Origin of the sequence: Pseudomonas sp. 37 R 15, assembly GCF_900004865.1 — a bacterium.
GTDB classification, from domain to species: Bacteria; Pseudomonadota; Gammaproteobacteria; order Pseudomonadales; family Pseudomonadaceae; genus Aquipseudomonas; species Aquipseudomonas fluorescens_AM.
On the sequence record NZ_CVTV01000011.1, the window covers coordinates 1 to 57,369 of the forward strand.

Below are 57,369 nucleotides of genomic sequence, written 5' to 3' on the forward strand. Positions count from 1 at the left end.
GGTATGACTCACCCACATGGGTTACAAATCAGTTCACGCACATAGGTAACAGTTTTTAACTGGCAGGGTCGATTTCGCGAGGATCTGACCATGCCCTGGAAAGAGCTGAAACCTATGGACCTTAAAGTAATGTTCATTGCCGATTACCTGTCCCAGAAGCACAGCCTTAGCCAGCTGTGCCGGGACTATGAGGTCAGCCGCAAGACTGGGTATAAGTGGATCAGGCGTTACGAGGCAGAGGGCCCGAGTGGGCTTGATGAACGTAGCCGCTGCCGCCACAACCAAACCTACGTGGTGCCCTTGGCTGTGAAACAGGCAATCGTTGAATTTCGCTTAAGTGGCGAGACGATCCCCGGCCCGAAAAAGATTCAGAATAGCCTCATGCAGCGTTTCCCAGATCAGGATCCGCCCTCGAAGACGACCATTTACAACATTCTCAAGGCAGCTGATTTGATTACCCCCAAGCCATTGCGCCGACGGGTGGCTGTGTATCCCAAGCCTTTACGCAAGGCAGAAAATCCCAACCAGTTGTTCAGCGCTGATTACAAGGGCCAATACCTGACCGGAGCAGGGATTTGGTGTTATCCGCTGACGATCATGGATCATGCCAGCCGGTTTTTGCTGGCGTGCCAGAGCATGAGCAGCACCAATCTGAAGGAAACCCAGCAAACCTTCGAAAGGGTTTTTCGCGAATACGGCCTGCCAGAGCGTATTCGTACTGACAATGGGATACCGTTTGCCAGCACCAGTCGTGCAGGGCTGTCACAGCTGTCGATTTGGTGGATGAGACTTGGGATCATTCCTGAGAGGATCGAGCCAGGTCGCCCAGATCAGAATGGGCGGCATGAGCGCATGCACCGGACGCTGAAAAGTACATTACCTCACCCGTCGGCAATTGCGTGGGAAGCCCAGCAGCGACACTTTGATCGCTTCCTGCAGCACTACAATTACGAGCGTGGACATGAGGCGCTTGGCCAGAAAACGCCTGCTGCTTGCTATACGCCTTCAACTCGAATGTACCCAGAGACGCTACCGGAAATGATCTATGCGAGTCATATTGAGAGTTACCTGGCCGACAGTAGCGGAATCATCAATCGAGGAGGCATGCGGGTTTATGTTGGCAATCTACTTTGTCACCAGACCATCGGAATGGAGATGATCGGTGATGGGGTATGGAATGTAATCTTCGGTCCTGTGATCTTGGGCCATGTGAATGCGAGAGATGCAAAGAACGGTTATGTCTCAATCAAAGTGTCACCTATGTGAGTGCACTTTTTTGTAACCCATGTGGTTGACCCGTACACTTGCCCCACCACTCGGCACCTCGCCTAGGCTCGGTGTGCCCGAACGCAGGCTTGAATCCGTGGGCCGCCGCAATGGGCCATCCATGGCCCAGTGCGGCTAACCCGGCGTCCTGCCGGGTTACCCACGGATTCAAGCCTGCGTTCGGCCAGCGTGGTTTAACGGGGCGCCTGAGATCAAAAGCAGATCAAGATCAAGATCAAGATCAAGGGCGACTCGCTGCGCATCGTGGTTGCCGACTCGCTTCGCATCGTGGTTACGGTTGGGCGCTGCAGCGTTGTGTAGATACCTATGGCTGTCAGGTGCCAGCGGGTGCATCCGGCACGTGCGGCAGCGGCGTACCCTTGGGCCACAGCATCCAGATCTGTCCCTGTTGCTTCATGTTCCCCGCCAACTCGCCTGCTGCGTCGCCCGTGCCCCAGAACAGGTCTGCCCGCACTTCTCCGGTGATTGCGCCGCCGGTGTCCTGGGCTGCCACGGGCCTTGCGATCGGCGAGCCGTCGGGTTTGGTGGTGGACAACCACAACAAAGTCCCCAGCGGAATCACCTTGCGGTCCACCGCCACGCTGTATCCCGCCGTCAATGGCACATTCAGCGAGCCACGCGGCCCTTCATTGCTGTCGGGGCGGGCGCTGAAGAACACATAGCTGGGGTTGCTCGCCAGCAGTTGCGGGATGCGCTGCGGGTGTGCCTTGGCCCAGGCGCTGATCGCGCCCATGCTCACGTCTTCTTTTTTCAGCTCGCCTTGCTCGATCAGCCAGCGACCGATAGGGCGATAGGGATAACCGTTCTGGTCGCCATAACCCACACGCAGTTGACGCCCATCGGCCAGTTGAATACGCCCGGAGCCCTGAATCTGCAGGAACTGCAGGTCCATCGGGTCGGTCAGCCAGGCTATCGGCTTGGCGCTCGAGCCCTGGTCGTTGATGGTGCCGGCGTCGTCATACGGCTTGAGCACGCGGCCCTCCAGGCGACCGCGCAGGCGTTTGCCCTTGAGTTCCGGGTAGATTGATTCCAGGTTGACGATAATCAGGTCGTCCGGCACGCCATACACCGGCACATGCGCGGTGGCGGTTTCGGTGAGGCTGCCGGGGTAGACCGGCTCGTAGTAGCCGGTGATCAGGCCGTTCGGTGTGTTGTCGGCTGAACGCAGGCCAAATACATCGAGGCGCTCCTTGAGGAACCCGCGAACCGCCACTGCATTTCCCGGTACAGCGGCTGCGGCTGCACAGGTCGCACCCCAGACCGGGTCGGCCTTGAGGCGCTGGCAGGCACTGCGCCAGGATTCGAAGCCTGCCAGCAAATCGCTGTCGGAAACGGACGGCAGCGCCTCCCACGGAGCGCTCACATAAGTGGCGACGGCATGGGGTTGGGTGGCTTCTTCTTTGGCAGGCTCTTTGCCCGCGTCCTTGCCCACGTCGCAGCCGGCCAGCAGCGCGATCATCGGCAGAGCCCACGCCAGGCGGCTCCAGGGTTTCCAATTGACATTCATGCACGTAATTCCTGAAGCGATTGCCCGGGCTTTATCGCGTTGGGCAACCCTTATTATTAATAGGGCTATTGGTCTTTACGGACGAGGCGGGGATACTGACCGCCGTTTTCCGTGACCCTGAGCCTCCATGACTTTTAAACATATGACGGTTGTAGTGCTGGCCTGCCTGGCTTTGTCCGCCTGCGGCGGTGTTGACCCCAACTCGCCCCTGGGCCAGCGCAAGGCGATCTTCAAGCAGATGCTCAAGACCAGTGAAGACCTGGGCGGCATGTTGCGCGGGCGTATCCCTTTCGACGGCGGCCGGTTTGCCGACGGCGCGGTCAAGCTGGACGCGTTGGCCCATCAACCCTGGCAGCACTTCCCAAGCGTACGTGAAGAGGACCACACCAGTGCCAGGGACGAGGTGTGGCAAAAGCAGGCGCAATTCCAGCAACTGGCCCGCGACCTTGAGGCGGCCACCGGTGAATTGGTGATCGCAAGCCAGGTCCAGCCCTATAAGGCCGGCAGCCTTCAACCTGCGGTGCAGAAAGTCGAAGATGCCTGCAGCGCTTGCCATAAGCAGTTCCGGGACCATTGACCGGTTTTACTGGTCGAGTTCTTCCACCGCATCCTGCAACTCCTTGCGCGATTCGGCGAGCTTGTCCTTGCGCTTGTTGATCTTGTCCGCATCGCCTTTTTTCATGGCCTTGTCGAGGTCGGCCTGACGGCGGCTGACTTCGTGCTTGGCATCGAGCACCTTGTTTTCGCGCTCTTTCTTGAGCGATGCGTCAGTGCAGTTGGCGGTGACCTCGCTCAGGGCTTTTTCCAGGCCGGCCTGTTGGGCGCTGTTGCCATGAGCCTTGGCCTGTTCGATCTGGGTACTGATGGCTTGGCGCTTGGCAGCGCAGCCTGTCAGTTGGGGGGCTTCGTCGGCGGCCAACAGCGGCGTGGTCATGAAGCTTGCGGCTGTCAGTAACGCGAGAGGGGCAAGAAATTTCATATAAGGGCTCCAAGGTAGCAATCAGAGGGACGGGCCGGTTTCAAAAACCGTCTATGCCGGCTCCATGTAATATTTCAGCCAATGCCTGTACCTGCGGGTCGCGGAAAAAGGCGCTCAGTTGCGCTGCGCGTCCCGGGCCGATGCCATCAGAGGCCAGCCAGGCTTGGGTGTCTTTGGCGACCAGCGTATGCCAGTCGCCCTCCAGGTTGTTGCGCGCCGCGGGCGGCACCCCCAATGCTTTGAGCCATTGTGCAAAAGGCCGTTTGCGGGCGCTGTGAATACTGTCGAGCACCCGTTCACGGGTGCGTTCGCCGAAGCCATCAATGTTAGCAAGCTCTGCCGCATCCAGGGTTAACCAATCGAGAAAGCCTGCGATTAGACCCGCCTGGATCAATACGTTCCAGGTTTCACGGCCCATATGGGGCAAGGCCAGGCCCTGGTTGCCGCTCAGCCAGGTGAGGCGCGAGAGCAGTTGCTCCTCGCAGCCAGGGTCCAGTTGCCAACAGCTCAAGGCATGGAAGTCGCGAGCATCGGGTACTGGCACTTGCGCTCGGGTCTTGTTGCGCAGGACTACCTCATCGAGCCGGGGAATGACCTGGCCGGCCAGGCTGATGGACACCTGGTCGCCGGGACGGATGTCCAGGCTCTGCCAGTTTTTCAGCGAGCCTGCGCTGACCCGCTTGACTTGCCGATCATCCAGCCACACGGGGTCCAGTTCGAGAATCGGTGTGATACGCCCGGTACGCCCGATCCTGAACTGTACCTTGCGCACCAGCGCCAACGCCTTGGTCACCGGGTACTTCCAGGCCACGGCCCAGTAGGGTGCGCTGGCTTTCCAGCGTTTGGCGGGAGCGTGCGCCGCCTGGTGCAACACCACGCCATCGCTGGCGAACGGCAGTGGATAGTTGTACCAATGCATACGCCAACGGGTGGCATCGCTGATGCTGGCGATGGACTGGCTGTACCGCTGGCCGTCGGTAAACCCCCACCGCGCCAGCGTGGCCAGACGCTCGGTGAAGCTGGCCGGCCCCTCGGGCCAGGCCCACACGAACAGCCCGATCCCGCCTGCCTCGGTGTCGCTCAATTGCCGTCGGTTCATCAAGCCAGCCACTTTACTGCGCGCGTTGAGCCCGCCGTGTGCAGACTGTACGTGGCCGTCGAGGCGCCAGTAGAGCTCGCCTTGCAGTACGGCATCGACGGGCTCCGGCAGTTGCTGGACGATACCCGGGATTCTGCGCGCGGACGCTGACCAGTCGTGACCGAGCAGGCCGTCGCCGCGGCTGATGAGTTGGTGCAATTGGCCTTTGCGATACACCAGGGTCACGGCGACTCCGTCGACCTTGGGTTGAATCCATACGTCCTGTCGGGTGCTGAGCCAGTCACCTACCTCGGACGCGTCAAGCAGCTTCTCCAGGCCGGTATGCGCGACCGGGTGGCGGACTGTGCCACGAGCGCTCGCCAGCGGATTGTCAGCCTTGGGTGTGGGTTGCAGTGCACATTTGCGCCAATGGGCCAGGCGACGCCGGGCCTGGTCGTAGAGTTCATCGCTGATGGGGGATTGGCCCTGTCGGTAGTAGACGTCATCCCACTGGTTGACCTGCCTGGCCAACGTGTCGATTTGTGATCGGGCATCATCGGGGCAGTCTTCGGCCCAGGCCCAGCACGGTAGAAAGCTGATCAGAAAAACCATCAACAAGCGCATCGTGAGCATCCTTGCTCGGAAAGGGTGTTCAGCCTAAGTGATCCGCACGGCCACAAAAAAGCCCCGACCGAGCGGGGCTTTTTACCGGGTGTTTCTGCTTGCCTGAACAGGCTGCACAACGCGTCCGGCGCGTCGTTGTTATCAGTCTCGGCGCCCTGCTTTTACTGGCCCGCGTCGACTTCGGCCTCGGTTTCAACGATTTTGTTGCAACCTTTGAAAAAACCAAAGCCCCGCCGGGCGAACCCGGCGGGGCTTTGGCAGCCGCGAGCGATTACAGACCGGCAGCGGTCCGCAGGTCGTTGGCGCGGTCGGTTTTTTCCCAGGTAAAGGTGGTGAAGGTGTCGTCGCCAACAGTCTTCTGCGCAGGGGTACGACCAAAGTGGCCGTAGGCTGCGGTTTCCTTGTACATCGGGTGCAGCAGGTCGAGCATGGTGGTGATCGCGTAAGGGCGCAGGTCGAAAATCTCACGCACCAACTTGACGATCTTGTCATCGCTGATCTTGCCGGTACCGAAGGTATTCAGCGAGATCGAAGTAGGCTGGGCTACGCCAATGGCGTAGGACACCTGGATCTCGCAACGCTCGGCGAGGCCTGCGGCGACGATGTTCTTGGCCACGTAGCGACCGGCGTAAGCGGCGGAACGGTCAACCTTGGAAGGGTCTTTGCCCGAAAACGCACCGCCGCCGTGGCGGGCCATGCCGCCGTAGCTGTCGACGATGATCTTGCGACCGGTCAGGCCGCAGTCGCCCACCGGGCCACCGATGATGAACTGGCCGGTCGGGTTGATATGAAACTGGGTATCCTTGGTCAGCAGTTCGGCCGGCAGCACGTGCTTGACGATCAGCTCCATTACGCCTTCGCGCAGGTCTTTGTAGGACACGTCCGGGTTGTGCTGGGTGGACAGTACGACGGCGTCGATACCGACCACCTTGCCGCCGTCGTAGCGGCAGGTTACCTGGGATTTGGCATCCGGGCGCAGCCACGGCAGCAGCCCGGATTTGCGCGCTTCGGCCTGGCGCTGGACCAGCTGGTGGGAGAAGGTGATCGGCGCGGGCATCAGCACGTCGGTTTCGTTGCTGGCGTAGCCGAACATCAGGCCCTGATCGCCCGCGCCCTGATCTTCAGGCTTGGCGCGGTCGACGCCCTGGTTGATGTCGGGGGACTGCTTGCCGATGATGTTCATCACGCCGCAGGTCGCGCCGTCGAAGCCGACATCGGAGCTGGTGTAGCCGATGTCGGTGATCACGTCACGCACGATCTGTTCCAGGTCGACCCAGGCCGTGGTGGTGACTTCGCCGGCGATGATCGCCACGCCCGTTTTCACCAGAGTCTCGCACGCCACACGGGCGAACTTGTCTTCAGCAATGATGGCGTCCAGCACCGCGTCAGAAATCTGGTCGGCGATTTTGTCCGGATGCCCTTCAGACACGGACTCGGAGGTGAAAAGGGAGTATTCGCTCATCTCGATGTTTTCCTGATATTTACCGATGGTGAGTGTCGCCAGCCGGTCGCTGAAAATGGCGGACCTGAATCTGGAAACCATTACGTAAACCTACATAGAGGCTTTCCCCGGGAACGAGTCCCGCAGCGGTGGCCCAACGGGCCAGATCGTCCTGTTCAAAACCCAGCCAGAGATCACCGCAGGCCTCCTTGGCCCAATTCTGGTTGTGGCTGCATAAATCCGTCACCAGCAGGCTGCCGCCGGGGTGCAACAACCCGGCCATTTGCTTGAGCGCGTCAGCCGGGGCGGCGAAATGGTGCAAGACCATGTTCAGCACCACGCAATCGGCCTGCAGGTTGGTGTCACTCAGGGCGTCGGCCAGTTGCAGACTGACATTGGCCAACGCTTCGCGCTCACACAACTGGCGGGCCAGTTCGAGCATCGCCGGGCTGTTGTCCAGTGCCGTCACCTGCCCGAAGCGTCGTGCCAGATCCGGCAGAAAACCGCCGTCGCCAGGGCCCACTTCCAATGCCGTGGCCTTATCGCTGAAGCTCAGCTTGTCCAACAGCGCCAGCACGCTTTCGCGGTACTGGGGCAATCCGGCGATCAGGTCCTGCTGGGCGCGAAACTTGTCGGCGACCCGGGAGAAAAAGTCCTGGCTGGCGGCAGCGCGTTGCCCGTGCACCTGGGCGATCCGTGCTTGCACATCGTCGGGCAGGCCCAGGTTGTCGACTTCTTCGAGCAGCGCCGCGTGCAACTTGCCGCCGAGCAACTCGGTGTGGGGCAGGGCGCGGCGGTAAAAAATCGCATTGCCTTCGCGGCGGGTTGCCACCAGGTCGGCCTGGGCCAGTACCTTCAGATGATGGCTCATGCCGGACTGGCCGATAGCGAAGATCTGCGCCAGTTCCAGTACGCCGAACGAATCATTGGCCAGTGCGCGCAACACGTTCAAGCGCAACGGATCACCCGCAGCCTTGCAAAGGGCTGCCAGTTCATCGCCGTCGGCGGGAAGCAGGGAGGGCACGGGTAGGTTCATAAGGCCAGCAGTCTAGTGATGGGTGGTAATCGCTGCAAGGTCAATATCAAAAAGTTTTGATATTGATCGATAAGTGGCAGTTATAAGCACCCGCTATTGCCTTTAGACGAACCCGCACCGGAATTCTGCAGGGGATCGGCGCGCAAACCGCAGGAAAAACCTGCTCAAGTGACTATCTGTCATTGCCCGCAGGCGGTGGCTGAGGGAAAATGCCGGTCCTTTTTTCCGTTTCCTTATTCAAGCCCCCAGGAGATCAGCGATGCCCAGCCGTCGTGAGCGTGCCAACGCCATTCGTGCCCTCAGCATGGATGCCGTGCAAAAAGCCAACAGCGGCCATCCCGGTGCCCCGATGGGCATGGCGGATATCGCCGAGGTACTTTGGCGTGACTACCTGAAACACAACCCGAGCAACCCGTCGTTCGCCGACCGTGACCGCTTCGTGCTGTCCAACGGCCATGGCTCGATGCTGATCTATTCGCTGCTGCACCTGACCGGCTATGACGTCACCCTCGACGATCTGAAAAGCTTCCGTCAGCTGCACAGCCGCACCCCCGGCCACCCGGAATTCGGCTACACCCCAGGCGTCGAGACCACGACCGGTCCCCTGGGCCAGGGCCTGGCCAACGCTGTCGGCTTCGCGCTGGCGGAAAAAGTCCTGGGCGCGCAGTTCAACCGCCCTGGTCACGACATCGTCGACCACCACACCTACGTGTTCCTCGGTGATGGCTGCATGATGGAAGGCATTTCCCACGAAGTCGCCTCCCTGGCCGGCACGCTGGGCCTGGGCAAGCTGATCGCCTTCTACGATGACAACGGCATCTCCATCGACGGCGAAGTCGAAGGCTGGTTCACCGATGACACGCCAAAGCGTTTCGAAGCCTACAACTGGCAGGTGATCCGCAACGTCGACGGCCACGATCCTGAAGAAATCAAGACCGCCATCGACACCGCCCGCAAGAGCGCGCAGCCGACCCTGATCTGCTGCAAGACCACCATCGGTTTCGGTTCGCCGAACAAGCAAGGCAAGGAAGACTGCCACGGCGCCCCACTGGGTGACGCGGAAATCGCCCTGACCCGTGAAGCGCTGAAGTGGAACCACGGCCCGTTTGAAATCCCGGCCGACATCTACGCCGAGTGGGACGCCAAGGAAAAAGGCCTGGCCGCCGAAGCCGAGTGGGATCAGCGTTTCGCTGCCTACTCCGCCCAATTCCCTGAGCTTGCCAATGAACTGGTACGCCGCCTGGCCGGTGACCTGCCTGCCGATTTCTCGGAAAAAGCCTCGGCCTACATCGCCGAAGTCGCGGCCAAGGGCGAGACCATCGCCAGCCGTAAAGCCAGCCAGAACACCCTGAACGCCTTCGGCCCGCTGCTGCCTGAGTTCCTCGGCGGTTCGGCCGATCTGGCCGGTTCCAACCTGACCCTGTGGAAAGGTTGCAAAGGCGTGTCGGCTGAAGACGCCAGCGGCAACTACATGTACTACGGCGTGCGTGAGTTCGGCATGAGCGCCATCATGAACGGCGTATCCCTGCACGGTGGCCTGGTGCCGTACGGCGCAACCTTCCTGATGTTCATGGAATACGCGCGTAATGCCGTACGTATGGCTGCGCTGATGAAGAAGCGTGTGATCCATGTGTACACCCACGACTCCATCGGCCTGGGTGAAGACGGCCCGACGCACCAGCCGGTCGAGCAATTGACCAGCCTGCGCACCACGCCGAACCTGGATTGCTGGCGCCCCGCCGACGCGGTGGAATCCGCCGTCGCCTGGAAGCACGCCATCGAGCGCAAGGATGGCCCTTCGGCGCTGATCTTCTCGCGTCAGAACCTGCAGCACCAGGTGCGTACCGACGCGCAGATCGCCGACATCAGCCGTGGCGGCTACGTGCTCAAGGACTGCATCGGCGAGCCGGAGCTGATCCTGATCTCCACCGGTTCCGAAGTGGGCCTGACCGTCCAGGCGTACGACAAGCTGACCGCGCAAGGCCGCAACGTGCGCGTTGTGTCCATGCCATGCACCAGCGTGTTCGAAGCCCAGGACGCCGGCTACAAGCAATCGGTGCTGCCGTTGCAGGTCAGCGCGCGTATCGCCATCGAAGCGGCTCACGCTGACTACTGGTACAAGTACGTGGGCCTGGAAGGTCGCGTGATCGGCATGACCACCTACGGTGAGTCGGCGCCGGCGCCAGCGTTGTTCGAAGAGTTCGGTTTCACCCTGGAAAACATCCTGGGCCAGGCTGAAGAACTGCTGGAAGACTAAGTCAGTCTGCGTTGTCTGCCCTGGCGCCATCGCGGGCAAGCCCACTCCCACCTTTGGATTGCGGTCCAATGTGGGAGGGGGCTTGCCCGCGATGGCGTCAGAACATTCAACACCGAACTAACCTTGATCGAGAACCCCATGCCCCAACTGCGTCCCTACAAAGTTGCACTCAACGGCTACGGCCGCATTGGTCGTTGCGTCTTGCGTGCGCTGTTCGAGCGAGGGGCGGCGGCCGGGTTTGAAATTGTCGCGATCAACGATCTGGCCGACATGGCCAGCATCGAATACCTGACACGCTTTGACTCCACCCACGGCCGCTTCCCCGGCGAAGTGCGGGTCGATGGCGATTGTCTGCATATCAACGGCGACTGCGTAAAAGTCCTGCGCAGTGCCACCCCCGAGGGCATCGACTGGGCGGCGTTGGGCGTCGACCTGGTGTTGGAATGCTCCGGTGCCTACCACACCCGTGCCGATGGCCAGCGTTTTCTCGACGCTGGCGCACCGCGTGTGCTGTTTTCCCAGCCGATGGCCAGCGAGGCGGATGTGGACGCCACCATCGTCTACGGCATCAACCAGGATTGCCTGACCGGTGCTGAGCTGCTGGTGTCCAACGCCTCGTGCACCACCAACTGCAGCGTGCCGTTGTTGCGCCTGCTGGATCAGGCGATCGGCCTGGATTACGTGTCGATCACCACGATTCACTCGGCGATGAACGACCAGCCGGTAATCGACGCCTATCATCATGAAGACCTGCGCCGTACGCGTTCGGCATTTCAGTCGGTGATTCCGGTGTCCACCGGCCTGGCCCGCGGCATCGAGCGACTGTTGCCGGAACTTGCCGGACGAATCCAGGCCAAAGCCGTACGGGTGCCGACGGTGAATGTGTCTTGCCTGGATATCACCATGCAAACCGTCAGCGACACCGATGCGACAGAGGTCAACCGGATCCTGCGCGACGCCGCCAGCAGCGGCCCGCTCAAAGGCTTGCTGGCCTACACCGAATTGCCCCATGCCAGTTGCGATTTCAACCATGATCCGCATTCGGCGATTGTCGATGCCAGCCAGACCCGCGTTTCCGGCCCGAGGCTGGTGAACATACTGGCCTGGTTCGATAACGAATGGGGCTTTGCCAACCGAATGCTCGACGTTGCAGAACATTATCTGCAAGTGGCCTCCAAACAACCTCAACAGTAACTCAGGAACTGCGACCCATGACCGTGTTGAAGATGACCGACCTCGATCTGCAAGGTAAGCGCGTACTGATTCGCGAAGACCTCAACGTCCCAGTCAAGGACGGTGTTGTCACCAGCGATGCGCGAATCCTGGCCTCGCTGCCGACCATCAAGCTGGCCCTGGAAAAAGGCGCGGCCGTGATGGTCTGCTCCCACCTGGGCCGCCCGACCGAAGGTGAATTTTCCGCCGAAAACAGCCTCAAGCCGGTCGCCGAGTACCTGAGCAAGGCCCTGGGCCGTGACGTGCCGTTGGTCGCAGATTACCTGGGTGGCGTGGACGTGAAAGCTGGCGACATCGTGCTGTTTGAAAACGTGCGCTTCAACAAGGGCGAGAAAAAGAACAGCGACGAACTGGCCCAGCAGTACGCAGCCTTGTGCGACGTGTTCGTGATGGACGCTTTCGGCACCGCCCACCGCGCCGAAGGCTCGACCCACGGCGTGGCCAAGTTCGCCAAGGTCGCCGCGGCCGGCCCGCTGCTGGCCGCTGAGCTGGACGCGTTGGGCAAGGCCCTGGGCGCTCCGGCGCAACCGATGGCCGCCATCGTCGCGGGTTCCAAGGTCTCCACCAAGTTGGACGTGCTCAACAGCCTCAGCCAGATCTGCAACCAGTTGATCGTCGGCGGCGGCATTGCCAACACCTTCCTGGCTGCAGCGGGTCACCCGGTGGGCAAGTCGCTGTACGAGCCGGACCTGCTGGACACCGCCCGTGCCATCGCCGCCAAAGTCAGCGTGCCGCTGCCGGTGGACGTGGTGGTCGCCAAGGAATTCGCTGAAAGCGCTGAGGCGACCGTCAAGCTGATCGCTGACGTGGCCGACGACGACATGATCCTGGACATCGGCCCGCAAACCGCAGCCAACTTCGCTGAACTGTTGAAAGCCTCCCAGACCATCCTGTGGAATGGCCCGGTCGGCGTATTCGAGTTCGATCAGTTTGGCAACGGTACCAAGGTGCTGGCCAAAGCCATCGCGCAAAGCTCCGCATTTTCCATCGCCGGCGGCGGCGATACCCTGGCGGCCATCGATAAATATGGCGTTGCTGAGCAGATCTCCTACATTTCTACCGGTGGCGGCGCGTTCCTCGAGTTCGTCGAGGGCAAGGTACTGCCGGCCGTGGAAGTGCTGGAAACCCGGGCCAAGGGTTAAGGCGCGCGTGATCAGGAAAAGGAGCGTTCCCATGGTCAAGTCGTTGGCACTGGTGATCGCAGCGGGCCTGTTGGCCGGCTGCGGCAGCACGCCAAGTGCGGCGCCGGAGGCGGATAAGGCCTCGGCACCGCTTAAAAAAAGCTGCTACCAGGCTGACTGGCAAGCCGAGACCATGCCGGTGATCAACAAGCGCATCGGCAACGAACGGCTGGAGAAATACGACTCCGCGCCCAACGGTCAGGAACAGGGTTGCCCTTAACGGGTCTGATCCACTAACCCACAGCAATGGTGGCCCCAGGTCGCCCTGCGAGGATTGGCAATGAAAGGCGTTTTCGCCCTGGTAACCCTGGCGCTGTTGGCCGGTTGCAGCAGCATGAGCATGTTCGACAAGGCAGAGCCTGCCGACACGTGGACCACCTGGACCTGCGACAGCAAGGCCGAGGTCAACTGGCGCTTTGCCAATGCGGCCCGTTCCGAAGTGGATGTACGCCTTGGCGGTTCGGATCAGGTCTACCGCCTCAAGCAGGACGTGGCGGCATCGGGCGTGCTGTACAGCGATGGCCAACTGGCCTTTCACACCAAGGGTGAGGAAGGCCTGGTGTACTGGGTGGCCACGGATGACCTGATTGGGCGCGGCTGCAAGGCCAACTGAGATCTGTCATGAGATGAGATCCAAATGTGGGAGGGGGCTTGCCCCCGATTGCGGTGTGTCAGTCAGCACTTGGGCGTCAGGCTGACCGCTATCGGGAGCAAGCCCCCTCCCACATTGATTCGGTTTCAACTTGGAATTTGAGTCGGCTACACCAGCAATAACGATTCAGCAGCACAAGGCTCAACCCCTTGATCTGCAATAACTTGAATAGCAGCCGCCGCTACGGCAGGCTTGCACGATTAACGACCCTCGACCGGGAGAGACAACACAATGGCACTTATCAGCATGCGTCAAATGCTGGACCACGCAGCCGAGTTCGGCTACGGCGTTCCAGCCTTTAACGTCAACAACCTTGAGCAGATGCGCGCCATCATGGAAGCCGCTGACAAGACCGACTCCCCCGTGATCGTCCAGGCTTCGGCCGGTGCCCGCAAATACGCTGGCGCGCCGTTCCTGCGCCACCTGATCCTTGCCGCCATCGAAGAATTCCCGCACATCCCGGTGTGCATGCACCAGGACCACGGCACCAGCCCTGACGTGTGCCAGCGCTCCATCCAACTGGGCTTCAGCTCGGTGATGATGGACGGCTCCCTGGGTGAAGACGGCAAGACCCCAACCGATTACGAGTACAACGTACGCGTGACCCAGCAAACCGTGGCCATGGCTCACGCCTGCGGCGTGTCGGTTGAAGGCGAACTGGGCTGCCTGGGCTCCCTGGAAACCGGCATGGCCGGTGAAGAAGACGGCATCGGCGCCGAAGGCGTGCTGGATCACAGCCAGATGCTGACCGACCCGGAAGAAGCGGCCGACTTCGTCAAGAAGACCCAGGTCGACGCCCTGGCCATCGCCATCGGCACCAGCCACGGCGCCTACAAGTTCACCAAGCCGCCTACCGGCGACGTGTTGGCGATTGATCGCATCAAGGAAATTCACAAACGCATCCCCAACACCCACCTGGTGATGCACGGCTCTTCCTCGGTACCGCAAGAGTGGCTGGCGATCATCAACCAGTACGGCGGCGACATCAAGGAAACCTACGGCGTACCGGTTGAAGAAATCGTCGAAGGCATCAAGTACGGCGTGCGCAAGGTCAACATCGACACCGACCTGCGCCTGGCCTCCACCGGTGCGATGCGTCGCCTGATGGCCACCAACCCGAGCGAATTTGACCCGCGTAAATTCTTCGGTGCCACCGTGACCGCCATGCGTGACGTATGTATTGCTCGCTACGAAGCGTTCGGTACTGCCGGTAATGCTTCGAAGATCAAACCGATCTCGTTGGAAGCGATGTACCAGCGGTATTTGAAAGGTGAGTTGAACGCCAAGGTCAACTGAGCCTCAGGCGTTTAAAAAGAAGCCCGCAGCGATGCGGGCTTTTTTTTGCCTTGGTTTTGATCAGGCGGCGTGGGGCGTATCGAAACCACGGTGTTCGATCACGCGGAACACATCACTGACATCCTGCACCAGAATGCGCGCGGTATTGGCCACATGGTTCAGGTCGCGCTCGGCGAAGTCCGGCAAGCTGGAGCAGGCCATGAGGTTGAGGTGTTCGAGGGCAGCGTTGAGGCGTTCGCGCAGGCAGGCGTGGAGGTCTAGCAGGGGGGCGTTGCTGTCGATCAAGAGAACGGGCGAATCGGTCGCGGACTCAGTGCAGGGATAAAAACGGCGGGGCGGAAGTTGGTTGTTCATGGCAAATCCTTAACTCGAAAGAAGAATAGCCACCGTTTGCTGCGAAACAAATTGGGTGGCAGCTGTACGCGGGTTCGCAGACCGAGGAGTTAAGACCCGGCAGACCCGAAGGTCTCCCACGCACAGCCGCCATAACAAAGACGACCTTCGGCTGGGAGCCTGGGCTGTTTTTGACGGGTGCGGAATTAACTCTGTAGGGCTGCGAAACCCTGTCACCGATCAATGCCAGCGACGGAGCGAACTATAAGCGGCCATCTGTCTGGCCGCAACGGTGCTGTAGGACGAACACCAGCCCCTCAGGCCAGGCAGGACAACTGTGGGAGGGGGCTTGCCCCCGATTGCGGTGTGTCAGCATGCACAGTCGGCGGCTGGCCCTCCGCTATCGGGGGCAAGCCCCCTCCCACAGGTGGACTGCAGTGGGTTCAAGGGCTGGGAACGGTCCCTGGGTTTATCGGACCTTGCCTACATAAGCTGGGCCGATCCGTTTTACTCGTGATCAATATCCAACTTGGCAAACGTCACCCGTGCGCCTTCCTTGCTGTCCCCGCTGTTGTCCTGCACATAGACCCCCGCCTTGAAGTACAGCGGTTTGTCGCCCCAGGCAGCGCCGATGCGATCATTCCACTCGCTGTCGGCCGCGTTCACGCTGAGCAACCCGGCCTTGTTGAGATTGATCACATAGGTAAAGCTCTTCTCCAGGGGTACGTTGGAGGCGACCGTGATAACCCTGCTTTCGGATTCATCCGGGCGCATGCGCACTTTGGCGACGATGTTGCCGGTCTGGGTTTTTTCCTTGAATTGGTACTCCAGCTTGATCAGTGGTTTCTGGCTGTCATAGGCATGGATCTGGCCGATCACGACCTTGCCGCTGGACGGCACCTGGTTGACGGTGAGCGTGGCGCGCAGGAAGTTGTCGGCCTCGGGGTAGGTCCAGTTGCGCAGGCGCCCGTCGGCGTAGGTTTCGCGCAGTTCGCTGCGCGGGTAGATGGCGTTTTCGGTGCGGGTGCCGGTAACGGGAGTCCAGAACTGCACATCGCTGCCTTCGGCCTGGAAGTACTGGTCATTGAAGCCGCTGAGCAGCTTCGGGGTTTCGATGGTCGTGGGCGGGGAGCCGACCGGAATGCTCAGGTTCCAGGTGGAAAGGTCGATCATGGTGTTGGCCTTTTGACGAGGGGTGAACGCTTTAGCCCGAGGGCTGCACAGGTTCTTTATAGGTGGTGTTAACCAAGTTGTTAAACACTGGCTGGCAATTTATTGGCGTCAGAGGAATGCCAAAAAGCCATGTTGCCCACGGTACGCGGGCTGCAGGGCCTTACCGTTAGTCGGCTTCCCGGGCTTTGGTGCGATGATGGCATCGACGTGACTTCTGCTTTTTTATAACCGGGGCTAGAGTGAGGCCTCATTATTTGTCCGGTTTTAAGTACCCGAAGTGACCGGTGCAGTTCCTTAAGGAAGAGACGTAGCATGGATTGCGCTCCAAACCTCGGCGACGGTCATTCAGTTCTCCTGGTGGTCGATGACTACCCGGAAAATCTTCTCAGCATCTGTGCCGTGTTGCAGCGCGAAGACTGGCAGGTGATTACCGCAACTTCCGGTTTGCAAGCCCTGGAATTGCTGCTGGTGCATGACGTCGATCTGGTGTTGCTGGACGTGCGGATGCCCGGTATGGATGGCTTCGAGGTGGCGCGCCTGATGCGCGGCAGCCAGCGCACGAGCATGACGCCGATCATCTTTCTGTCGGCCGATGCGCAGTCTCACGACGCGGTGCTCCAGGGCTATGCCAGCGGTGCGATCGACTACCTGTTCAAGCCCTTCGACCCGCATGTGCTCAAGCCCAAAGTGCAGGCGCTGCTGGAACATCAGCGTAATCGCCGTGCCCTGCAGCGCTTGAGCCATGACCTGGAGGTCGCCCGCGCCTTCAATGCCTCGGTATTGGACAACGCCGCCGAAGGGATTCTGGTGGTGGGCGAGGGCAGTGTGATCCAGTACGCCAACCCGGCTATCTCCAGGCTGCTCAATGCCACGATGGCCGAGTTGCAGGGCGAGAGTTTCCTGAGTTTCCTGCAAAAGCCCCATGTGCCGGCCTGGTTGGGGTTCCCGATGTACGAGGCCTACTGCAAAGGCCAAACGTGGCGCTTGCACGACGCCATTTTGCGCACCAGTCGCGGGCAACAGGTGCCGGTGGCGTTGTCCTGCGCACCCTTGCCCGCAGAGCAGAAGGCAATGGTCGTGACGGTGCTGGACATGTCCGAGGTGCGCCACCTGCACCAGCAGTTGGAGTTCCAGGCGGTGACTGACCCGTTGACCGGGCTGCTCAATCGTCGAGGCTTCTACCAGACGGTGGAGAACATGTTGTCGCGCAGCGAGCGCAATGAGCAGTCGCTGGTGTTGCTGTACCTGGACCTGGATGGCTTCAAGCGAGTCAATGACACCCTGGGCCACGACGCCGGTGATCGCGTGCTGCGCTGGGTTTCCGAGCAGATGCAGGCGTGCTTGCGCTCCTACGACATTCTTGGGCGCATGGGCGGGGATGAGTTCACGGCATTGCTGGAGCTGGAATTCCCGGAGCAGGCGGCGAAAATTGCGGAAAAACTGATCGAAAGGGTGTCTGTGTGCCAGCAGGTCGACGGTCTGGAAGTGATGCTCGGCGTCAGCATCGGTATCGCGACCTTTCCGGACTGCGGCTCGGACCTGAGCGGCCTGTTGCGCGCGGCGGACGTCGCCATGTACGAAGCCAAGCGCGCTGGTCGTCAGCAATATCGCTATTACGACCAGGAAATGAACGGTCGAGCCCGCTCACGGCTGATGCTTGAAGACAGTGTGCGCACCGCGATTCAAAACAAGGATTTTGTCCTGGTGTACCAGCCTCAGGTGTCGCTGGTGGATGGGCGCTTGCGGGGTGTCGAGGCACTGCTGCGCTGGCAGCACCCGAGCGTCGGTGACGTGCCGCCGGGTTTGTTCCTGCCCTTGCTGGAAGAGGCGCGGCTGATCAGCCAGTTGAGCAGCTGGATTTACCAGCAGGTCGCCGCCCAGTGCCAGGTCTGGCAAGCGTCTTTCGATGATGAGCTGGTGTTGAGCGTGAGCCTGAGCAGCAGCCAGTTCAATACGCCTAACCTGGTCAGCCAACTGCGGCAGGTCCTCGAACGTCACGGTTTGCACGGGCGGCAACTGGAGGTGGAAATCAGTGAGGACTGCCTGATGAGTAACCTTGAGGAATCGACCAAGCAACTCAAATTGTTGCGTGAGCTTGGGGTGCGTATCGCCCTGGATGACTTTGGCGCGGGTCGCTGTTCCCTGGCCCATCTGCGCGACCTGGCGTTCGACACCCTCAAGCTTGACCCGCAATTGGTGGCCCGTTTGCCAGGCTCTGCGCGGGACGCTGCAATGGCGCGCAGCATCATCGAGCTGTGCGGGCATTTTGAGGTGCTGGTGATCGCCGAAGGCGTGGAAACCCTTGAGCAGGCGCAGTGGCTCAAGGCCAATGGTTGTTCATTCATCCAGGGCACCTGGGCGGCGGCGCCGCTGATGGCCGAGGACGTTGTCGGTTGGTCGCACCCTCACGCGCTGTGAATTCGCTACACTGGCGGCCGTCCGAATCACATTGCAGCCCCCATGACCGCGTTGAAATACCTTCAGGCCTATCCCGCCTTCCTTCAGGAACACGTGCGCCAATTGATCGCCAAGGACCAGTTGGGCGCCTACCTGGAGCAGCGGTACCCCGAGCGCCATGGCGTGCAGAGCGACAAGGCCCTGTATAGCTACGCCCTGGCCTTGAAGCAGGAACATCTGCGCAATGCACCGTCGATCGACAAGGTGCTGTTCGATAACCGCCTGGACCTGACCCACCGCGCCCTGGGTTTGCACACCACGATTTCCCGGGTGCAGGGCGGCAATCTGAAGTCCAAGAAAGAGATCCGCATCGCCTCGCTGTTCAAGGAGGCGGCCCCCGAGTTTCTGCGCATGATCGTGGTGCATGAACTGGCGCACTTCAAGGAATCGGACCACAACAAGGCGTTCTATAAACTCTGTGAACACATGATGCCGGGCTACCATCAGGTGGAATTCGACCTGCGGGTGTACCTCACCTGGCGCGATTTGCAGGGCAAGCCCCAAGCACAAGGCGATTGACCATGGATGTGAGCAAGACCAAGAGCAGCTTTTACCGTCGCCTGTATGTGGCGTACCTGATCGACAGCGGGCTGGCCAGCAGCGTCCCGGCGCTGACTGAAGCGACCGGTATGCCCCGGCGCACGGCGCAGGACACGATTGCGGCGTTGGCTGACCTGGATATTGTGTGTGAGTTCGAGCAGGAAGAGGGTGCGCGCAATCACGCCGGGGGTTATCGGATTCGTGAGTGGGGGGCGATTGATCGGGGGTGGATCGAGGCCAATCTTGCGGCGATCAAGCAGGTGTTGGGTTATCCCTGAGGCAGGGGCTGGCTGGACTGGCGACATCGGGGGCAAGCCCCCTCCCACATTTTGACGGTGTTCACAAATCAACAGTGCGGGAGGGGGCTTGCCCCCGATGAGGCCCTCAAGCCCGGCGCATACCAATATGTGGAATATCGTCCTCCAGATATTCCTCACCCTCCACCACAAACCCATACCGCCCGTAATACCCCTGCAAATGCGCCTGGGCCGACAAAAATACCGGCGTGTCCGGCCAAATTTTTTCAACCTGCCCAAGTGCCTCGATCATCATCAAATGCCCCAGCCCGGTGCCGCGCGCCGACGGCGCAACGATCACCCGGCCAATCACCACATCGCCGCCCTGTGACTCCGGGTCCAGCAGCCGCAGATAGGCCACCAGCTCATCCTCTTTCCAGGCCATCAGGTGGCGGGTATCGCCGGACAGGTCCTGCCCGTCGATGTCCTGGTAAACACACTGTTGCTCAACCACGAACACCTCGCTGCGCAGGCGCAGGATGGCGTACAGCTGTTCCTTGCCCAGATCGTCGTGATGCTTGCAGACCCAATCAACCGTCATGATGTGCGCTCTTGTCGAAGGCTTGGCAGGGATAGTAAGTGCGATGGGCGCGGCTGTCCAAAAGCGGCCATTTTGTGAATGGCGTCAATTTGCCATCATTCAGTGCATGCATGCCTGACTTCTTTGTGTAATAAGCAATGCAGGCTCATTGATGAGCTACTGTTATCAGGCCATCGCCTGCCCGCCAAGGATTTTAAGCATGCCGCGATTGTCTCGTGCCGTTGCTTTGATTGCAGTGTTGTTGCTGGCTCAACCGGTATTGGCGCAGCGTTTGCGCCTGGTGGCGGACGGTTGGCCTCCGTTTACCGATGTCACGCTGGTCAACGGTGGGCTGGCTACGGATATTGTCAGCACCGCGCTGGCTCGGGCCGGGTACGCGAGTGATTTTGAGCAGGTGCCTTGGGCGCGCGCGCTCAAGGGGATAGGCGATGGGCGCTACGATGTGCTGATCAACGCCTGGTACAACGATGACCGCACGCAGTTGGGTGAGTTTTCCGCGCAATATCTGGTCAACCGTGTGCGCTTTATCAAGCGCCGCGACGACCCTGTCGATTATCAGGACTTGCAACAGTTGCACGGCGAAAGCATCGCCGTGGTGCGTGGTTACGCCTATTCGGCGGCGTTCGACCAGGATGCGCAGTTACAGAAAGTGCCGGTGCATAACTTTGCCATGGCCGTGCGGATGCTGGCGGCAAAACGTGTGCGCCTGACCGTGGAGGATGAGTTCGTGGCGCGCTACTACCTGGCACGCGAGTCGCCCAGGGTGCGCAGCGCCGTGGAATTCATGGGCGAGCCGCTGAGCGAGAACAGCCTGCATATCCTGGTCAGCCTGAAGAACCCCGAGCATGCGCAGATCGTGGCCGGCTTTGATCGGGAGATCGCCAGGATGAAGGCGGATGGCAGTTATGCGAAGTTGATGAGGGCCCATGGGATGTAGCGCCTGTGCGGGCCTCATCGGGGGCAAGCCCCCTCCCACATTTGACTGTGTTCACCACTCAAAAGTGTGGGAGGGGGCTTGCCCCCGATAGCGGTTTAAGCGGCGCGGGTATCTTTGATCAGGTGCGTCGCCAACGTACGCAACGGCCCCAACTGCCGACAAATCAAGGCCAATTGCGTCTGCACCAGGCGCTGCCCCTCGTCGATCTCATCCGGCATCTGCTCAAGCTGCGCGGCCATTGCTTCCTCGTCATCGCTCTGGATCGCAATCGGCTGTTTGTTCGCCAACCCCGTGGCTATCTCATCAATGCTCGCCGCCAGGCTGTTGCCCGCGCCTTCGATCAACTGCTGGCGCACGTCGGCCGGCAGTTGGGTGTCGCGATGCGCGCCAAGGCCCGACAAATAGCTGAGCAGGGTGTGCGACAGCACCAGGAAGCGGAAGCCTACGTCGGCCTCCTTACGAAAGTGCCCAGGCTCCATCAGCATATTCGCCAGGGTGGTGGACAGCGCCGCATCGGCGTTGTGTGCGTTGCGACGGGCCAGGCGGTAAGCCAGGTCGTCGCTCTTGCCGGCGGCGTATTGCTGCATGATCTGGCGCAGGTAGATGCTGTTGCAGGTCAGGGTGTTGGCCAGCACTTTGTTCAGGCGTCGGCCTTGCCAGTCCGGCAGGAACAGGAACACCGCCAGGCCCGCGATCAGGCTGCCGAGCAAGGTATCGAACAGGCGTGGCAGGAACAGTCCGTAGCCATCGCCCACCTGGTTGAAACAGAACAGCACCATCAGGGTGATCGCCGCCGTGGCCAGGGTGTAGCGCGTGGTGCGGTTGATAAAGAACACCAGGCCGGCGGCGATGGCGAACATTGACTGCACCACCGGGCTCGGGAACAGGTCGAACAGCGCCCAGGCCACGGTCAGGCCGATGGCGGTGCCGATGATCCGCTGGCCGAGCTTGCGGCGCGTCGCACCGTAGTTGGGTTGGCAGACAAACAGCGTGGTGAGGATGATCCAGTAACCCTGGGAGGCGTGGATGGCATGCAGGGTGGCGTAGCCGACGGTCAATGCCAGGGACAGGCGCAAGGCATGGCGAAACAGCAGCGAGGTGGGCGTGAGCTGGGTGCGCAGGCGCGTCCACATTTCCTTGAGGTTGCGTGGGGCGCGGTCCAGCAGGTTGCTGTCGGTGGCGTCGGCCAGGGCGTCGGGGTTGCTTGCGTCGCCGAGCAGACGGTCGAGGGTCGACAGGTTGGCGGCCAGGGCGCGCAACGAGCGCAGCAAGCCGCGCCAGGCCGGGTTGCTCTGGATGCGCAGGTGTTCCAGGGAGGCGTTCAAATCGCCCAGGGCTTCGGCAAAACTGTCGTCATAAATAAACGGCTGGCGCAGTTGGATCGACTCGGCCAGGGCCTGGCAGGCCTTGCCTTGCTGGCGCAGCAGGCGCTGGCAGCGGAACAGCACGTCGCTGTGGAAAAACGCTTCGGCCAGCGCGTTATAAGGGTAGTGGGAGGAACTGGCGCGCTCGTGGATGTCCTGGGCCAGGAAGTACAGCTTCAGGTAGCGGCTGACCTTCGAGCCCGGCCGGCCATTGCCGACGCGGTGCAGGATGATTTCCTTGGCCGCGTTCAACGCTGCGACCACCCGGCCATTCTGCTGGGCCAGCTCCAGGCGGCGTGCTTCCACATCCAGTTGGCGGATCGGCTCGAACAATGACGATTTGAGCTTCAGATAACGCCCCAGCTCGCGGAACAACCGCGCCAGGCTCTGCTGCACCGGCTGGTTGGAAAACAGCGCCTGCCACAGCACCGACAGCACGCCGTACCAGGCCGCGCCCGCTACCAGCAGCAACGGCTCGTGCCAGAAATCACTGACGGCACCGCCGCGCTGGTCCACGCCGATCATGGTGTAGACCGACAGGATCAAGGTCGCCGAGGCAATCGCGCCATAGCGTTCGCCGAGCGCGCCGAGCATGGTCAGGCCGAACGTGGCCAGGGCCAGGGAGGCCGCGAAAATCCAGGGGTAGGGAAACAACAGCTCCACCGACAGCGCGGCGATGCTGAAACACACCAGCGTCACCGCCAGGGCGTTGAGACGGCCTTGCCAACTGTCATCGGTCTCGGCCAGGGCGCTGGCGATAATCCCCAGGAACAGCGGGATCAACAATGTCATTTCATCCTGATACCAGCACAGCGCCATGCTGCCGGTCAGGGCGATGAACACCCGAATGCTGTAGCTGAATTTATCTAGTGCCCACAGGCGCCGCAGGGACTGCTTGAACGAGGTCGATGACATGAAGTCTGGAGTCTTCCGGGACGTTGTCGCTAAATTGAGCTATCAAGGACGCCACGGCAAGGGTGGTGATCACATCCAACAGAAAATTATTCCCGCACACCCATTCTCAATGTGGAATGCAGTCAATGTGGGAGGGGGCTTGCCCCCGATAGCAGTATGTCAGCCGGCCCATCAGTTGACTGAGACACCGCCATCGGGGGCAAGCCCCCTCCCACATTTGACCGAGTACACCCTTCAGACATATTGCGCGGCTGCGTAACCCGATGCCCACGCCCACTGAAAGTTGAACCCACCCAGGTGGCCGGTCACATCCAGCACTTCGCCGATAAAGTACAACCCTGGGCTTTTCAGCGATTCCATGGTCTTGGACGACACTTCCCGCGTATCGACCCCACCTAATGTTACCTCGGCCGTGCGATAGCCCTCGGTGCCCGCCGGTACCAGTTGCCAGTTGCCGAGCTTCTCGGCGATCTCGGCGATTTCGGCATGGGTGTACTGCTTCATCGGCTTGGACGCGAACCAGGTGTCCGCCAGCAGGTTGGCCATCTTCTTGGTGAAGATCTCGCCCAGCAGTGTCTTCAACTCGCTGTTGGGACGCTCGGCCTGTTGCTGTTGCAGCCACGCGTGGGCGTCGTGGTCGGGCAGCAGGTTGATGTGGACCGTGTCGCCGGGTTCCCAGTAGGAGGAAACCTGCAGGATCGCCGGCCCGCTCAGGCCACGGTGGGTGAACAGAATGTTCTCGCGAAAGCTCTGGCCGTTGCAGCTGACCAGGCAATCCACCGAGGTGCCGGACAGCTCGCCGCACAGGTCCTTGAGCTGGTCGGTGATGGTGAACGGCACCAACCCCGCGCGGGTCGGCAGCAGTTCATGGCCGAATTGCCTGGCCACTTGATAACCGAAACCGGTGGCGCCCAGGGTCGGTATCGACAAGCCGCCGGTGGCAATCACCAGTGACTCGCAGTGCAGCTCGCCCAAGGTGGTGTGCAACTGATAGCCGCTGTCGAGCCTGGCGATTGCCTGGATGGACGTGTCCAGGTGCAGGCTCACGCCGGTCTGGATGCATTCATCGAGGAGCATGCCGAGGATGTCGCTGGACTTGTTATCGCAGAACAGCTGGCCGAGTTTCTTTTCGTGGTACGGCACGCCGTGCTTGGCCACCAAGCCGATGAAATCCCACTGGGTGTAGCGCGCCAGGGCCGACTTGCAGAAGTGCGCGTTGTGCGAGAGGAAGTTGGCCGGCTCGGTGTACAGATTGGTGAAGTTGCAGCGGCCACCGCCGGACATCAGGATCTTTTTGCCGGCCTTGTTCGCATGGTCGATCAGCATCACCTTGCGCCCGCGCCCGGCGGCGGTCAGTGCGCACATCAAGCCGGCGGCGCCGGCGCCAATGATCACAACTTCGGTCGAGCGCAAAACCATGTCCTCATACAAATATTCAGCTGAAATGTCATCAAAACTGTGGGAGGGCGCTTGCCCCCGATGGCGGTGTATCAGTAACAGATGGACTGACTGACACACCGCCATCGGGGGCAAGCCCCCTCCCACATTGGATCTTCATTGGATCAACGGTCGTGTTACAGGATACGCACGCGCAACGAACGGCCTTTGATCTTGCCGTCGTTCAAACGCTGCAGCGCCTGCTTGGCGATGCCGCGTTCCACGGCCACGAAGGCCTGGAAGTCAAAGATCGCGATCTTGCCGACCTGGGCACCCGGGATGCCGGCGTCACCCGTCAGCGCGCCGAGGATGTCGCCTGGGCGAACCTTGTCCTTGCGGCCGGCAGCGATGCACAGCGTGCTCATCACCGGCAGCAGCGGGCCACCGCTCTGCGGCTTGAGGTTGTCCAGTTGATCCCAGTTCAGCGGCGACTTCTGCAGTTGCTCGATGGCCTGGGCGCGGTGCGCTTCGGACGGCGCCACCAGGCTGATGGCGAGGCCGGTCTCACCCGCGCGACCGGTACGGCCAACACGGTGAATGTGGATTTCCGAGTCGCGGGCCAGTTCGACGTTGATCACCATGTCCAGCGAGTCGATGTCCAGGCCACGGGCGGCCACGTCGGTGGCCACCAGCACCGAGGTGCTGCGGTTGGCGAACATGGCCAGTACCTGGTCACGGTCGCGTTGCTCCAGGTCACCGTGCAGGCCGACGGCGGAAATGCCCTTGGACGTCAGGTGATCCACGGTTTCCTGCACTTGCTGCTTGGTAAAGCAGAACGCCACGCACGACGCCGGGCGGAAATGCGCCAGCACCTTGGTCACGGCGTCCATGCGCTCTTCCGGCGAGATCTCGTAGAACCGCTGTTCGATCTGATCGTCGGAGTGGAACGCTTCGGCCTTCACTTGCTGCGGCGCGCGCATGAACTTGGAGGCCAGTTGCTTGATGCTCACCGGGTAGGTGGCCGAGAACAGCAGGGTCTGGCGGCGTGCCGGGGTCTTGCTGATGATGTCTTCGATGGCGTCGTAGAAACCCATGTCGAGCATGCGGTCGGCTTCGTCGAGGATCAGCGTGTTCAAGCCGTCCAGTACCAGCGAACCTTTGCGCAGGTGCTGCTGGATGCGGCCCGGGGTGCCGACGATCACGTGGGCACCGTGCTCAAGGGAGGCGATCTGCGGGCCGAGGGACACGCCGCCGCACAGGGTCAGCACCTTGATGTTGTCTTCGGCGCGGGCCAGGCGACGGATTTCCTTGGCCACCTGGTCGGCCAGCTCGCGGGTCGGGCACATCACCAGGGCCTGGCACCCGAAATAGCGCGGGTTGATCGGGTTCAGCAGGCCGATACCGAAGGCGGCGGTCTTGCCGCTGCCGGTCTTGGCCTGGGCAATCAGGTCCAGCCCCTTGAGGATCACCGGCAAGCTCTGCGCCTGGATCTGCGTCATCTCGACATAACCCAGCGAGTCGAGGTTAGCCAGCATGGCGGCGGACAGGGGCAAAGTATTAAAAGCGGTGGCGATGGTGGTCACGGGACTGGCTCTGCAAAACAAAATGTCGCGCAGTGTAGCAGGCCCCCTTGGGTTTCTTTGTATGTTCTCGACGAGGCGTAGGGGGCCAGCGGCAAGTTATCAGCCGCAAGCCGCAAGCTTGAAGCTTACAACGTGAAGCTTGCCACTGCTTCAATGCTCCAGGTCATGCTCGCGGCTGATCACGCGTTTACCGTCTTTTGGCGACAGTTGCAGGAAGATCGCCGCCGCCAGCATGGCCATGATGCCCACGGTGAGGAACGTCAGCTGGAACGCGCCGAGCACCGTGTTCACCCCATCGTTGCCGGTCTCCAGGGTGAACCCGCCGAGCAGGGCACCGGCGCAGGCCACGCCCAGGCTCAGGGACAGTTGTGCCACCACCGACAGCAAACTGTTGCCGCTGCTGGCCTGGGCGTCGTCGAGGTCGATCAGGGTGACGGTGTTCATCGCCGTGAATTGCAGGGAGTTGATTGCGCCGAGCACCGCCAGCATCCCCAGCAGCAGCGGATAAGGGGTTTGCTCGCTGACCAGGCCCATGCTCGCCAGCATGGCGCCCAGGGCCAGGGTGTTGCCGGTGAGCACCACGCGATAACCCAGGCGCTCGATCAGCGGCCGGGCGATGGACTTGGCAAACATCGCCGCCGCCGCCAGCGGCAGCATGCTCATGCCGGCTTGTGACGGCGAATAACCCAGCGCCACCTGCAACAGCAGCGGCACCAGGAACGGCAGCGCACCGCTGCCCAGGCGGGCGAACAGGTTACCGAGGATGCCCACGGCAAAGGTGCGGGTCTTGAACAGCACCGGCGAGAACAGTGCGTTGTCGATATGCCCGGCGCGCAGCCAATACGCCGCCAGGCACGCCAGCCCGCCGAACAGCAGCAACATCACCCGCAGGTGCGGCAGGTGCAGTTCGCCCAGGCCCTCCATGGCGATGGTGATCAGCACCATCGCCGCGCCGAACAGCAGGAAGCCGAGGCTATCGAAGCGCGTGCGCTCGCTGCCGCGCAGGTCGGGGATGAACTTCCACACCGCGTAGCAGCCGATCATGCCCACCGGCAGGTTGATCAGGAAGATCCAGTGCCAGGTCAGGTATTGCACCATCCAGCCGCCCAGGGTCGGGCCGAGCAGCGGGCCGAGCAGTCCGGGGATGGTAATGAAACCCATGATGCGCACCAGCTCGGAACGCGGATAGGCGCGCAGTACCACCAGGCGCCCGACCGGCAGCATCAGCGCACCCCCCAGGCCCTGGATCACCCGTGCACCCACCAGCATGCTCAAGCTGCTGGACAAGGCGCACAACAATGAGCCGATGCTGAACAGCAGGATCGCGCCAAAGAAGATTTTCTTGGTGCCGAAGCGGTCGGCGATCCAGCCCGATGCGGGGATCAGCAAGGCGACGGTGAGCATGTAGGCAATCACCACGCCCTGCATGCGCAGCGGGTTTTCCGCCAGGTCCCGGGCCATGGCCGGCAGCGCCGTGTTGAGGATCGTCCCGTCCAGCGACTGCATGAAGAAGGCAATCGCGACCACCCAGGGCAGCCAGCGGGCGGTCTTGGCGTCGAGAGGGGCACGATTCGGCATGGGAACCCTTTTGTTAGCAGGCTATGTGTCGGCGATTATGCGCCATTCGTCGCCGTTTTTCCCACTAGCGGTTCGTCTATATCCGACAACGCGGCGTGCTCGCCCACCAGAAAATCCAGCAAGGCACGATGCACCGCCAGCGCCGCCTCGCGTGATTCCAGGTCGAGCAAATGGCCGGTGTGTTCGGCCACGGCGAAACTGCTGCGTCCCACGTAATCGCCGAACAACCGGGCTTCGGCGGCAGGGGTGTATTCGTCCAGCGTACCGTTGATAAAGTGCACCGGCGTGTCAATTTGCCGGAGTGCGGGCAAATAGTTGCCATCGCCCAGTGCCAAGACCTGGTGGATATGAAAACGCGCCTGGCGATATTCGGTGGTGGCCATGGTCGACAGGTGGCGGTGGTTGTTGCGCTTGAGGCGCGGCGACAGGTATTTGCCGACTGTCTCGTTGAGCAGGTGGCCCACGGCGGATTTGTCATCGGCCTCGATCAGTACGCGTACACGCTCCACATACTCAAGCATCGCCTGGTTGAGGTTGGGCGCCAGGGCCATCACCACCGAGCTTTCGATGGACGGTGGGTTATGCGCCAGGGTCAGCAATGTGGAGATGCCACCCCAGGAGGCCGAGACCAGATGGTTGACCGCAAAACGCTCCACCAGCGCCCGCAATATCTGTACTTCGTCGTCCTTGGTCACCAGTTCCAGGTCGGTGTTGTATTCACGCGAGTAGCCGGAGAAAGGCAGGTCGAACAGCAGTACATTGAAATGCTCGGCCAGGCATTTGCTGGTGCGGGCAAAGGAGCGGGTGGTGGACAGTGCACCGTTGACCATCAACACGGTTTTTCTTTCCGGGTTGTTACCGAGCTGCTCTACGTGAACGTTGTAGTGCTTGAACGGCCTTTCAATGACAAAACTTCCATGGTTCATGTCAACGCTCCAGCTTGCCGTTTACCTGGCAAGGTCATGCATCACGTGCGGGCACGCGGGTGGGGTGGCGGGATGCCATTAGTCGTTATAACGAGGTTTTTTGCACGCGACAACTAACGGTGCATTCAAAACGGTCAGTTGGGTATTGGCGGCAGGAAGAGGTGAAAAGCTTGGTTGGTAAAGCGCAATGCCCCAAGGAGCAGGGGCATTGGCTTTGGCAGCGTCTTTTTTTGGGGCAACGTGTGAAAAAAGCGGATGTTCAATCCAGGACCAATACGTCAGGTGCTTTTTCCCATGTTGAGCCAGCCAGCACCCTTTTAATACTCCACAGGTCTATATGAGCGTCGACGACAGCGACCGAATGGACGGAATCGGCAAGTGTACCTATCGCGCCGTTTTTCAATTCCTCAACAGTCCCCCTGCGCATATGGTTTTTTAGCCCCAGGCGGGTGAGTGCTTCGCCAGGGTGTTCGCCGTCATTTAATGTACGCATGGCGGCTTCAAAACTTTGCTTGGCCCTGCCGTCATTGTTTTCGTTTTGCGCTCGCTTTGCACTGGCGGCATACAAAAAAATGGCATGTCGCAAGACCTTACCCTTGCCGGCGAAGCCTGCACTGTCCATGGCCTGCCCCAATTCTTCATGAGTGAGGAAGACCTTTACGCCGTCTCTCATGGTGATGTCGAATCCCTCATCTGATCGGATTATGTTCTTGTAAATACCTTCTGGGTGATTGCCGTATTTGGCCATCGCCGCTTTGATTGCAGAAACGGTGACGCAGTTGCCTTCGCTCACCTGAAAGAAATCCTTCCATATGTTTTTCGGTCGAATACCCGAAACAGTAGTGGAACGCACGTTTGGTGGCGGTTTTCCTTCCGTGTAGCCCGGATTGAATACACCGTTTTCTATATGGCGGTCGTTTATCCTGTGATTATCATAAGGTGTGGAGAAAGTTGCAGCAGGGTATAGAGCTGTTCCGATGTGCATAGGTAGGCCGTTCATCAGGTGATTATCATGGGGAAGAAACTATGGCGGTGGTGCGCTTGAGGTGCAGGATTATAATAATGCCGGGTCGTTGTTACACGAGTTGATAGCCTTGTTTTTGCGTGGCGCCATCCTCCGAGTGGTATTGACCTTCTTTGGCGAGTGCGCCGTCCTTAAATAGGCCGCCGGCATTACCGGCACTTAACAATACCATGCCATCGGCATCGCCGGCCCGTTCTACGTATTTGATAGAGTGGGTGACACCCATACCTTCCAAAACGCTTTTTACTGTTCGGCCCGTCAGGTTGCGTTCCAGCGCTGCCTCGAAACTGAGGCCAAAGCCAGGTTCTGGAGGTTGAAGTTGTTGGCGTTTAATGTACGCGGCAAAAATGAAATTTGCATCTTGGAGCAACCCATCATCATTGCCCGTGAATCGCGAGTTATCTTCTGCCAGCTCAAGTTCGTCCCGCGACAGTTTTACCTCAACGCCGTCTCTGAAGGTGATGGCGTAAACATTGTCTGCATATTTTACGCTTGAAAAGACATCGGTAGGGCTTTGCCCGAACGTGTTCATTAATAGTTTTATGACATCTGCGTGAGTTGAGGTCTCACCTTCAAACATATAAGGTCTTGTCGTATAGAAGCCCAACATGGGGTCATCCGGTTTTTGTCCATTTCTTTTTTTGGACAGATCCGGGAGTTCGCCAAGTGCCTCAGGATTGCTGTTGGGGAGGGGCTCAAGCGTGAAGGTGCGGGGTTTCGGTGGGGAGCTTGGGGTCACAAGCGGAGGAGGCATAGAGGTATGCGGCTCCTTGAGGACAATAAAGCTTTCTATCCATTTCGGAGCGGATTTCTTCTGGCCGTAGCTGTCCATAAACCCTTCGCTTATCATGCCTCGTCTGTAGGGGAAGGGATTAGTTGCCGGCACGCCTACTTCGTTTTTAACGTCCTGAGACCATACCTGTTTCAATTGTGTGCCAAGCCCCAGGAGTTTCAAGGCTTGATGCCCCTGAGTACCGTAATCAGAGGCTTGCAGCGTCGCGTTGAAGCTGCGTTTTCTGAGGTCATTGGAGTAGTCAATGTGTTGGACGTCATAGTGATAATCAATGTGACGGCGTTTATTCATGACGGCGAATAGAAAGCGTGCATCTTTTAGCATGCCTTCGTCAGTGCCGGAAAACTTGGCATAGTGAGTGGCCAGTGCCAGTTCCTTGTCGGTGATATGAAGTTTGAAGTTGTCCTTCATGGTTATGTTGTATCCATTTTCAGTTCGGGCCACCTCATCAAAGATACCCAGCGGGCTTTGGCCGAGCCCCGACATGGCCGCTTTAATCGGCCCCGCCCAATCATCGTGGTGGTCCCAATGATAAGTGGCATAAAATCCCGTCCACATATCGCGGGGCGGTTCGCCTTTGTCCTTGTTGGACAAAAAATCAATACGCGCTGTATTGTTTGTCTGGGCGTTGGCGATGTGCAACTTCGTAGGTGGAGGAGTGTGAACGTTTGAGTGTGTTGGTTTTGTCGCAGCGTTCCTGTGCTGGTAGCCGAACGCGATAGGTGAATGATGTCCAACGTGTGAATTTATCGAATGCATTTCAACTGTCCCGGTATGAAAGTAAGCCGCTCTTTGTAGGGGCACTACCGTCAGTGGCAATGTCTGACTTTTCCGTTCCTGTCGTTTAGTGGGATGTCTGTGACAAGAGATAATCTTCAATTTTTTTGATGTAGGAGAATTCTCTGCGTAAGCGTTTTTTGCGTATTGTCGAAGAGGGCCGATATCGCGAATGAACAATGGCAGCCGAAGCTGCCACTGTGTCTGGTCGGAGCAGGAGAAAACGTTTAAAGGGTTAAGGTCAGGCGTTTGACCAGAGCGCCGGGCAACAAATTGGAGGATGTATTGCGCTGCCCATAGGTGCTGGCCGACAGCAGCAGTTCCCGTTCAACCGTCAACGCTTCCAGCTGTGAGCCCAGCAGGCTGTACACACTGTCATCAAAGCGCATGGTGCTGACCGGTGCCTTGATCTCGCCGTCTTCCACCCAGAACGTGGCAAAGCGGGTCATGCCGGTCAGGCGCGCCGCCGGCAGGTCGGAATAGTTCAGGTACCACAGGTTGCTGATGTACAACCCGGTGCCCAATTGCTTGAGGATATCGGCCTGTGCCAGGTTGCCGGCGGCCATCTGCAGGGCGCTGGGGGACTCGTCGCTGCCGGCGCCGTTGGCACTGAGGCTATATTCGGCAGCGCTGCGCGAGTTGACCAGTTGACCGTCGGCGCGGCCCGTATTGATCAACCTGACATCGCTGCGTGGGTAGCCTTCCGGGGAAAAGGCCTGGCTCAGTGAGCCGCTGATCTGCTCGCTGACTGTCACCAGCGGGCTCAGGTGTTGTTCGCCGGCATACAGGCGTTGCAACGAGCTGCCTTTGCTGGCGATGGCCTGGGCGGAAAAACCGCCCCAGGTAACGATGCTGATGATCTCTTCGAGTGCCGCCGGAGCGAGGTAGGCGCGGTACTGTCCGGGCGCCAAGGGGTGCAGCGGTCGGCCCAGGAAATGGAGCTGGTCGCGGGCCTGTTGGACGCGCCGGGCGAACTCGGTACTGTCCCAGGTGTGCCCGGCGTAGCTGGCCTTGACCGCTTCGCCATTGGCGTGGAACAGGCTGAAGTCGAAGTTGAAGCTATTGGCCTGGTGCCAGCCGAACGCGCCGTCGGAGCTGGCGAAGCCACGGGTGATGGGACCGGCGGCATAGAACCCGACCAGGTCCACACCTTCGGCGGCCTGGCTGATGTCTTGCAGCACCTGGGCCAGCTCCGGCAGAGGCCGCAATTGTTCGTTGTGGCTGTGCCAGGCGTTGTGGTTCAGCAACAAATACGGGTCCGGTGGCAGCAACGGCAAGGTTTCACGCAGCTGCTGCAGGCCATCGGCCAGTCGCTGGCGATCCAGATCCGGTTCGCCGGACAGGGTGATGCCCAAGTCGGCGTGGCGACCATCGTTGATCAGCTTGAGGTTCAGGCTGGCCTGTTGCACCTGGCCGGCCTGGCGCACCTGTGCGTGGTTGAAACGCACGAATGCTGACGATTCATCCGCATAGCCGAGGTGAAATTGCTCCTTGTCGGTGATGGCCTGCTTGAGCCAGTCCACCAGTGCCTTGAAATTATTCATCAGGCGTCTCCCCCGAATACATCGACGTTACTGAATACACAGGCCGGTGAGGCATGGCCCACACGGATCACCTGGTTGGGCTCGCCCTTGCCGCAGTTCGGCGTGCCCAATACCTTGAAGGTGCTGGCATCGCCGACCGCGCTGAGGTTGCGCCAGAACTGTGCGGAAATGGCGCGGTAGTTGGGGTTCTTCACCACACCCTTGAGTTCGCCGTTTTCGATCAACTGGCCCCACTCACACCCGAACTGGAACTTGTTGCGCGCATCGTCGATGGACCACGAACGGTTGGTGCTCATCAGGATGCCGTTTTCAATACCGCCCACCAGTTGCGCGAGGTTTTTATCGCCGGGCTCGATATTCAAGTTGGCCATGCGATCAATGGGCGGGCGGTTCCAGCCGCAAGCGCGGCTGTTGGCGACGCCTGGCAGGTTGGCGCGAAATTGCGACAATGCGCCGCCCAGCGGCTTGAGCAGCAGACCTTCGCGGATCAGGAACTGCTTGCTGGCGCGGGTGCCGTCATCGTCATGGCTGTAGCTGGCAAGCTGTTCGGGGATGTCCGGGTCGAACGTCACGTTGAGCAGCGGTGAACCGTATTGCAGGTGGCCGAAGTCGCTGGCCTTCACAAAGCTGGTGCCGGCGTAGTTGCGTTCGTCGCCGAGGATGCGGTCCAGCTCCAGCGGATGGCCGATGGACTCGTGGATCTGCAGGATCATCTGGTCGGGCATCAGCAGCAGGTCACGCGGACCCTGGGGCGTGTTCGGTGCCAGCAGCAGTTGCAGGGCCTCGTCGGCCACGCGCGGCGCGGCGCCGATCAGGCCGAAGCGGCTGATCACGTCAAATCCGCCTTGCTGGCCGAAGTTGCTGCCGCCGAGGGTGCGGGTCTGGCTGTCGTTGCCATCAAAGGCCGTGACATTGACGCCGGGGAACACAAAGCGCTGAGCCTGGCGCAATTGGGCGCCGGCCGTGTTGAGGTAGATCTGTTCGACAGTGGTCTGGCCCAGACTCACGTCCCAGCTCACCAGGCGCTCATCCCTGGGCACGGCAGCCGACTCATCGCCGAGCAGTTGGTAGCAGTCGCTCAGGGAGGGGAAGGGCCGGTCGAAGTCGGGCGAGAGGTAGTCGGCAACGTCACTGGAGACCGATTGCTCGCGCAGGTCGAGCAGGGCGTGGGGCAGGATCTGCCGGGCTTGCTGTTCGGCGCGCTCGAGAGCCGCCTGCAGGCCGGCCAGGGAAATATCGTTGGTCGCGGCGTAGGCTTCCACGCCGTTGAGGCGCACGGTGAGCATGGCGCCTTCGTCATGGCTCAGGTGGGGCGGTTCGGCGACGTTCTTGCGTACCGACAGGTACCGGCCGGATTCGCGGACATAGCGCAGGGAGAAGAATTGGGCGTTGGTGCGCAGGGCACTGAAGTGTTTCTTGAGCGTGGCGTGGTGTTCGAACATGGGGCCTTCCTTGTGGGCGGCTCAGCGCGGGCAGGCCAACAGAGTAGGCCGGGGCTGGGAGCTGATCAAGGGAGGTGGTTGTGTGTTGTTTGTTCGGGCCTCATCGGGGGCAAGCCCCCTCCCACATTTGACTGTATTTACATATCTGAATGTGTGAATACAGTCAGTGTGGGAGGGGGCTTGCCCCCGATGCAGGCACCGCGGTGTATCAGTTACTGCGCAGTCGGCCCGACTTCACGCATCGGCTTGCTACGCACCGGCGCATCGCCGGCCACGTAGTAGTCGGCGGTGCTGCGCGGCAGTGGCTGGCGGCCACGGATCTTGTCGGCGATTTTCTCGGCGATCATGATCGTTGGTGCGTTCAGGTTGCCGGTGGTGATGATCGGCATGATCGACGCATCCACCACACGTAGGCCCTGCATGCCATGCACACGGCCTTCGTTATCCACTACCGCCATCTCGTCGGTGCCCATCTTGCACGAGCAGGACGGGTGGAACGCGGTTTCGGCGTGCTCGCGGATGAACTGGTCCAACTGCTCATCGGTTTGCACTTCAATACCTGGGCTGATTTCGCGGCCACGGTACGGGTCCAGCGCCGGCTGTTGCATGATTTCACGGGTCAGGCGGATGCCGTCACGGAATTCCTGCCAGTCCTGTTCGGTGGCCATGTAGTTGAAGAGGATGCTCGGGTAGTCCCGTGGGTTCTTCGACTTCAGTTGCACGCGGCCACGGCTCGGCGAACGCATGGAACCCATGTGCGCCTGGAAGCCGTGCTCTTTCACGCCGTTGCTGCCGTTGTAGTTAATGGCGACGGGCAGAAAGTGGTACTGGATGTTCGGCCATTCGAATTCCGGGCGCGAACGGATAAAACCGCCGGCCTCGAACTGGTTGCTGGCGCCGATACCGGTGCCGTTGAACAGCCACTCGGCACCAATGGCCGGCTGGTTGTACCAGAGCAGCGAGGGGTACAGCGACACCGGCTGGGTGCAGGCGTATTGCAGGTACAGCTCAAGGTGATCCTGCAGGTTTTCGCCGACGCCTGGCAGGTCATGGACCACCGGGATGTCGAGGCTTTCCAGCAGCCTGGCCGGGCCGACGCCGGAGCGTTGCAGCAGTTGCGGCGACGCGATTGCGCCGCTGCACACCAGTACTTCTTTACGTGCACGGGCTTCAACACGCTCTTCAGCGGCGCCGATCAGGTAACGCACGCCGACCGCACGCTTGCCTTCAAACAGCACTTTGTCGGTGAGGGCGTGGGTGACGATGGTCAGGGTCGAACGCTTTTTAGCCGTGTCCAGGTAACCGCGCGCGGTGCTGGCGCGACGGCCATTGGGCGTGACGGTACGGTCCATCGGGCCGAAGCCTTCCTGCTGGTAGCCGTTCAAGTCTTCGGTACGCGGGTAACCGGCTTGTACGCCAGCCTCAACCATCGCGTGGAACAGCGGGTTGTTGCCGGCTTTGGGCGTGGTCACGCTGACCGGGCCGTCGCCGCCGTGGTAGTCGTTGGGGCCGATGTCGCGGGTTTCGGCCTTGCGGAAATACGGCAGGCAGTCCAGGTACGTCCAGTCTTCCAGGCCCGGCAGCTTCGACCAGTTGTCGTAGTCCATGGCATTACCACGGATGTAGCACATGCCGTTGATCAGGGAAGAACCCCCCAGGCCCTTGCCGCGACCGCACTCCATGCGGCGACCGTCCATGTGTGGCTCTGGATCGGTCTCGTAGGCCCAGTTGTAGCGGCGGCCTTGCAGCGGGAAGGCCAGGGCGGCCGGCATCTGGGTACGGAAGTCGAGGCGGTAGTCCGGGCCACCGGCTTCCAGCAACAGGACGGTGACGCCTTCGTCTTCGGTCAAACGGGTGGCAAGGGTGTTGCCTGCTGATCCTGCGCCAACAATGATGTAGTCGTATTCTTGAGTCATCTGTACTCCGGGGGAGCTGCACGCTCCAAGCTTCAAGCTGCAAGAAAAAGCAGCGAGCGGTGTGGATGAGAGATGCGGCAAACGCCAACTGCTTTTACTTGCAGCTTGAAGCTTGCCGCTAAAGGCTCATCAGAAGACTGATGCGTACTCACCCAGTTCGACTTGCACGGACTTGATGCGCGTGAAGTTGTTCAGCGAGCTGATCCCGTTCTCACGGCCCACGCCCGATTGCTTGTAGCCGCCGACCGGCATCTTGGCGTCGGACTCGCCCCAGGCGTTGATCCAGCAGATACCCGCTTCCAGTTGATGAATCACGCGGTGGGCGCGGTTCAGGTCCTTGGTAACCAGGCCGGCTGCCAGGCCGAAGTCGGTGTCGTTGGCGCGACGGATCACTTCTTCTTCGGTTTCATAGGTGAGGATGCTCATCACCGGGCCAAAGATTTCTTCACGCACGATGGTCATGTCATCGGTGCAGTCGGTGAACACCGTCGGGGCCACGAAAGCGCCTTTGGCCAGGTCGCCGTCGGTCAGGCGATCGCCGCCGCACAGCAGGCGTGCGCCTTGCTCTTTGCCCTTGGCGATGTAGCCCAGCACGCTTTCCATGTGGGCGAAGCTGACCAGCGGGCCGAAGTTGGTATTGTCGTCCTGCGGGTCGCCCACACGGATGCGCGCAACACGTTCAAGAATCTTGGCTTCGAACGCCGCTTGCAGGTGCTTGGGCACGAACACGCGAGTGCCGTTGGTGCAGACCTGGCCGGAGCTGTAGAAGTTGGCCATCATCGCGATGTCGGCGGCACGATCCAGGTCGGCGTCTTCGAACACGATCAGCGGGGACTTGCCGCCCAGTTCCATGGTCACTTCCTTGAGCGACGAGCTCGAAGCGCTGGCCATGACTTTCTTGCCGGTGTCGGTGCCGCCGGTGAACGAGACTTTCTCGATGCGCGGGTGCTCGGTCAGCCAGGTGCCGACTTCACGGCCGCTGCCGGTCAGTACGTTGAACACACCGGCCGGAACGCCGGCTTCGGTGTAGATCTCGGCCAGTTTCAGGGTGGTCAGCGAGGTGACTTCGCTGGGCTTGAAGATCATCGCGTTACCGGCGGCCAGGGCCGGTGCGGATTTCCACAGGGCGATCTGGATCGGGTAGTTCCACGCGCCGATACCGGCGACCACACCCAGCGGCTCGCGGCGGGTGTAGACGAAGGAGGTATCGCGCAGCGGAATCTGCTCGCCTTCGATGGCCGGCACCAGGCCTGCGTAGTATTCCAGCACGTCGGCGCCGGTGACGATGTCGACGTACTTGGTTTCGGAGAAGGATTTGCCGGTGTCCAGGGTTTCCAGGGCGGCCAGCTCATCGTTGCGCTCGCGCAGGATGTCGACGGCGCGGCGCAGGATGCGCGAACGCTCCATGGCGGTCATCGCAGCCCAGATCTTCTGGCCTTTTTCGGCGCTGACCACGGCACGTTCAACGTCATCGAACGTGGCGCGTTGCACTTGGGCGAGAACTTCACCGTTAGCCGGGTTGATGGCTTCGAAGGTGGCATCGCTGCCAGCGTCGCTGTAGCCGCCGTCAATGTAGAGTTTTTGCAGTTCGAAACGGGCCATAAAGTCCTCGCAAGTGCATAAGTGGTTGGCGTTAACCGCCGAAAAGTGAGCCATATGGGTGTGGCAACACTCTGCGGCAGCAGTTCAGGGGTTGAGCGGTTATGTGTGCTCTAACTCACCTGCTTGGCCAATTGGAAATCCATGTATTCGTAAGCGATCCGCTGCGCCTGTTCCGTGTCGAAAGCGTCTCCCGACAGGGCACCGCGCAACCACAAACCGTCGATCAGGGCTGCCAGGCCTCTGGCTGCTTTGCGTGCGTGCGGCAGCGGCAGCACTCGGCGGAACTGGCAGCACAGGTTGGAATACAGACGTTGATCGTTGATCCGCTGCAACCTGTGCAATGACGGGTGATGCATGCTGGTGGCCCAGAAGGCCAGCCAGGTTTTCATTGCCGGTCCGTTGACCTGGCTGGCGTCGAAGTTGCCCTCGATGATCACCCGAAGGTGCGCCCGTGGGCTGTCGTCCTTCAACGCAAGCCTGCGTTCGTGGACGTTCTCGATCAGCACATTCATCAAGTACCGCATCGTTGCGGCGATCAGGCCGTTCTTGTCCTGAAAGTAGTGACTGATGATGCCGTTCGAGACGCCGGCCAAGCGGGCGATCAGCGCAATGCTCGCATCGCCCATCCCGACCTGATCGATCGCCGTCAGCGTGGCTTCGATCAACTGCTGGCGGCGTATGGGTTGCATACCGACCTTGGGCATGTAGCACCTCTCCTTTGGCCTGCCGACAGGCGATCCACGTCCGTCGGCTTGAGGGCCAGTCTATTTTGTTTTGATTGAACGTTCAATCAACAAAGAATAAGCTCTGCGACAAATGGTCGCTGCCTACAGATATTTCCTACCTGGGAGCCGCGACCTCTGACACCTGCTAAAACCCCTGAAACAGGCCGTATCAGGGCCTGGGCCCCGCTTTGGCGGGGTTCGGGATTTTCGGGATGTCTTTATAACACCCGTCCGTCGACTGCCGAAAAATCGATGTCCCGGGATAACCGTTGCCTTGTGTTTCTCTCTCGCACTGCCCGGAGCATCTGCGCCATGAGTTCTGCCTCTCTTATAAAGACCCCGCCGCAAAAGGTGCGGGTCAACGGTTGGGTGTTTTACACCTCCACCGCGCTGATTCTGTTGTTGACCGCCATTCTGATCATCGCCCCGCAGGAGGCCGGGCGCATGCTCGGCGTCGCCCAGGCCTGGCTGTCGAAAAGCTTCGGCTGGTACTACATGGTGGTCATCGCCGCCTACCTGGTGTTTGTGGTCGGTCTGGCGTTTTCGTCCTATGGCAAGTTGAAACTGGGCAGCAAGGACGACACGCCGGACTTCAGCTACGGCGCCTGGGCCGGGATGCTGTTCTCGTCGGGCATCGGCATTTCGCTGCTGTACTTCGGCGCCTCCGAGCCCCTGGATCATTACTTCAACCCGCCCGAAGGCGCGGCCGCCAGCAATGGCGCGGCACGTCAGGCCTTGCAACTGACCTTCCTGCACTGGGGCCTGCATGGCTGGGCGATCTATGCGCTGGTCGGCCTGGCCGTGGCGTACTTCGCGTACCGCCATAATCAGCCGCTGGCCTTGCGTTCGGCGCTGTACCCGCTGGTGGGCGAGCGCTGGGTAAAAGGCGCGGCCGGCCACGCGGTGGACGGTTTCGGCATGTTCGTGACCTTGCTCGGCCTGGTGACCAACCTGGGGATTGGCTCGATGCAGGTGTCGTCGGGGCTGGAAAACCTGTTCGGCATGGCGCACAGCAACACCAACCTGTTGATCGTGATCATCGTGATGAGCACCGTGGCGACCATCGCTGCGGTGTCGGGCGTGGAGAACGGCATTCGTCGCCTGTCCAACCTCAACATCGTCTTGTTCAGTGGGTTGCTGATCTTCGTGCTGCTGTTCGGCCCCACCCTGCACTTGCTCAACGGCCTGGTGCAAAACACCGGTGATTACCTCAACGGTATCGTGCTCAAGACCTTCGACCTGTATGTGTATGAAGGCGACGGTGCCAAGACCGAGCGCTGGATGGGCCTGTGGACCCTGTTCTACTGGGCCTGGTGGATTTCCTGGGCGCCCTTCGTGGGCATGTTCATTGCGCGTATTTCCCGTGGGCGGACCGTGCGTGAACTGGTGGCCGGCGTGCTGCTGATCCCGCTGGGCTTCACCCTGGCGTGGTTGTCGATCTTCGGCAACTCGGCGCTGGACCTGGTGCTGAACCATGGCGCGGTGGAGCTGGGCAAGACCGCGCTGGAGCAGCCGTCCATGGCGATCTACCAGTTGCTTGAGCATTACCCGGCGTCGAAGATCGTCATCGGGGTGTCGATCTTCGTGGGCTTCGTGCTGTTCCTGACGCCGGCGGATTCCGGCGCGGTGATGATGGCCAACCTGTCGTGCACCGGCGGCAACGTGGATGAAGATGCGCCGCACTGGCTGCGCATCTTCTGGTCGGCGGTGATCACCCTGGTGACCATCGGCCTGCTGTTCGCCGGCAACTTCGAAGCCATGCAGACCATGGTGGTGCTGGCGGGGCTGCCGTTCTCGGTGGTGCTGATCTTCTTTATGTTCGGTTTGCACAAGGCCATGCGCCAGGACGTGGCGATCGAACAGGAGCAGGCGCAACTGGCTGAACGCGGGCGTCGCGGCTTCAGCGAGCGTTTGACCGCATTGGACCTGCAACCGAGCCAGGGCACCGTGCAACGCTTCATGGACAAGCACGTAACGCCGGCACTGGAAGAGGCCGCGACGGCGTTGCGTGAGCAGGGGCTGGAAGTGCAGACGCTGCTGGGCAAATCCAAGCGCTGCATCGGTGTGCGGATCGAGATGGAGGAGGGCAACCCGTTTGTCTACGAAGTCAGCCTGGATGCATATTCTTCGGCGCCCAATGATCTGCCTGAAGAAGAACGCACGCGTTACTACCGTGCCGAGGTCTACCTGCACAACGGGCCTCAGGAATACGACCTGATGGGCTTCACCCAGGAGCAGATCACCCGGGATGTGCTCGATCAGTTTGAAAGCCATCGGCAGCTCCTTGGCCGGGTCTATAGCTGATAGTTGAAACGAGCGGCGCCCTCACTGGCACCGCTTTCTTATGTCGTACATAGATCAAAATGTGGGAGCGGGCTTGCTCGCGAATGCGGTGTATCAGTGGCAGATGTGCTGACTGACACACCGCATTCGCGAGCAAGCCCGCTCCCACATTTGCTTTGCGGTGTGGCTTAACCCAGGTTTTTGCCTAAGAGCGCGTGATACAACTCACTGTCCCCCAGAATCCCCACCACCTTGTCATTGTCCTGCAACACCAACTTATTCCCGGTGTGATACCGAATCTGCAACGCATCACGCATGCCGATATTCGAGTCCACCAACGTCGGCGCCCGGCCCAAACCTTCCACCGGTTGCCCCGGCGCCCAGTTCTGCAGGTTCAACGGCGTGCCATTCTGGCGAGCGCCCTTGATGACGTTGCCTTCAGTCAGGTCAAGCCACGAGTCACCGCCCGGGTCCAGGCTGATCGAGCCGTTGACGTGGGTGCAGTTATCCACAGTGCGCATCAGGCTGCGGCCGCACAGCACGTTCAGCGGGTTGGTGTGGGCAACGAAGGTACGCACATAGTCGTCCGCCGGGTTCAGCACGATCTCTTCGGGCACGCTGTACTGGATGATCTTGCCGTCTTTCATGATCGCGATGCGGCTGCCCAGCTTGAGGGCTTCGTCGAGGTCGTGGCTGACGAACACGATGGTCTTGCTCAGCTTGCGCTGCAGTTCCAGCAGTTCATCCTGCAAGCCTTGGCGAATCAAAGGGTCGAGGGCGGAGAAGGGTTCGTCCATCAGCAGGATATCGGCGTCCATCGCCAACGCTCGGGCCAGGCCGACGCGCTGTTGCATGCCGCCGGACAGCTCGTCCGGCTTCTTGTTGCGCCATTGGGTCAGGCCCACCAGTTCGAGTTTTTCATCGACCAGCGTGCGCCGCTCCTTTTCCGGGCGGCCCTGCATTTCCAGGCCGAAGCTGATGTTCTCGCGCACCGTCAGCCAGGGCATCAGGGCGAACTTCTGGAACACCATGGCGATGCGTTTGGTGCGCATCATTTTCAGCTCGGCCGGCGTGCAGGAGGCGATGTCGATCTGGCGACCTTCATGCTCCACAAACAGTTGGCCACGGCTGACCGTGTTGAGGCCGTTGATGCAGCGCAGCAGGCTCGATTTGCCGGAGCCCGACAGGCCCATCAGCACACAGATCTCGCCTTTCTCGATATCCAGGCTGGCGTTTTCAACGCCGACAATCTGCCCGGTCTTTTTCAGGATTTCGTTACGGCTCATGCCCTGGTCCAGCAGCTTGAGCGCTTCGCGTGGGTCTTTGGAGAAGATCACGTCGACTTTGTCGAATCGGATAATGCTCATGCATCACCCCCTACTTTGGCGTCGGGTTGTTTGCAGATACGGTCGAGCATGATGGCCAGCAACACGATTGCCAGGCCCGCTTCAAAGCCCAGGGCGATATCGGCCGTGTTCAGTGCGTTGACCACCGGCTTGCCGAGGCCGTCGGCACCCACCAGCGCCGCGATCACCACCATCGACAACGACAGCATGATGCATTGGGTAATGCCGGCGGCAATGCTCGGCATGGCGTGGGGCAGTTCAATGCGCGAGAGCAACTGGCGGCGCGAGCAGCCGAAGGCCTTGCCGGCGTCCATCAACTCCTGCGGTACGTCGCGGATACCTAGGTAGGTCAGGCGGATCGGCGCGGCAATCGCGAACACCACCGTGGAAATCAGCCCGGGCACCACACCCAGCCCGAAGAGGGTCAGGGTAGGGATGAGGTAGACGAAGGTCGGCACGGTCTGCATCAGATCGAGTACCGGCCGCATCATGGTGTAGAACATCGGCTTGTGCGCGGCAACAATGCCCAGCGGCACGCCGATGACCACGCAGACCAGGGTGGCGAACAGCACCTGGGCGAGGGTTTCCATGGTTTCCTGCCAGTACCCCAGGTTGAGGATCAGCAGGAAGGAGGCGATGACAAACACCGTCAGGCCCCATTTGCGTTGAATAAAGTGAGCCAGCAGCGCAATCAGACCGATCAATGCCAGCGGATTGAACCAGGTCAGCGCAAACGTCACGCCGTGGATCATCGTTTCCAGTGTCGATGCGATTGCGTCGAAGTAGTTGGCACCGTGTTGGGTCAACCAGTCGACGAAGGCAGCGATGTACTGGCCTAGTGGGATTTTCTGTTCAGTCAGCATGGTAGTGAATGTCCACATGCGAAGAGGGAAACATCCCGGGGCAGCGCACCGCCCCGGGGTCAGCGGGTGCTATTTGGCGAGGTAAGCCTTGACGGCGTCGAGTCCTGGTTTGCCATCGACCGTGGTGACACCGGCCAGCCAGGTGTCGAGCACTTGCGGGTTCTTCTGCAGCCAGGCCCTGGCGGCGGCGTCGGCCTTCATCTTGTCGTCCAGGACGTTACCCATCAGGGTGCTTTCCATGTCCAGCGTGAACACCAGGTTTTTCAGCAACTGGCCAACGTTGCTGCATTCCTGGGTGTAGCCCTTGCGGGTGTTGGTGTAGATGGTGGCCTGGCCGTAGTTGGGGCCGAACGAATCGTCACCCCCGGTCAGGTACTTCATCTTGAAGCGAGTGTTCATCGGGTGCGGTTCCCAGCCGAGGAACACGATGGCCTGGTTGCGCTTGGAGGCGCGTTCAACCTGGGAGAGCATCCCGGCTTCACTGGATTCGACCACTTTGAAACCGGCGGTCTTGAGGCCGAAGGCGTCTTTGTCGATCAACGTCTGGATGGTGCGGTTGCCGTCGTTGCCCGGCTCGATGCCGTAGATCTTGCCGCCCAGCTCGTCCTTGAATTTGGCGATATCGGCGAAGTCTTTCAGGCCCTTGTCATACAGCGCCTCGGGCACCGCCAGGGTGTACTTGGCGTTCTCCAGGTTGGCGCGTACGGTTTCCACGGTGCCGGCTTCGCGGTACTGCTTGATGTCGTTTTCCATGGTCGGCATCCAGTTGCCGAGGAAGATGTCCATGTTCTTGCCGTCGGCCAGGGACTTGTAGGTCACTGGGACCGAAATCATCGTGGTGCGTGGCTTGTAGCCCAGGCCCTTGAGGATTTCGCTGGTGGTCGCGGTGGTGACGGTGATGTCGGTCCAGCCGACATCGGAGAAGTTGACGGTCTTGCACTGTTCCGGTTCTGCGGCGTGCGCCATGACCGGCAGACTCAGCATGGCGGCCAACAACAACGAGGGTGAACCTTTCATCGGGGTAGACTCCTGTGTTTTTTCTGGCGGCATTCGCCGCGCTTTATAAGTGCTGCTATTGGAGTGTGCGTCGGGCAGCTCTGGCACGGTGCCTTGCAAACGAGTCGAGACTGATCATGTACCAGTGAAAATCTGACGCCTACAGGGGGCGTCGTATCCAGTACAGGGAGGGTCGCATCCAGTGTCGGTGACGTCGCTTACAGATTTTTCCAAAGGTAAAACCGCTGTTTTTACCCTTCTGCACCGCAAAAAACGCCCAAAACAGGCCATTACACGCGAGCGACGCTGGTGAGCATGGGTGCGTCGGTGTGAGACGCCGTGAGCGGCAACAAAAGCTTGATGATGCCGCCATCTGGGCGATCTGAGCGTAGCACCTCGTTCAAGCCCGGCCCGTGCTTATCGAGGAGTTCCACGTTAATGGCTATCAGCGTTTTCGACCTGTTCAAGATCGGCATCGGGCCTTCGAGTTCTCACACCGTCGGCCCCATGCGCGCCGCGGCGTTGTTCGTTCAAGCATTGCGTGAACGCGACCTGTTGGAACAGGTCAGGCGGGTCGAAGTTCAGCTGTACGGCTCCTTGTCGGCCACCGGCATCGGCCATGGCAGCGACACCGCCACCATCATGGGCCTGATGGGCGAGTGGCCGGACGCGATCGACCCGTCGCAGATCGGCGTGCGCATTCACACGCTGCGCGAAACCGACACCTTGCAGCTCGACGGCCGTTTGCCGGTGCCGTTCGTATGGTCGCGGGACATGCGCCTGCTCGACGAAAACCTGCCGTTCCATCCCAACGCCATGACCCTGGTGGTGTGGGGGGATGACGGCGAGTTGCACCGCGACACCTACTACTCGGTAGGCGGCGGTTTTGTGGTGGATGAAGCCCAGGCCCGCAGCGGTGTTGCCGACATGGACAGCACCGAGCTGCCCTATGATTTTTCCAGCGCCGCAGAGCTGTTGCAGCTGTGCAAGACCCACAACCTGCGGGTCGCGGAGTTGATGTTGGCCAACGAGAAGGTCTGGCGCTGCGAAGAAGAAATCCGCAGCGGCCTGATGAAACTCTGGCGCGCCATGCAGGACTGTGTGGAGCAGGGTCTCAAGCACGAGGGCATCCTGCCCGGCGGTCTCAATGTGCGCCGTCGCGCTGCCAAGTTGCACCGCAGCCTGCAGGAGCTGGGCAAGCCGAATGTGATCGGTTCGACCTTGAGTGCCATGGAGTGGGTCAACCTGTTCGCCCTGGCGGTCAACGAAGAAAATGCCGCCGGTGGGCGCATGGTCACCGCACCCACCAATGGCGCGGCGGGGATCATTCCGGCCGTGCTGCACTATTTCATGAAGTTCAGTGAGGAAGTGACTGAGGCCAATGTGGTCGACTACCTGCTCGGTGCGGCGGCAGTGGGCATTCTGTGCAAGAAGAACGCCTCGATCTCCGGTGCCGAAGTCGGCTGCCAGGGCGAAGTGGGTTCCGCCTGCGCCATGGCCGCCGCAGGCCTGGCCGAAATTCTCGGCGCCACACCGGAGCAACTGTGCAACGCCGCGGAAATCGGCCTGGAACATAACCTGGGCCTGACCTGCGACCCGGTGGGCGGCCTGGTGCAAGTGCCGTGCATCGAGCGCAACGCGATTGCGGCGGTGAAGGCGATCAATGCGGCGCAGATGGCCTTGCGCGGCGACGGCCAGCACTTTATCTCCCTGGACCGGGTGATCCGCACCATGCGTGATACCGGGGCGGATATGCATGACAAGTACAAAGAGACCTCGCGGGGCGGGTTGGCGGTCAGTGCTGTCGAGTGCTGAGACCGCGTCGCCTGCTATCGGGGGCAAGCCCCCTCCCACATTTGAAATGCGTTGCCCTGTGGGAGGGGGCTTGCCCCCGATAGCGGTAGTCCGCTCAATACTGCTCACAAAGTGAACACCCCAACGAAAACCGCCACCTTTTAGCGCGTCGCAAATAGATAAGTAGCCTGCGAACGATTTACCCCACCGCCAGTCGTCCCCCGCGCTTTGGGTGACAGACTCCTCCTACACCCGCAAAGCGCCTTCCCACAAGTGCTACCGTTCTGCTCACAGCCCTTGAACACCCATCGCCGTGCGTTATATCCCGCGTTTAATGCGCGGGCTCATATAGACGCATCAACAGGTCGTTTTCAGGATTTGTTGAATGGCCATTCAATTTTAGGCATGGCATTTGCTCTATCAATTCAAAGCCTCCTCCCTTGCAAGGGATGAGCGCAATAACAAGAGCCTCGCCTGAGGCCATCACCTGCTTTGTGTGAGGAGATACTGTGATGACGTCGTCCAACTCCGGGGCTCAACCCCAGAACCGTGCGCCTCAATCCATCGGCTTTTTGCTGCTGGACAATTTCACGCTGATTTCCCTGGCGTCGGCCGTGGAACCCCTGCGCATGGCCAATCAGCTGTCCGGTCGCGAGTTGTATCGCTGGACAACCCTGAGTGTCGACGGCAACCAGGTGTGGGCCAGCGACGGTCTGCAGATCACGCCCGATGCCGCCATGCACAAGGCCCCGGTCCTGGACACTGTCATCGTGTGCGGTGGCGTGGGCATCCAGCGCACCGTCACCCGCGAACACGTGTCGTGGCTGCAAAGCCAGGCGCGTCAATCCCGTCGTCTCGGTGCGGTGTGCACCGGCAGTTGGGCCCTGGCCTGCGCGGGTCTGCTTGACGGTTTCGATTGCAGCGTGCACTGGGAATGCCTGGCATCGATGCAGGAAGCCTTCCCCCGCGTGGCCATGAGCACCCGCCTGTTCACCCTCGACCGCAACCGCTTCACCAGCTCCGGCGGCACCGCGCCGTTGGACATGATGCTGCACCTGATCAGCCGCGACCACGGCCGTGAACTGTCGGCCGCCATCTCCGAGATGTTTGTGTACGAACGCATCCGCAACGAACAGGATCACCAGCGCGTGCCGCTCAAGCACATGCTCGGCACCAACCAGCCCAAGCTGCAGGAAATCGTTGCGCTGATGGAGGCCAATCTGGAAGAGCCCATCGACCTGGACGAACTGGCGGTGTACGTCGCTGTGTCGCGTCGCCAGCTGGAGCGGCTGTTCCAGAAATACCTGCACTGTTCGCCCTCGCGCTATTACCTCAAGCTGCGCTTGATCCGTGCGCGGCAGTTGCTCAAGCAGACGCCGATGTCGATCATCGAAGTGGCGTCGGTGTGCGGCTTTGTGTCCACGCCGCATTTTTCCAAGTGCTACCGCGAATACTTCGGCATTCCGCCACGGGACGAGCGCGTAGGCTCCAACACCACCCAGCAAGTGGCGATGATGCCGATTCCGCAGGCACTGGTGCTGTCACCGCTGTCGGGGCCGATGTCGGCGCTGAGCCAGGCCAGGAACGAGTCGACTTTCGCGAGTGTACGGCTTTAAACCGAGTTGCCTGCATCGGGGGCAAGCCCCCTCCCACCTTTGGAATGCGTTTCCCTGTGGGAGGGGGCTTGCCCCCGATTAGCGATCTATCAGGCGCCGGAGTTCTGCTTGAACTGCATCAAAGCCGGCAACAACTGCTTATCGATCGCCTGCCGCACCGCCGGCAAAATCGTCGCCTTGCCGGTGTACATCTGTTCCACCATGCCTTTGAGCGCCTTGGCCCGCGCTTCGCTCAAACCGCGTACCGCACACTCGCATGCCTGCTCGGCAGTGGCACCGCTGGACACTTCAAAACCCAACGAGCGCAGCTGGCCCAGCAGGTCATCCTGGTCAATCAAATCCGCGTGCATCATGACGTTTTTCCTGGTGTAGGGAACGGTGATTGAGCTGGATTCTGGTAGGCCCCCGGCCGGTGGGCAAGCGCAGAATCGAGCAATGGCTCGGATGGCTATGAACAGGTCGTTTTCGGGTCACTCGGCCGTGCAAGTAATAGGCACACTGGCGCCAGGCACGCAGCTTGACGGTTTGGTCACCCTCGGGATGCACGGCTCACACAAGGCACCTCTGCCCCGATCCAGTCACGGCTGGATCGGGGCTTTTTTTGCTGGCAGACCGATGACCCGGCCGAGCAGGGCGGGCCGTGGCAGCTCGGCCTGTGCAGCGCTGATTGCGGTGAGCTTGTGCAGCGTGGCCTCAGTGAACGGCGTTGCCTGCGGACCGGCCAGGTCGACATGCAGCAGCATCTGTTCGTTGCCGGCCAGCTCCTTTTCATCACCCAGCAGATGCAGGCTGTGATAGAGGTGCAGGCGCTTGGCATCAAAGGCGATCAGTTGGGTGCGAACCTCGACCTCGGCCCCCAGCTTCACTTCGTGCAGGTAGTTCAAATGCAGCTCCAGCGTGAACAGCGAGTGGCCGCTGGCTTCGCGGTTGTCGCTATCGAGACCCAGTTTGTCCATCAGCGCATCGGTGGCGTAGCTGAAGATCAGCAAATAGAACGCATCGCGCAGGTGGCCGTTGTAGTCCACCCAGTCGGGCTGGATTCTAGTTGTGTAGGTTTTTAATGCGGGCATGGGGCTGTACTCGGTAAAGAATGTGGGAGGGGGCTTGCCCCCTCCCACATTTTGTTATTCGGCGAAGGTCATGCCGTGCCTGGCCTTGGTGGTTTTCACCGCCTCCAGCACCGCCAGCAGGCAATCATCACGATAGCGCTCCAGCGCCGAAATGCTGTGGCTACCCAGTTGGTTGCTTGTGCCGGCCACCACATCGTCAATCAACGTGTCGGTCAATTCGGGCGCGGGAAGATACGTCCACGGCAACTGCAATGCCGGACCGAACTGCGCCATGAAGTGGCGCATGCCCGCGTCGCCTCCCGCCAGTGTGTAGGTGAGGAAGGTGCCCATGAACGACCAGCGCAGGCCGGCGCCAAAACGAATCGCATCGTCGATTTCACCCGTGGTCGCCACGCCATCGTTGACCAGATGCAGCGCCTCGCGCCACAGCGCTTCCAGGAGTCGGTCAGCGATAAACCCAGGCACTTCCTTGCGCACGTGCAGTGGGCGCATGCCGAGGGATTCATACACCTTGATCGCGGCCTGGATCGCCTCGGGCGCGGTGCGCTTGCCGCCCACCACTTCCACGAGGGGCAGCAGGTACACCGGGTTGAACGGGTGGCCGACCACGCAGCGCTCGGGGTGGGTCGAGCTTGCATAGAATTCGCTTGGCAACAGCCCTGACGTACTCGACCCAATCAACGCATCCGGCTTGGCTGCTGCGCTGATCTGGCTGTGCAATTGCAGTTTCAACTCCAGGCGTTCAGGGGCACTTTCCTGGATGAAGTCAGCGTCTTTCACGCACTCTTCAATGGTGGCGACAAAGCGCAGGCGGTCCTGGGAAGCGCCCGGGGCCAGGCCTTGTTTCTCCAGGGCGCTCCAGGCATTGGCGACGCGTTTGCGCAACGCCGCTTCGGCACCGGGCGCCGGGTCCCAGGCCACGACATCCAGGCCGTGGGCGAGGGCGCGGGATACCCAGCCGCTGCCGATAACACCGCTGCCCAGGGCGGCGAAGGTTTTGATTTCTGTGATAAAGCACATGGGTGCATTCCTAAAGAGTTTGGTGATCCCCTGTGGGAGGGGGCAAGCCCCCTCCCACATTGTTTATCCGCGCTTGGTCAGGCCCATCTTGATACGGCCCTCGGCCGGGGTCATGACCCGTGCGCCCAGGCGGCTGAGGATTTCGCTGGCGCGTTCAACCAGTTGGCCATTGGTGGCGAGCACGCCCTTGTCCAGCCACAGGTTGTCTTCCAGGCCGACCCGCACGTTGCCGCCCAGCAACACCGCCTGGGCGGCCATCGGCATCTGCATGCGGCCAATGCCGAAGCCGGCCCATACCGCGTCGGCGGGCAGGTTGTCGACCATGGCTTTCATGGTGGTGGTGTCGGCCGGCGCGCCCCACGGGATGCCCAGGCACAGCTGAAACAGTGGGTCGTCGAGCAAACCTTCCTTGATCATCTGCTTGGCGAACCACAGGTGGCCGGTGTCGAAAATTTCCAGCTCGGCCTTCACGCCCAGTTCTTGGATACGCTTGGCGCCCGCCCGCAGTTGCGCGGGGGTGGACACGTAAATGGTGTCGCCATCGCCAAAATTCAGCGTGCCGCAGTCCAGGGTGCAGATTTCCGGCAGCAATGCTTCGACATGCGCCAGGCGGGTCAGCGGGCCGACCAGGTCGGTGTTGGGGCCGAACTCCATAGGGGTCTCGCCGCCACCGATCTCCAGGTCGCCGCCCATGCCGGCGGTGAGGTTGACGATGATGTCGATGTCGGCCTCGCGAATGCGCTCCATCACTTCACGGTACAGCGCCACATCGCGGCTGAACGTGCCGGTATGCGGGTCACGCACATGGCAGTGCACCACGGTCGCGCCGGCCTTGGCGGCTTCCACGGCGGCGGCCGCGATTTGTTTGGGAGTGACCGGCACATGCGGGCTTCTGGCGGTCGTGTCGCCAGCACCGGTGAGTGCGCAGGTGATGATGACGTCATGGTTCATGGGGCAGGTTCCTTACAGGCGTGGGGGTGCCATTCGCAGCCGGTCGGGGCCGCGAAGCGGTGTTCTGGAAAAGGTTATTGACGGGTCAGTTGAAGGTTGGCCGCAGCCGGCTTGCCATCGAAAGTGGTCACGCCGTCCAGCCAACGCGCCTGGTCTTGCGGGTGATCCTTGAGCCACTGCCTGGCCGACTCGATAGGGTCTTTGTGATCCAGCAAAGGCTGCATCATCCGGCTCTCGTCGGCGGCGGTGAAGGTCAGGTTGGTCAGCAGTGTGTGCACGTTGGGGCATTGCTCTGCGTAGGCCGGCGCGGTGACTGTCCACACAGTGGCCATGCCTTCGTTCGGGCCCAGGGCGTCGTCGCTGCCGGTGAGGTAAGTCATGGCGACGTTGACGTTCATCGGGTGCGGCGCCCAGCCGAAGAACACCACGGCTTCCTTGCGGCGTACTGCACGGTCGACGGCAGAGAGCATGGCCGCTTCACTGGATTCAACCAGTTGGAATTTGCCCAGGCCGAACTGGTTCTTGGCGATCATCGCCTTGATCTGGGTATTGGCGCCCGAGCCCGGCTCGATGCCATAGATCTTGCCGCCCAGCTCTTTTTCGAACCGGGCGATATCGGCAAAGGTCTTCAGGCCCTTGTCCGCCAGGTAAGTCGGTACGGCGAGAGTGGCGCGGGCGTCTTCCAGGCTGGGTTTATCGAGCACCTTGACTTGCTTGGCGTCGACGAACGGCGTGATGGTCTGGGTCATCAGCGGGTTCCAGTAGCCCAGGAACAGATCCAGGCGCTGGTCGCGGATGCCGGCAAAGATAATCTGTTGGGAAGCGCTGGTCTGTTTGGTCTTGTAGCCAAGGCCGTCGAGCAGCACCTGGGCCATGGCACTGGTGGCGATCACGTCAGTCCAGTTCACCACGCCCAGGCGTACGTTCTGACATGAAGCGGCATCCGCTGCCATGGCGTGGGTGCTCAAAAGGGCGCTGGCGCTGAATGCGAGCACGCAACGGCTGATCAGTCGGTTCATGGTGGAGCCCTCGGCAGGTCGTTATTGTGGGGTCCGGCGTCTTTGTGCGCCGTGCAGCCAAGTTACGTCCCTTGGGCAGCGCCGAAACGCACAGCGGCGACCGGCTCTTGCACTGCAGCGACCTGCGCGCTTGAATCCGCCCTTGAACGGGAGTATCACAGTGCCACGCTGGTCGTCCTACGAGAGCGTCATCATGTCCCAGGATTTTTATTTTTTGCTGATGCCGGGGTTCTCGGCCATTGGTTTTATCTCTGCCCTTGAGCCGTTGCGCGTGGCCAATCGCTTTCGTGGCGAGTTGTACCGCTGGCACATATTGAGCGCCGACGGCGGTGCAGTGCTGGCGAGCAACGGCATGTCGGTCAACGCCGATGCCGCGCTGGAGCCGCTGAAAAAAGGCGCGACCTTATTGGTGGTGGCCGGCTTCGAGCCGCTGCAGTTCGCCACGCCTGCGCTGGAACACTGGCTACGCCGTCTTGACCACGAAGGCGTAACCCTCGGCGCGATCGACACCGGCGCCTGCGTGCTGGCCGAAGCGGGCCTGCTCGACGGCCATCGTCTGACCTTGCACTGGGAAGCCATCGATGCGTTCAAGGAATCGTATCCGCAGTTGAGCGTCACCCAGGAGCTGTTCGAGATCGACCGCCGCCGCATCACCTGCGCCGGCGGCACCGCCTCCATCGACCTGATGCTCGACCTGATCGCCCAGGCCTATGGCCCTGAGTTGGCGATCCAGGTCTCTGAACAATTCGTGCTGGGCCGCATCCGCCCGCGCAAAGACCACCAGCGCATGCAGATCGCCACGCGCTACGGCATCACCAACAAGAAACTGGTGCAGGTGATCGGCGAGATGGAGCAGCACACCGAGCCGCCCCTGAGCACCCTGGCCTTGGCCGAGGCGATCAAGGTCACCCGGCGCCAACTGGAGCGGCTGTTTCGCCTGCATTTGAACGACACACCGAGCAACTTCTACCTGGGCCTGCGCCTGGAAAAAGCCCGAAAACTGCTGCGCCAGAGCGACATGAGCGTGCTGGAGGTGAGCATAGCCTGCGGGTTTGAGTCGCCGTCGTATTTCACTCGTAGCTATCGGGCAAGGTTTGCGAAATGTCCGAGGGAGGATCGGCGACGGGAGGTGGTTTGATCGTTTTTTAGTCAATTATAGGCGCGACTATAATTTAGAGTCGTTTCCATAATTAGGTATAAAAGCGGCCGGCACCGCGGATCAAATGTGGGAGGGGGCTTGCCCCCGATAGCGGTGGGTCAGCAGCACATAAGTGACTGACACACCGCCATCGGGGGCAAGCCCCCTCCCACAGTAGATTTTGGTGTGGCTTATTTTTTCAGCAAGGCCGAACACGCCGCTTTGTAGGCCTCATGCTGAACTTGTTCAACGCACCACACACGAAGCTAAAGGCACCGCGGATCAATGTGGGAGGGGGCTTGCCCCCGATAGCGGTGGGTCAGCAGCACATAAGTGACTGACACACCGCCATCGGGGGCAAGCCCCCTCCCACAGTAGATTTTGGTGTGGCTTATTTTTTCAGCAGGGCCGAACACGCCGCCTTGTAAGCTTCATGCTGATACTTGTTCAGCGTGGCAGGCAGGTCAACGTTGTGCTTTTTGTTCTGCGCATTGATGGTTTGCGGTGACAGAAGCGTCACTTCAACCCCGTCCAGCAACTGAAACACCCCTTCAATCTTGAACGTCGTCGGGCCTCCGGCGAATTCGCCTTTCTTGCTGCGCTTCTTGATCGCGATACGGGTGATGGCGTTTGCCTGCACGAACGCCTTCACCTGCGCGGCGAAGGCTTTGACGTTGGCGGCCTCATCGTCGTCTTCAAGGGCGATTTTCTTGGTGGTCAGGGCGACGTGGGTCAGCGCCTGGTTATCCAGCGAAGCGACGGCGATGATGGCTTCGCTGCCTTTGATTTCAATGCCGCAGATAGTCATGAAGAGCCTATGTTCAGAAGAAAAGTGGCGCGATTGTCGTTTATTCCTGCCCAATCGACTCCAAAAACTCCGACCGCTCGTCACTCATCCGCGCCAGGCAGTCGTTGTGCGCAATCGCGTATGCCTTGGTGCCGGTCACCGCCGGGAAGGTATCCACCGCGCAATCGGCGTCGCGCAGTTTTTCCCATTTTTGCTGGGCGTCCTTCAGACGGGCGGTAATGTCCGCCAGTTTGGTCTTGTCGCTGCCGTAGGTCGAACCCATGCGTTCCAGCAGCCCCTGATAGTTGTCCTTGAGCAATTGCTCGGCGGTGGTTTTGTTGTAGGTGGCGCATTCCAGGGTTTGCTGGTCGTTCTCGATGCCGTCACACGGCGTGCTGTCGGTGTCTTCGGCCGCGTGGACGCCGGTTGCGATGAGTGCCAAAGCCAGGAAAATCGATTTCATTGCGCCGTCTCATATCAGGTGATGCGGGAATTCTGGCTCAAGCGTCAGACAAAGAACAGCCGCCAGTCAGACCTCTCTTAACAGCCTTTGTCGTGGATTGACGCTTTCGGCAATTCCCCTGTCGTTTTTGCACCCGGCTCCGTCGGTCCCTGGGCATATGCTGGCCCCAAAGCGCCGGCAGACGATTCGGCGCATGAATCGCCAATAAGGGGACGCCTGATGAGCCCAGCCGAGTTGCACGCCGACAGCATCGTTATCGACGGTCTGATTATTGCCAAGTGGAACCGCGACCTGTTCGAAGACATGCGCAAAGGTGGCCTGACCGCCGCCAACTGCACGGTGTCGGTGTGGGAAGGCTTCCAGGCCACGATCAATAACATCGTTGCCAGCCAGACCCTGATCCGCGAGAACAGCGACCTGGTGATCCCGGTGAAAACCACCGCCGATATTCGCAAGGCCAAGGAGCAGGGCAAGACCGGCATCATCTTCGGTTTCCAGAATGCCCACGCGTTCGAAGACCAGCTCGGCTACGTCGAGATCTTCAAGCAGCTCGGCGTCGGGGTGGTGCAGATGTGCTACAACACCCAGAACCTGGTCGGTACCGGCTGCTACGAGCGTGACGGCGGCCTGTCGGGGTTCGGGCGCGAAATCGTCGCCGAGATGAACCGTGTCGGCATCATGTGCGACCTGTCCCACGTCGGTTCCAAGACCAGCGAAGAAGTCATCCTCGAATCGAAAAAGCCGGTGTGCTATTCCCACTGCCTGCCATCGGGCCTCAAAGAGCACCCGCGCAACAAGTCTGATGAAGAACTCAAGTTCATCGCCGACCATGGTGGCTTTGTCGGCGTGACCATGTTCGCGCCGTTCCTGGCCAAGGGCATTGATTCGACCATCGACGACTACGCCGAAGCCATCGAATACACCATGAACATCGTCGGCGAAGACGCCATCGGCATCGGCACCGACTTCACCCAGGGCCATGGCCAGGATTTCTTTGAAATGCTGACCCATGACAAGGGCTACGCCCGCCGCCTGACCAGCTTCGGCAAGATCATCAACCCGCTGGGCATCCGCACCGTGGGCGAGTTTCCCAACCTGACCGAGACCCTGCTCAAGCGTGGCCACCCCGAGCGCGTGGTACGCAAGATCATGGGCGAGAACTGGGTCAACGTCTTGAAGGACGTCTGGGGCGAATAAGCCAGGCACCTATCGGCAACACCACAACGAATTTTTCTGGAGTTAAGTTTCCATGGCCAAGATCGCCCCGCAATTGCCTATCGAAGTCGACAGCGAAACCGGTGTCTGGACCTCCGACGCCCTGCCCATGCTGTATGTGCCGCGTCATTTCTTCGTCAACAACCACATGGGCATCGAGGACGTACTGGGTGCCGACGCCTACGCCGAGATCCTCTACAAGGCCGGCTACAAATCCGCCTGGCACTGGTGTGAAAAAGAAGCCGAATGCCACGGCCTGGAAGGCGTCGCGGTGTTCGAGCATTACATGAAACGCTTGTCGCAACGCGGCTGGGGCCTGTTCAAGATCCAGGACATCGACCTCGACAAAGGCACCGCCAGCATCAAGCTTGAGCACTCGGCGTTTGTCTACGTGTACGGCAAGGTCGGGCGCAAGGTCGACTACATGTTCACCGGCTGGTTTGCCGGCGCCATGGACCAGATTCTGCAGGCGCGTGGCAGCCAGATTCGCACTGTTGCAGAGCAAGTCTACGGAGGCTCCGAAGAGGGCCACGATGACGGCCTGTTCACCGTCAAGCCGTTGTAAGCCGAGGACCGTGCCATGGCTTTCGAAGCAATGTTTGCGCCGATCCAGATCGGCAAACTGACCATCCGCAACCGCGTGCTCAGTACCGCCCACGCCGAGGTGTATGCCACCGACGGCGGCATGACCACCGACCGCTATGTGAAGTACTACGAAGAGAAAGCCAAGGGCGGTATCGGCCTGGCGATCTGCGGCGGCTCGTCGGTGGTGGCCATCGACAGCCCCCAGGAATGGTGGAGTTCGGTGAACCTGTCCACCGACCGCATCATCCCGCATTTTCAGAACCTGGCCGACGCCATGCACAAGCATGGCGCCAAGATCATGATCCAGATTACCCACATGGGCCGTCGCTCGCGTTGGGACGGCTTCAACTGGCCGACCCTGATGTCGCCGTCCGGCGTACGTGAACCGGTGCACCGCGCCACCTGCAAGACCATCGAGCCGGAAGAAATCTGGCGCGTGATCGGCAACTACGCCAGCGCCGCCAAGCGCGCCAAGGCCGGCGGCCTTGACGGTGTGGAACTGTCCGCCGTGCACCAGCACATGATCGACCAGTTCTGGAGCCCGCGGGTCAACAAGCGCACCGACGAATGGGGCGGCAGTTTCGAGGGCCGCATGAAGTTCGGCCTGGAAGTGCTCAAGGCCGTACGTGCCGAAGTGGGTGACGACTTCTGTGTGGGCATGCGCCTGTGCGGTGACGAGTTCCACCCGGACGGCTTGTCCCACGAAGACATGAAGCAGATCGCCAAGTATTACGATGACACCGGCATGCTCGATTTCATCGGCGTGGTGGGCTCGGGTTGCGACACGCACAACACCCTGGCCAACGTGATCCCCAACATGAGTTACCCGCCGGAGCCGTTCCTGCACCTGGCCGCCGGTATCAAGGAAGTGGTCAAGGTCCCGGTGCTGCACGCGCAGAACATCAAGGACCCGAACCAGGCCACGCGCATCCTCGAAGGCGGCTATGTGGACATGGTCGGCATGACCCGTGCCCATATCGCCGACCCGCACCTGATCGCCAAGATCAAGATGGGCCAGATCGACCAGATCAAACAGTGCGTCGGCGCCAACTACTGCATCGACCGCCAGTACCAGGGCCTGGATGTGCTGTGTATCCAGAACGCCGCGACCTCCCGTGAATACATGGGCGTGCCGCATATCATCGAGAAGTCCACCGGGCCCAGGCGCAAAGTGGTCGTGGTGGGGGCAGGACCTGCCGGTATGGAGGCTGCACGTGTCGCCGCCGAACGTGGCCACGACGTAACCCTGTTGGAGAAGAAAGAGTTTATCGGCGGGCAGATCACCACTGCATCGAAAGCGCCGCAACGTGACCAGATTGCCGGCATTACGCGCTGGTTCCAGTTGGAACTGGCGCGCTTGAAAGTCGACCTGCGCCTGGGCGTGGCGGCCGATGCCGAAACCATCCTGGACCTGCGCCCGGACGTGGTGGTGCTGGCCGTCGGTGGGCATCCGTTCATCGAGCAGAACGAACACTGGGGCGCTGCCGAAGGGTTGGTGGTGAGCAGTTGGGATGTGCTCGACGGCAAAGTCGCACCGGGCAAGAACGTGCTGGTGTACGACACCATCTGTGAATTCACCGGCATGTCGGTGGCGGATTTCCTGGCGGACAAAGGTTGCCAGGTCGAGATCGTCACCGACGATATCAAGCCAGGCGTGGCCATCGGCGGTACGTCGTTCCCGACTTACTACCGCAGCATGTACCCCAAGGAAGTGATCATGACCGGCGACATGATGCTGGAAAAGGTCTACCGCGAAGGCGACAAGCTGGTGGCGGTGCTGGAGAACGAATACACCGGGGCCAAGGAGGA

Annotated in this window: 49 protein-coding genes (1 of these 49 only partly in view); 19 read left to right on the plus strand and 30 right to left on the minus strand. The window is 60.7% G+C overall.

Annotated features, from left to right (window positions below):
• The first annotated feature begins 90 nt into the window (after positions 1-90).
• Complete coding sequence (locus BFQ04_RS02595) at positions 91-1,266, plus strand: integrase core domain-containing protein (RefSeq protein ID WP_065949219.1); 1,176 nt, start codon at positions 91-93, stop codon at positions 1,264-1,266.
• A gap of 334 nt (positions 1,267-1,600) precedes the next feature.
• Here BFQ04_RS02595 and BFQ04_RS02600 read toward each other — a convergent pair whose 3' ends face one another.
• The gene (locus BFQ04_RS02600) at positions 1,601-2,794 is read right to left on the minus strand and encodes a murein transglycosylase A (protein ID WP_065949457.1); all 1,194 of its coding nucleotides are present in this window, start codon (positions 2,792-2,794) and stop codon (positions 1,601-1,603) included.
• Positions 2,795-2,921: 127 nt separating this feature from the next.
• On the opposite strand from BFQ04_RS02600, the gene BFQ04_RS02605 reads away from it, so the two are divergent.
• Positions 2,922-3,371 (plus strand): c-type cytochrome, encoded by a 450-nt coding sequence (locus tag BFQ04_RS02605; protein ID WP_065949458.1) that lies wholly within the window; start codon positions 2,922-2,924, stop codon positions 3,369-3,371.
• Between the two features lie 6 nt (positions 3,372-3,377).
• On the opposite strand, the gene BFQ04_RS02610 is transcribed toward BFQ04_RS02605, so the two are convergent.
• The 4 genes from BFQ04_RS02610 to BFQ04_RS02625 all read right to left on the minus strand — a co-directional run bounded on the left by BFQ04_RS02610 (position 3,378) and on the right by BFQ04_RS02625 (position 7,952).
• Positions 3,378-3,773 carry a DUF1090 domain-containing protein gene (locus tag BFQ04_RS02610; RefSeq protein ID WP_065949459.1) on the minus strand — a complete coding sequence of 132 codons (396 nt, stop codon included), beginning with the start codon at positions 3,771-3,773 and terminating at the stop codon, positions 3,378-3,380.
• 40 nt (positions 3,774-3,813) lie between these two features.
• The gene (ligB, locus tag BFQ04_RS02615) at positions 3,814-5,475 is read right to left on the minus strand and encodes an NAD-dependent DNA ligase LigB (protein ID WP_065949460.1); all 1,662 of its coding nucleotides are present in this window, start codon (positions 5,473-5,475) and stop codon (positions 3,814-3,816) included.
• A 271-nt stretch (positions 5,476-5,746) separates the two neighbouring features.
• Positions 5,747-6,937, minus strand: a complete 1,191-nt coding sequence (metK, locus tag BFQ04_RS02620) for a methionine adenosyltransferase (protein WP_065892428.1) — start codon at positions 6,935-6,937, stop codon at positions 5,747-5,749.
• Between the two features lie 19 nt (positions 6,938-6,956).
• Complete coding sequence (locus BFQ04_RS02625; protein ID WP_065949461.1) at positions 6,957-7,952, minus strand: ArsR/SmtB family transcription factor; 996 nt, start codon at positions 7,950-7,952, stop codon at positions 6,957-6,959.
• A 259-nt stretch (positions 7,953-8,211) separates the two neighbouring features.
• Between BFQ04_RS02625 and tkt the strand changes: the two genes are divergently transcribed.
• The 6 genes from tkt (at position 8,212) to fba (ending at position 14,571) form a co-directional block, all read left to right on the plus strand.
• Positions 8,212-10,209 (plus strand): transketolase, encoded by a 1,998-nt coding sequence (tkt, locus tag BFQ04_RS02630; RefSeq protein ID WP_065949462.1) that lies wholly within the window; start codon positions 8,212-8,214, stop codon positions 10,207-10,209.
• 138 nt (positions 10,210-10,347) lie between these two features.
• Complete coding sequence (epd, locus tag BFQ04_RS02635) at positions 10,348-11,403, plus strand: erythrose-4-phosphate dehydrogenase (RefSeq protein ID WP_065949463.1); 1,056 nt, start codon at positions 10,348-10,350, stop codon at positions 11,401-11,403.
• A 17-nt stretch (positions 11,404-11,420) separates the two neighbouring features.
• The gene (locus tag BFQ04_RS02640) at positions 11,421-12,584 is read left to right on the plus strand and encodes a phosphoglycerate kinase (protein WP_065949464.1); all 1,164 of its coding nucleotides are present in this window, start codon (positions 11,421-11,423) and stop codon (positions 12,582-12,584) included.
• 31 nt (positions 12,585-12,615) lie between these two features.
• On the plus strand, positions 12,616-12,843 hold the full coding sequence (locus BFQ04_RS02645) for a hypothetical protein (RefSeq protein ID WP_065949465.1): 228 nt from the start codon (positions 12,616-12,618) through the stop codon (positions 12,841-12,843).
• Between the two features lie 60 nt (positions 12,844-12,903).
• The gene (locus BFQ04_RS02650; protein ID WP_065949466.1) at positions 12,904-13,236 is read left to right on the plus strand and encodes an MliC family protein; all 333 of its coding nucleotides are present in this window, start codon (positions 12,904-12,906) and stop codon (positions 13,234-13,236) included.
• A gap of 270 nt (positions 13,237-13,506) precedes the next feature.
• A complete protein-coding gene (gene fba, locus BFQ04_RS02655; protein WP_003177554.1) occupies positions 13,507-14,571 on the plus strand; it encodes a class II fructose-bisphosphate aldolase in 1,065 nt (354 codons plus the stop codon).
• A 60-nt stretch (positions 14,572-14,631) separates the two neighbouring features.
• Here fba and BFQ04_RS02660 read toward each other — a convergent pair whose 3' ends face one another.
• Together BFQ04_RS02660 and BFQ04_RS02665 are read right to left on the minus strand one after the other, a co-directional pair.
• A complete protein-coding gene (locus tag BFQ04_RS02660; protein WP_065949467.1) occupies positions 14,632-14,925 on the minus strand; it encodes a fructose-bisphosphate aldolase in 294 nt (97 codons plus the stop codon).
• 486 nt (positions 14,926-15,411) lie between these two features.
• The gene (locus BFQ04_RS02665; protein ID WP_065885408.1) at positions 15,412-16,077 is read right to left on the minus strand and encodes a polysaccharide lyase family 7 protein; all 666 of its coding nucleotides are present in this window, start codon (positions 16,075-16,077) and stop codon (positions 15,412-15,414) included.
• 312 nt (positions 16,078-16,389) lie between these two features.
• Here BFQ04_RS02665 and BFQ04_RS02670 point away from each other — a divergent pair, with 312 nt between their 5' ends.
• From BFQ04_RS02670 to BFQ04_RS02680, 3 genes are read left to right on the plus strand one after another with little or no spacing between them, the layout of a single operon-like run.
• Complete coding sequence (locus BFQ04_RS02670; protein WP_065949468.1) at positions 16,390-18,495, plus strand: putative bifunctional diguanylate cyclase/phosphodiesterase; 2,106 nt, start codon at positions 16,390-16,392, stop codon at positions 18,493-18,495.
• 42 nt (positions 18,496-18,537) lie between these two features.
• Positions 18,538-19,053 carry a M48 metallopeptidase family protein gene (locus tag BFQ04_RS02675; protein ID WP_065949469.1) on the plus strand — a complete coding sequence of 172 codons (516 nt, stop codon included), beginning with the start codon at positions 18,538-18,540 and terminating at the stop codon, positions 19,051-19,053.
• Between the two features lie 2 nt (positions 19,054-19,055).
• On the plus strand, positions 19,056-19,352 hold the full coding sequence (locus tag BFQ04_RS02680) for a winged helix-turn-helix domain-containing protein (RefSeq protein WP_065949470.1): 297 nt from the start codon (positions 19,056-19,058) through the stop codon (positions 19,350-19,352).
• Positions 19,353-19,458: 106 nt separating this feature from the next.
• Here the strand turns inward: BFQ04_RS02680 and BFQ04_RS02685 are convergent, their stop codons facing one another.
• Positions 19,459-19,911: a GNAT family N-acetyltransferase gene (locus BFQ04_RS02685; RefSeq protein ID WP_065949471.1), complete on the minus strand. Its 453-nt coding sequence runs from the start codon at positions 19,909-19,911 to the stop codon at positions 19,459-19,461.
• Positions 19,912-20,110: 199 nt separating this feature from the next.
• Here BFQ04_RS02685 and BFQ04_RS02690 point away from each other — a divergent pair, with 199 nt between their 5' ends.
• Positions 20,111-20,848, plus strand: coding sequence for a substrate-binding periplasmic protein (locus BFQ04_RS02690; protein WP_065949472.1), 738 nt, complete (start codon positions 20,111-20,113; stop codon positions 20,846-20,848).
• Positions 20,849-20,943: 95 nt separating this feature from the next.
• On the opposite strand, the gene yccS is transcribed toward BFQ04_RS02690, so the two are convergent.
• The 12 genes from yccS to betI all read right to left on the minus strand — a co-directional run bounded on the left by yccS (position 20,944) and on the right by betI (position 38,393).
• Positions 20,944-23,127 carry a YccS family putative transporter gene (gene yccS, locus BFQ04_RS02695; protein ID WP_065949473.1) on the minus strand — a complete coding sequence of 728 codons (2,184 nt, stop codon included), beginning with the start codon at positions 23,125-23,127 and terminating at the stop codon, positions 20,944-20,946.
• A gap of 234 nt (positions 23,128-23,361) precedes the next feature.
• Positions 23,362-24,540, minus strand: a complete 1,179-nt coding sequence (locus BFQ04_RS02700; RefSeq protein ID WP_065949524.1) for an NAD(P)/FAD-dependent oxidoreductase — start codon at positions 24,538-24,540, stop codon at positions 23,362-23,364.
• A 161-nt stretch (positions 24,541-24,701) separates the two neighbouring features.
• Positions 24,702-26,039 (minus strand): ATP-dependent RNA helicase DbpA, encoded by a 1,338-nt coding sequence (dbpA, locus tag BFQ04_RS02705; protein ID WP_240995367.1) that lies wholly within the window; start codon positions 26,037-26,039, stop codon positions 24,702-24,704.
• A gap of 198 nt (positions 26,040-26,237) precedes the next feature.
• Positions 26,238-27,665, minus strand: coding sequence for a multidrug transporter subunit MdtD (gene mdtD, locus BFQ04_RS02710; RefSeq protein ID WP_065949474.1), 1,428 nt, complete (start codon positions 27,663-27,665; stop codon positions 26,238-26,240).
• Positions 27,666-27,700: 35 nt separating this feature from the next.
• Complete coding sequence (locus tag BFQ04_RS02715; RefSeq protein WP_065949475.1) at positions 27,701-28,591, minus strand: alpha/beta fold hydrolase; 891 nt, start codon at positions 28,589-28,591, stop codon at positions 27,701-27,703.
• Between the two features lie 259 nt (positions 28,592-28,850).
• A complete protein-coding gene (locus BFQ04_RS02720) occupies positions 28,851-29,591 on the minus strand; it encodes a hypothetical protein (protein WP_139111890.1) in 741 nt (246 codons plus the stop codon).
• 76 nt (positions 29,592-29,667) lie between these two features.
• On the minus strand, positions 29,668-31,167 hold the full coding sequence (locus tag BFQ04_RS02725; protein ID WP_139111891.1) for a hypothetical protein: 1,500 nt from the start codon (positions 31,165-31,167) through the stop codon (positions 29,668-29,670).
• A 245-nt stretch (positions 31,168-31,412) separates the two neighbouring features.
• The gene (locus tag BFQ04_RS02730; RefSeq protein ID WP_065949478.1) at positions 31,413-32,729 is read right to left on the minus strand and encodes a TldD/PmbA family protein; all 1,317 of its coding nucleotides are present in this window, start codon (positions 32,727-32,729) and stop codon (positions 31,413-31,415) included.
• Entirely contained in the window at positions 32,729-34,171 is a 1,443-nt protein-coding gene (locus tag BFQ04_RS02735; protein ID WP_065949479.1) for a TldD/PmbA family protein, read from the minus strand. The genes BFQ04_RS02730 and BFQ04_RS02735 overlap by 1 nt, the downstream gene beginning before the upstream one ends.
• A gap of 212 nt (positions 34,172-34,383) precedes the next feature.
• Complete coding sequence (gene betA / locus BFQ04_RS02740) at positions 34,384-36,087, minus strand: choline dehydrogenase (RefSeq protein ID WP_065949480.1); 1,704 nt, start codon at positions 36,085-36,087, stop codon at positions 34,384-34,386.
• A 129-nt stretch (positions 36,088-36,216) separates the two neighbouring features.
• On the minus strand, positions 36,217-37,689 hold the full coding sequence (gene betB, locus BFQ04_RS02745; protein ID WP_065949481.1) for a betaine-aldehyde dehydrogenase: 1,473 nt from the start codon (positions 37,687-37,689) through the stop codon (positions 36,217-36,219).
• 110 nt (positions 37,690-37,799) lie between these two features.
• A complete protein-coding gene (gene betI / locus BFQ04_RS02750) occupies positions 37,800-38,393 on the minus strand; it encodes a transcriptional regulator BetI (protein ID WP_010207128.1) in 594 nt (197 codons plus the stop codon).
• 390 nt (positions 38,394-38,783) lie between these two features.
• On the opposite strand from betI, the gene BFQ04_RS02755 reads away from it, so the two are divergent.
• Entirely contained in the window at positions 38,784-40,718 is a 1,935-nt protein-coding gene (locus BFQ04_RS02755) for a BCCT family transporter (protein ID WP_232790546.1), read from the plus strand.
• 167 nt (positions 40,719-40,885) lie between these two features.
• On the opposite strand, the gene choV is transcribed toward BFQ04_RS02755, so the two are convergent.
• The 3 genes from choV to BFQ04_RS02770 form a co-directional block, all read right to left on the minus strand.
• Positions 40,886-42,064: a choline ABC transporter ATP-binding protein gene (choV, locus tag BFQ04_RS02760; RefSeq protein ID WP_065949483.1), complete on the minus strand. Its 1,179-nt coding sequence runs from the start codon at positions 42,062-42,064 to the stop codon at positions 40,886-40,888.
• Positions 42,061-42,906, minus strand: coding sequence for a choline ABC transporter permease subunit (gene choW, locus BFQ04_RS02765; RefSeq protein WP_003194913.1), 846 nt, complete (start codon positions 42,904-42,906; stop codon positions 42,061-42,063). Before choW ends, choV begins: the two co-directional genes overlap by 4 nt.
• A gap of 69 nt (positions 42,907-42,975) precedes the next feature.
• Positions 42,976-43,923: a choline ABC transporter substrate-binding protein gene (locus tag BFQ04_RS02770; protein WP_065949484.1), complete on the minus strand. Its 948-nt coding sequence runs from the start codon at positions 43,921-43,923 to the stop codon at positions 42,976-42,978.
• A 417-nt stretch (positions 43,924-44,340) separates the two neighbouring features.
• Between BFQ04_RS02770 and BFQ04_RS02775 the strand changes: the two genes are divergently transcribed.
• Complete coding sequence (locus BFQ04_RS02775) at positions 44,341-45,717, plus strand: L-serine ammonia-lyase (protein ID WP_065949485.1); 1,377 nt, start codon at positions 44,341-44,343, stop codon at positions 45,715-45,717.
• Positions 45,718-46,208: 491 nt separating this feature from the next.
• Positions 46,209-47,312, plus strand: a complete 1,104-nt coding sequence (locus BFQ04_RS02780) for a choline metabolism transcriptional regulator GbdR (protein ID WP_065949486.1) — start codon at positions 46,209-46,211, stop codon at positions 47,310-47,312.
• A gap of 89 nt (positions 47,313-47,401) precedes the next feature.
• Here the strand turns inward: BFQ04_RS02780 and BFQ04_RS02785 are convergent, their stop codons facing one another.
• The 5 genes from BFQ04_RS02785 to BFQ04_RS02805 all read right to left on the minus strand — a co-directional run bounded on the left by BFQ04_RS02785 (position 47,402) and on the right by BFQ04_RS02805 (position 51,372).
• Positions 47,402-47,665: a hypothetical protein gene (locus tag BFQ04_RS02785; protein ID WP_065949487.1), complete on the minus strand. Its 264-nt coding sequence runs from the start codon at positions 47,663-47,665 to the stop codon at positions 47,402-47,404.
• Between the two features lie 225 nt (positions 47,666-47,890).
• Positions 47,891-48,382, minus strand: a complete 492-nt coding sequence (locus tag BFQ04_RS02790; protein ID WP_065949488.1) for a thioesterase family protein — start codon at positions 48,380-48,382, stop codon at positions 47,891-47,893.
• Between the two features lie 54 nt (positions 48,383-48,436).
• On the minus strand, positions 48,437-49,402 hold the full coding sequence (locus tag BFQ04_RS02795; RefSeq protein ID WP_065949489.1) for an L-carnitine dehydrogenase: 966 nt from the start codon (positions 49,400-49,402) through the stop codon (positions 48,437-48,439).
• A 63-nt stretch (positions 49,403-49,465) separates the two neighbouring features.
• Complete coding sequence (locus BFQ04_RS02800; RefSeq protein ID WP_065949490.1) at positions 49,466-50,353, minus strand: 3-keto-5-aminohexanoate cleavage protein; 888 nt, start codon at positions 50,351-50,353, stop codon at positions 49,466-49,468.
• Between the two features lie 74 nt (positions 50,354-50,427).
• Positions 50,428-51,372, minus strand: a complete 945-nt coding sequence (locus tag BFQ04_RS02805) for a choline ABC transporter substrate-binding protein (RefSeq protein WP_065949491.1) — start codon at positions 51,370-51,372, stop codon at positions 50,428-50,430.
• A gap of 193 nt (positions 51,373-51,565) precedes the next feature.
• On the opposite strand from BFQ04_RS02805, the gene BFQ04_RS02810 reads away from it, so the two are divergent.
• The gene (locus BFQ04_RS02810) at positions 51,566-52,510 is read left to right on the plus strand and encodes a GlxA family transcriptional regulator (RefSeq protein WP_065949525.1); all 945 of its coding nucleotides are present in this window, start codon (positions 51,566-51,568) and stop codon (positions 52,508-52,510) included.
• Positions 52,511-52,901: 391 nt separating this feature from the next.
• On the opposite strand, the gene BFQ04_RS02815 is transcribed toward BFQ04_RS02810, so the two are convergent.
• A complete protein-coding gene (locus BFQ04_RS02815) occupies positions 52,902-53,318 on the minus strand; it encodes a DUF3010 family protein (RefSeq protein ID WP_065949492.1) in 417 nt (138 codons plus the stop codon).
• 40 nt (positions 53,319-53,358) lie between these two features.
• A complete protein-coding gene (locus BFQ04_RS02820; RefSeq protein WP_065885435.1) occupies positions 53,359-53,760 on the minus strand; it encodes a lysozyme inhibitor LprI family protein in 402 nt (133 codons plus the stop codon).
• 219 nt (positions 53,761-53,979) lie between these two features.
• Here BFQ04_RS02820 and BFQ04_RS02825 point away from each other — a divergent pair, with 219 nt between their 5' ends.
• The 3 genes in view from BFQ04_RS02825 to dgcA are tightly spaced (at most 52 nt apart) and all read left to right on the plus strand, a layout consistent with a single transcriptional unit that may run on beyond the window.
• The gene (locus tag BFQ04_RS02825; protein WP_010207105.1) at positions 53,980-54,957 is read left to right on the plus strand and encodes a dipeptidase; all 978 of its coding nucleotides are present in this window, start codon (positions 53,980-53,982) and stop codon (positions 54,955-54,957) included.
• Positions 54,958-55,009: 52 nt separating this feature from the next.
• Complete coding sequence (locus BFQ04_RS02830; RefSeq protein WP_065949493.1) at positions 55,010-55,540, plus strand: 4-vinyl reductase; 531 nt, start codon at positions 55,010-55,012, stop codon at positions 55,538-55,540.
• A gap of 15 nt (positions 55,541-55,555) precedes the next feature.
• On the plus strand, positions 55,556-57,369 hold the 5' portion of the coding sequence (dgcA, locus tag BFQ04_RS02835) for a dimethylglycine demethylation protein DgcA (RefSeq protein ID WP_065949494.1). Its footprint extends 247 nt past the window's final position; the window shows 1,814 of its 2,061 coding nt (coding positions 1-1,814); the start codon lies at positions 55,556-55,558; its stop codon lies beyond the right edge, outside the window.

Excerpts from the sequence above, each read along its gene's own strand:
- BFQ04_RS02595 (WP_065949219.1), top strand. The coding sequence starts at position 91 with ATGCCCTGGAAAGAGCTGAAACCTATGGACCTTAAAGTAATGTTCATT.
- BFQ04_RS02600 (WP_065949457.1), bottom strand. The coding sequence starts at position 2,794 with ATGAATGTCAATTGGAAACCCTGGAGCCGCCTGGCGTGGGCTCTGCCG.
- BFQ04_RS02605 (WP_065949458.1), top strand. The coding sequence starts at position 2,922 with ATGACTTTTAAACATATGACGGTTGTAGTGCTGGCCTGCCTGGCTTTG.
- BFQ04_RS02610 (WP_065949459.1), bottom strand. The coding sequence starts at position 3,773 with ATGAAATTTCTTGCCCCTCTCGCGTTACTGACAGCCGCAAGCTTCATG.
- ligB (WP_065949460.1), bottom strand. The coding sequence starts at position 5,475 with ATGCGCTTGTTGATGGTTTTTCTGATCAGCTTTCTACCGTGCTGGGCC.
- metK (WP_065892428.1), bottom strand. The coding sequence starts at position 6,937 with ATGAGCGAATACTCCCTTTTCACCTCCGAGTCCGTGTCTGAAGGGCAT.
- BFQ04_RS02625 (WP_065949461.1), bottom strand. The coding sequence starts at position 7,952 with ATGAACCTACCCGTGCCCTCCCTGCTTCCCGCCGACGGCGATGAACTG.
- tkt (WP_065949462.1), top strand. The coding sequence starts at position 8,212 with ATGCCCAGCCGTCGTGAGCGTGCCAACGCCATTCGTGCCCTCAGCATG.
- epd (WP_065949463.1), top strand. The coding sequence starts at position 10,348 with ATGCCCCAACTGCGTCCCTACAAAGTTGCACTCAACGGCTACGGCCGC.
- BFQ04_RS02640 (WP_065949464.1), top strand. The coding sequence starts at position 11,421 with ATGACCGTGTTGAAGATGACCGACCTCGATCTGCAAGGTAAGCGCGTA.
- BFQ04_RS02645 (WP_065949465.1), top strand. The coding sequence starts at position 12,616 with ATGGTCAAGTCGTTGGCACTGGTGATCGCAGCGGGCCTGTTGGCCGGC.
- BFQ04_RS02650 (WP_065949466.1), top strand. The coding sequence starts at position 12,904 with ATGAAAGGCGTTTTCGCCCTGGTAACCCTGGCGCTGTTGGCCGGTTGC.
- fba (WP_003177554.1), top strand. The coding sequence starts at position 13,507 with ATGGCACTTATCAGCATGCGTCAAATGCTGGACCACGCAGCCGAGTTC.
- BFQ04_RS02660 (WP_065949467.1), bottom strand. The coding sequence starts at position 14,925 with ATGAACAACCAACTTCCGCCCCGCCGTTTTTATCCCTGCACTGAGTCC.
- BFQ04_RS02665 (WP_065885408.1), bottom strand. The coding sequence starts at position 16,077 with ATGATCGACCTTTCCACCTGGAACCTGAGCATTCCGGTCGGCTCCCCG.
- BFQ04_RS02670 (WP_065949468.1), top strand. The coding sequence starts at position 16,390 with ATGGATTGCGCTCCAAACCTCGGCGACGGTCATTCAGTTCTCCTGGTG.
- BFQ04_RS02675 (WP_065949469.1), top strand. The coding sequence starts at position 18,538 with ATGACCGCGTTGAAATACCTTCAGGCCTATCCCGCCTTCCTTCAGGAA.
- BFQ04_RS02680 (WP_065949470.1), top strand. The coding sequence starts at position 19,056 with ATGGATGTGAGCAAGACCAAGAGCAGCTTTTACCGTCGCCTGTATGTG.
- BFQ04_RS02685 (WP_065949471.1), bottom strand. The coding sequence starts at position 19,911 with ATGACGGTTGATTGGGTCTGCAAGCATCACGACGATCTGGGCAAGGAA.
- BFQ04_RS02690 (WP_065949472.1), top strand. The coding sequence starts at position 20,111 with ATGCCGCGATTGTCTCGTGCCGTTGCTTTGATTGCAGTGTTGTTGCTG.
- yccS (WP_065949473.1), bottom strand. The coding sequence starts at position 23,127 with ATGTCATCGACCTCGTTCAAGCAGTCCCTGCGGCGCCTGTGGGCACTA.
- dbpA (WP_240995367.1), bottom strand. The coding sequence starts at position 26,039 with ATGCTGGCTAACCTCGACTCGCTGGGTTATGTCGAGATGACGCAGATC.
- mdtD (WP_065949474.1), bottom strand. The coding sequence starts at position 27,665 with ATGCCGAATCGTGCCCCTCTCGACGCCAAGACCGCCCGCTGGCTGCCC.
- BFQ04_RS02715 (WP_065949475.1), bottom strand. The coding sequence starts at position 28,591 with ATGAACCATGGAAGTTTTGTCATTGAAAGGCCGTTCAAGCACTACAAC.
- BFQ04_RS02720 (WP_139111890.1), bottom strand. The coding sequence starts at position 29,591 with ATGAACGGCCTACCTATGCACATCGGAACAGCTCTATACCCTGCTGCA.
- BFQ04_RS02725 (WP_139111891.1), bottom strand. The coding sequence starts at position 31,167 with ATGCATTCGATAAATTCACACGTTGGACATCATTCACCTATCGCGTTC.
- BFQ04_RS02730 (WP_065949478.1), bottom strand. The coding sequence starts at position 32,729 with ATGAATAATTTCAAGGCACTGGTGGACTGGCTCAAGCAGGCCATCACC.
- BFQ04_RS02735 (WP_065949479.1), bottom strand. The coding sequence starts at position 34,171 with ATGTTCGAACACCACGCCACGCTCAAGAAACACTTCAGTGCCCTGCGC.
- betA (WP_065949480.1), bottom strand. The coding sequence starts at position 36,087 with ATGACTCAAGAATACGACTACATCATTGTTGGCGCAGGATCAGCAGGC.
- betB (WP_065949481.1), bottom strand. The coding sequence starts at position 37,689 with ATGGCCCGTTTCGAACTGCAAAAACTCTACATTGACGGCGGCTACAGC.
- betI (WP_010207128.1), bottom strand. The coding sequence starts at position 38,393 with ATGCCCAAGGTCGGTATGCAACCCATACGCCGCCAGCAGTTGATCGAA.
- choV (WP_065949483.1), bottom strand. The coding sequence starts at position 42,064 with ATGAGCATTATCCGATTCGACAAAGTCGACGTGATCTTCTCCAAAGAC.
- choW (WP_003194913.1), bottom strand. The coding sequence starts at position 42,906 with ATGCTGACTGAACAGAAAATCCCACTAGGCCAGTACATCGCTGCCTTC.
- BFQ04_RS02770 (WP_065949484.1), bottom strand. The coding sequence starts at position 43,923 with ATGAAAGGTTCACCCTCGTTGTTGTTGGCCGCCATGCTGAGTCTGCCG.
- BFQ04_RS02775 (WP_065949485.1), top strand. The coding sequence starts at position 44,341 with ATGGCTATCAGCGTTTTCGACCTGTTCAAGATCGGCATCGGGCCTTCG.
- BFQ04_RS02780 (WP_065949486.1), top strand. The coding sequence starts at position 46,209 with ATGACGTCGTCCAACTCCGGGGCTCAACCCCAGAACCGTGCGCCTCAA.
- BFQ04_RS02785 (WP_065949487.1), bottom strand. The coding sequence starts at position 47,665 with ATGATGCACGCGGATTTGATTGACCAGGATGACCTGCTGGGCCAGCTG.
- BFQ04_RS02790 (WP_065949488.1), bottom strand. The coding sequence starts at position 48,382 with ATGCCCGCATTAAAAACCTACACAACTAGAATCCAGCCCGACTGGGTG.
- BFQ04_RS02795 (WP_065949489.1), bottom strand. The coding sequence starts at position 49,402 with ATGTGCTTTATCACAGAAATCAAAACCTTCGCCGCCCTGGGCAGCGGT.
- BFQ04_RS02800 (WP_065949490.1), bottom strand. The coding sequence starts at position 50,353 with ATGAACCATGACGTCATCATCACCTGCGCACTCACCGGTGCTGGCGAC.
- BFQ04_RS02805 (WP_065949491.1), bottom strand. The coding sequence starts at position 51,372 with ATGAACCGACTGATCAGCCGTTGCGTGCTCGCATTCAGCGCCAGCGCC.
- BFQ04_RS02810 (WP_065949525.1), top strand. The coding sequence starts at position 51,566 with ATGTCCCAGGATTTTTATTTTTTGCTGATGCCGGGGTTCTCGGCCATT.
- BFQ04_RS02815 (WP_065949492.1), bottom strand. The coding sequence starts at position 53,318 with ATGACTATCTGCGGCATTGAAATCAAAGGCAGCGAAGCCATCATCGCC.
- BFQ04_RS02820 (WP_065885435.1), bottom strand. The coding sequence starts at position 53,760 with ATGAAATCGATTTTCCTGGCTTTGGCACTCATCGCAACCGGCGTCCAC.
- BFQ04_RS02825 (WP_010207105.1), top strand. The coding sequence starts at position 53,980 with ATGAGCCCAGCCGAGTTGCACGCCGACAGCATCGTTATCGACGGTCTG.
- BFQ04_RS02830 (WP_065949493.1), top strand. The coding sequence starts at position 55,010 with ATGGCCAAGATCGCCCCGCAATTGCCTATCGAAGTCGACAGCGAAACC.